Annotated in this window: 53 protein-coding genes (2 of these 53 cut by a window edge); 32 read left to right on the top strand and 21 right to left on the bottom strand. The window is 38.1% G+C overall.

Features of this window, described 5'->3' with window-relative positions:
- From HDE68_RS23085 to HDE68_RS23070, 4 genes are all read right to left on the bottom strand, one after another.
- Nucleotides 1–32 carry the 5' portion of a hypothetical protein gene (locus HDE68_RS23085; protein WP_183884597.1) on the bottom strand. It extends 844 nt beyond the left edge of the window, so only the first 32 of its 876 coding nucleotides appear in the window; the start codon lies at nt 30–32; the stop codon falls past the left edge of the window.
- Between the two features lie 22 nt (nt 33–54).
- Nucleotides 55–2,106 (bottom strand): heavy metal translocating P-type ATPase, encoded by a 2,052-nt coding sequence (locus HDE68_RS23080; protein ID WP_183884596.1) that lies wholly within the window; start codon nt 2,104–2,106, stop codon nt 55–57.
- Nucleotides 2,107–2,203: 97 nt separating this feature from the next.
- Entirely contained in the window at nt 2,204–2,617 is a 414-nt protein-coding gene (locus HDE68_RS23075) for a Fur family transcriptional regulator (RefSeq protein WP_183884595.1), read from the bottom strand.
- A gap of 105 nt (nt 2,618–2,722) precedes the next feature.
- On the bottom strand, nt 2,723–3,310 hold the full coding sequence (locus HDE68_RS23070; protein ID WP_183884594.1) for a hypothetical protein: 588 nt from the start codon (nt 3,308–3,310) through the stop codon (nt 2,723–2,725).
- A gap of 142 nt (nt 3,311–3,452) precedes the next feature.
- On the opposite strand from HDE68_RS23070, the gene gatB reads away from it, so the two are divergent.
- From gatB to HDE68_RS23015, 11 genes are all read left to right on the top strand, one after another.
- Nucleotides 3,453–4,916, top strand: a complete 1,464-nt coding sequence (gatB, locus tag HDE68_RS23065) for an Asp-tRNA(Asn)/Glu-tRNA(Gln) amidotransferase subunit GatB (RefSeq protein ID WP_183884593.1) — start codon at nt 3,453–3,455, stop codon at nt 4,914–4,916.
- A gap of 24 nt (nt 4,917–4,940) precedes the next feature.
- Nucleotides 4,941–6,047, top strand: a complete 1,107-nt coding sequence (locus HDE68_RS23060; protein ID WP_183884592.1) for a TlpA disulfide reductase family protein — start codon at nt 4,941–4,943, stop codon at nt 6,045–6,047.
- A 105-nt stretch (nt 6,048–6,152) separates the two neighbouring features.
- The gene (locus HDE68_RS23055) at nt 6,153–6,842 is read left to right on the top strand and encodes a response regulator transcription factor (RefSeq protein WP_183866448.1); all 690 of its coding nucleotides are present in this window, start codon (nt 6,153–6,155) and stop codon (nt 6,840–6,842) included.
- 71 nt (nt 6,843–6,913) lie between these two features.
- Complete coding sequence (locus tag HDE68_RS23050) at nt 6,914–7,636, top strand: RluA family pseudouridine synthase (RefSeq protein ID WP_183884591.1); 723 nt, start codon at nt 6,914–6,916, stop codon at nt 7,634–7,636.
- A gap of 11 nt (nt 7,637–7,647) precedes the next feature.
- On the top strand, nt 7,648–9,438 hold the full coding sequence (locus HDE68_RS23045) for a chloride channel protein (protein ID WP_183884590.1): 1,791 nt from the start codon (nt 7,648–7,650) through the stop codon (nt 9,436–9,438).
- Between the two features lie 237 nt (nt 9,439–9,675).
- On the top strand, nt 9,676–10,347 hold the full coding sequence (locus HDE68_RS23040) for a response regulator (protein WP_183884589.1): 672 nt from the start codon (nt 9,676–9,678) through the stop codon (nt 10,345–10,347).
- Between the two features lie 15 nt (nt 10,348–10,362).
- On the top strand, nt 10,363–11,718 hold the full coding sequence (locus HDE68_RS23035) for a sensor histidine kinase (RefSeq protein WP_183884588.1): 1,356 nt from the start codon (nt 10,363–10,365) through the stop codon (nt 11,716–11,718).
- A gap of 109 nt (nt 11,719–11,827) precedes the next feature.
- Nucleotides 11,828–13,135 carry a TolC family protein gene (locus tag HDE68_RS23030; RefSeq protein WP_183884587.1) on the top strand — a complete coding sequence of 436 codons (1,308 nt, stop codon included), beginning with the start codon at nt 11,828–11,830 and terminating at the stop codon, nt 13,133–13,135.
- A gap of 10 nt (nt 13,136–13,145) precedes the next feature.
- Nucleotides 13,146–14,240, top strand: a complete 1,095-nt coding sequence (locus HDE68_RS23025) for an efflux RND transporter periplasmic adaptor subunit (RefSeq protein ID WP_183884586.1) — start codon at nt 13,146–13,148, stop codon at nt 14,238–14,240.
- A 34-nt stretch (nt 14,241–14,274) separates the two neighbouring features.
- Nucleotides 14,275–17,415, top strand: a complete 3,141-nt coding sequence (locus HDE68_RS23020; protein WP_183884585.1) for an efflux RND transporter permease subunit — start codon at nt 14,275–14,277, stop codon at nt 17,413–17,415.
- Between the two features lie 184 nt (nt 17,416–17,599).
- Nucleotides 17,600–18,469 (top strand): EamA family transporter, encoded by an 870-nt coding sequence (locus HDE68_RS23015; RefSeq protein ID WP_183884584.1) that lies wholly within the window; start codon nt 17,600–17,602, stop codon nt 18,467–18,469.
- Between the two features lie 248 nt (nt 18,470–18,717).
- On the opposite strand, the gene HDE68_RS23010 is transcribed toward HDE68_RS23015, so the two are convergent.
- From HDE68_RS23010 to HDE68_RS23000, 3 genes are all read right to left on the bottom strand, one after another.
- Entirely contained in the window at nt 18,718–19,296 is a 579-nt protein-coding gene (locus tag HDE68_RS23010) for a hypothetical protein (protein WP_183884583.1), read from the bottom strand.
- A gap of 210 nt (nt 19,297–19,506) precedes the next feature.
- Complete coding sequence (locus HDE68_RS23005; RefSeq protein WP_183884582.1) at nt 19,507–20,358, bottom strand: hypothetical protein; 852 nt, start codon at nt 20,356–20,358, stop codon at nt 19,507–19,509.
- A 32-nt stretch (nt 20,359–20,390) separates the two neighbouring features.
- Nucleotides 20,391–21,056: a TetR/AcrR family transcriptional regulator gene (locus tag HDE68_RS23000; RefSeq protein ID WP_183884581.1), complete on the bottom strand. Its 666-nt coding sequence runs from the start codon at nt 21,054–21,056 to the stop codon at nt 20,391–20,393.
- A gap of 385 nt (nt 21,057–21,441) precedes the next feature.
- On the opposite strand from HDE68_RS23000, the gene bla reads away from it, so the two are divergent.
- The 5 genes from bla to HDE68_RS22980 all read left to right on the top strand — a co-directional run bounded on the left by bla (nt 21,442) and on the right by HDE68_RS22980 (nt 28,282).
- Nucleotides 21,442–22,326, top strand: a complete 885-nt coding sequence (gene bla, locus HDE68_RS22995; protein WP_411267962.1) for a class A beta-lactamase, subclass A2 — start codon at nt 21,442–21,444, stop codon at nt 22,324–22,326.
- A 171-nt stretch (nt 22,327–22,497) separates the two neighbouring features.
- On the top strand, nt 22,498–23,910 hold the full coding sequence (locus HDE68_RS22990) for an alpha-L-fucosidase (RefSeq protein WP_183884579.1): 1,413 nt from the start codon (nt 22,498–22,500) through the stop codon (nt 23,908–23,910).
- A gap of 87 nt (nt 23,911–23,997) precedes the next feature.
- Nucleotides 23,998–25,695: an AMP-binding protein gene (locus tag HDE68_RS22985; RefSeq protein WP_183884578.1), complete on the top strand. Its 1,698-nt coding sequence runs from the start codon at nt 23,998–24,000 to the stop codon at nt 25,693–25,695.
- A gap of 411 nt (nt 25,696–26,106) precedes the next feature.
- Nucleotides 26,107–26,631, top strand: coding sequence for a carboxypeptidase-like regulatory domain-containing protein (locus HDE68_RS26595; RefSeq protein ID WP_260171846.1), 525 nt, complete (start codon nt 26,107–26,109; stop codon nt 26,629–26,631).
- Nucleotides 26,546–28,282, top strand: coding sequence for a TonB-dependent receptor plug domain-containing protein (locus HDE68_RS22980; protein WP_260171845.1), 1,737 nt, complete (start codon nt 26,546–26,548; stop codon nt 28,280–28,282). The genes HDE68_RS26595 and HDE68_RS22980 overlap by 86 nt, the downstream gene beginning before the upstream one ends.
- Nucleotides 28,283–28,325: 43 nt before the next feature.
- Here HDE68_RS22980 and HDE68_RS22975 read toward each other — a convergent pair whose 3' ends face one another.
- From HDE68_RS22975 to HDE68_RS22960, 4 genes are all read right to left on the bottom strand, one after another.
- The gene (locus HDE68_RS22975) at nt 28,326–29,102 is read right to left on the bottom strand and encodes a LytR/AlgR family response regulator transcription factor (RefSeq protein ID WP_183884577.1); all 777 of its coding nucleotides are present in this window, start codon (nt 29,100–29,102) and stop codon (nt 28,326–28,328) included.
- The gene (locus HDE68_RS22970; protein ID WP_183884576.1) at nt 29,071–30,093 is read right to left on the bottom strand and encodes a sensor histidine kinase; all 1,023 of its coding nucleotides are present in this window, start codon (nt 30,091–30,093) and stop codon (nt 29,071–29,073) included. The genes HDE68_RS22975 and HDE68_RS22970 overlap by 32 nt, the downstream gene beginning before the upstream one ends.
- Nucleotide 30,094: 1 nt before the next feature.
- Nucleotides 30,095–30,763 carry a hypothetical protein gene (locus tag HDE68_RS22965; RefSeq protein WP_183884575.1) on the bottom strand — a complete coding sequence of 223 codons (669 nt, stop codon included), beginning with the start codon at nt 30,761–30,763 and terminating at the stop codon, nt 30,095–30,097.
- Between the two features lie 131 nt (nt 30,764–30,894).
- The gene (locus HDE68_RS22960; RefSeq protein ID WP_183884574.1) at nt 30,895–31,752 is read right to left on the bottom strand and encodes a LysR family transcriptional regulator; all 858 of its coding nucleotides are present in this window, start codon (nt 31,750–31,752) and stop codon (nt 30,895–30,897) included.
- Between the two features lie 142 nt (nt 31,753–31,894).
- Here HDE68_RS22960 and HDE68_RS22955 point away from each other — a divergent pair, with 142 nt between their 5' ends.
- Nucleotides 31,895–32,869, top strand: a complete 975-nt coding sequence (locus HDE68_RS22955; protein ID WP_183884573.1) for an alpha/beta fold hydrolase — start codon at nt 31,895–31,897, stop codon at nt 32,867–32,869.
- An 88-nt stretch (nt 32,870–32,957) separates the two neighbouring features.
- Here the strand turns inward: HDE68_RS22955 and HDE68_RS22950 are convergent, their stop codons facing one another.
- A complete protein-coding gene (locus HDE68_RS22950) occupies nt 32,958–33,509 on the bottom strand; it encodes a ferritin (RefSeq protein ID WP_183884572.1) in 552 nt (183 codons plus the stop codon).
- Between the two features lie 223 nt (nt 33,510–33,732).
- Here HDE68_RS22950 and HDE68_RS22945 point away from each other — a divergent pair, with 223 nt between their 5' ends.
- Nucleotides 33,733–34,806 (top strand): acyltransferase family protein, encoded by a 1,074-nt coding sequence (locus HDE68_RS22945; RefSeq protein ID WP_183884571.1) that lies wholly within the window; start codon nt 33,733–33,735, stop codon nt 34,804–34,806.
- Between the two features lie 55 nt (nt 34,807–34,861).
- Here the strand turns inward: HDE68_RS22945 and HDE68_RS22940 are convergent, their stop codons facing one another.
- Entirely contained in the window at nt 34,862–35,704 is an 843-nt protein-coding gene (locus tag HDE68_RS22940) for an SDR family NAD(P)-dependent oxidoreductase (RefSeq protein WP_183884570.1), read from the bottom strand.
- Nucleotides 35,705–35,836: 132 nt separating this feature from the next.
- On the opposite strand from HDE68_RS22940, the gene HDE68_RS22935 reads away from it, so the two are divergent.
- From HDE68_RS22935 to HDE68_RS22890, 10 genes are all read left to right on the top strand, one after another.
- The gene (locus tag HDE68_RS22935) at nt 35,837–36,388 is read left to right on the top strand and encodes an RNA polymerase sigma factor (protein WP_183884569.1); all 552 of its coding nucleotides are present in this window, start codon (nt 35,837–35,839) and stop codon (nt 36,386–36,388) included.
- Between the two features lie 74 nt (nt 36,389–36,462).
- Nucleotides 36,463–37,563 carry a FecR family protein gene (locus tag HDE68_RS22930; protein WP_183884568.1) on the top strand — a complete coding sequence of 367 codons (1,101 nt, stop codon included), beginning with the start codon at nt 36,463–36,465 and terminating at the stop codon, nt 37,561–37,563.
- A 47-nt stretch (nt 37,564–37,610) separates the two neighbouring features.
- Nucleotides 37,611–40,976: a SusC/RagA family TonB-linked outer membrane protein gene (locus HDE68_RS22925; protein WP_260171844.1), complete on the top strand. Its 3,366-nt coding sequence runs from the start codon at nt 37,611–37,613 to the stop codon at nt 40,974–40,976.
- Between the two features lie 10 nt (nt 40,977–40,986).
- Nucleotides 40,987–42,366 (top strand): RagB/SusD family nutrient uptake outer membrane protein, encoded by a 1,380-nt coding sequence (locus tag HDE68_RS22920; RefSeq protein ID WP_260171843.1) that lies wholly within the window; start codon nt 40,987–40,989, stop codon nt 42,364–42,366.
- Nucleotides 42,367–42,431: 65 nt separating this feature from the next.
- Complete coding sequence (locus tag HDE68_RS22915) at nt 42,432–43,460, top strand: isoaspartyl peptidase/L-asparaginase family protein (RefSeq protein ID WP_183884567.1); 1,029 nt, start codon at nt 42,432–42,434, stop codon at nt 43,458–43,460.
- Nucleotides 43,461–43,468: 8 nt separating this feature from the next.
- On the top strand, nt 43,469–44,341 hold the full coding sequence (locus HDE68_RS22910) for a cyanophycinase (RefSeq protein WP_260171842.1): 873 nt from the start codon (nt 43,469–43,471) through the stop codon (nt 44,339–44,341).
- A gap of 94 nt (nt 44,342–44,435) precedes the next feature.
- Complete coding sequence (locus tag HDE68_RS22905) at nt 44,436–44,978, top strand: GNAT family N-acetyltransferase (RefSeq protein ID WP_183884566.1); 543 nt, start codon at nt 44,436–44,438, stop codon at nt 44,976–44,978.
- Nucleotides 44,975–45,319, top strand: a complete 345-nt coding sequence (locus HDE68_RS22900) for a cupin domain-containing protein (protein WP_183884565.1) — start codon at nt 44,975–44,977, stop codon at nt 45,317–45,319. Before HDE68_RS22905 ends, HDE68_RS22900 begins: the two co-directional genes overlap by 4 nt.
- Before the next feature lie 30 nt (nt 45,320–45,349).
- Nucleotides 45,350–45,811, top strand: a complete 462-nt coding sequence (locus tag HDE68_RS22895; RefSeq protein ID WP_183884564.1) for a GyrI-like domain-containing protein — start codon at nt 45,350–45,352, stop codon at nt 45,809–45,811.
- Nucleotides 45,812–46,230: 419 nt separating this feature from the next.
- On the top strand, nt 46,231–48,792 hold the full coding sequence (locus HDE68_RS22890; RefSeq protein ID WP_183884563.1) for a DUF5686 family protein: 2,562 nt from the start codon (nt 46,231–46,233) through the stop codon (nt 48,790–48,792).
- Here HDE68_RS22890 and HDE68_RS22885 read toward each other — a convergent pair.
- On the bottom strand, nt 48,775–49,131 hold the full coding sequence (locus HDE68_RS22885; RefSeq protein ID WP_183884562.1) for a winged helix-turn-helix transcriptional regulator: 357 nt from the start codon (nt 49,129–49,131) through the stop codon (nt 48,775–48,777). The two genes, HDE68_RS22890 and HDE68_RS22885, sit on opposite strands and share 18 nt — an antisense overlap.
- A 91-nt stretch (nt 49,132–49,222) precedes the next feature.
- On the opposite strand from HDE68_RS22885, the gene HDE68_RS22880 reads away from it, so the two are divergent.
- On the top strand, nt 49,223–49,681 hold the full coding sequence (locus HDE68_RS22880) for a VOC family protein (RefSeq protein ID WP_221300904.1): 459 nt from the start codon (nt 49,223–49,225) through the stop codon (nt 49,679–49,681).
- Between the two features lie 58 nt (nt 49,682–49,739).
- Here the strand turns inward: HDE68_RS22880 and HDE68_RS22875 are convergent, their stop codons facing one another.
- Nucleotides 49,740–50,288: a peroxiredoxin gene (locus HDE68_RS22875; RefSeq protein WP_183884561.1), complete on the bottom strand. Its 549-nt coding sequence runs from the start codon at nt 50,286–50,288 to the stop codon at nt 49,740–49,742.
- Between the two features lie 5 nt (nt 50,289–50,293).
- Nucleotides 50,294–50,803, bottom strand: a complete 510-nt coding sequence (locus HDE68_RS22870; RefSeq protein WP_183884560.1) for a GNAT family N-acetyltransferase — start codon at nt 50,801–50,803, stop codon at nt 50,294–50,296.
- Nucleotides 50,804–50,972: 169 nt separating this feature from the next.
- Between HDE68_RS22870 and HDE68_RS22865 the strand changes: the two genes are divergently transcribed.
- A complete protein-coding gene (locus tag HDE68_RS22865; protein WP_183884559.1) occupies nt 50,973–52,406 on the top strand; it encodes a PLP-dependent aminotransferase family protein in 1,434 nt (477 codons plus the stop codon).
- A gap of 91 nt (nt 52,407–52,497) precedes the next feature.
- A complete protein-coding gene (locus HDE68_RS22860; protein ID WP_183884558.1) occupies nt 52,498–52,743 on the top strand; it encodes a hypothetical protein in 246 nt (81 codons plus the stop codon).
- Nucleotides 52,744–52,789: 46 nt separating this feature from the next.
- On the opposite strand, the gene wrbA is transcribed toward HDE68_RS22860, so the two are convergent.
- Nucleotides 52,790–53,938 carry an NAD(P)H:quinone oxidoreductase gene (gene wrbA / locus HDE68_RS22855; RefSeq protein WP_260171841.1) on the bottom strand — a complete coding sequence of 383 codons (1,149 nt, stop codon included), beginning with the start codon at nt 53,936–53,938 and terminating at the stop codon, nt 52,790–52,792.
- Between the two features lie 187 nt (nt 53,939–54,125).
- Here wrbA and HDE68_RS22850 point away from each other — a divergent pair, with 187 nt between their 5' ends.
- Complete coding sequence (locus HDE68_RS22850; protein ID WP_183884557.1) at nt 54,126–54,908, top strand: AraC family transcriptional regulator; 783 nt, start codon at nt 54,126–54,128, stop codon at nt 54,906–54,908.
- Here HDE68_RS22850 and HDE68_RS26735 read toward each other — a convergent pair.
- The 4 genes from HDE68_RS26735 to HDE68_RS22830 form a co-directional block, all read right to left on the bottom strand.
- Nucleotides 54,865–55,059: a DUF2809 domain-containing protein gene (locus tag HDE68_RS26735; protein WP_183884556.1), complete on the bottom strand. Its 195-nt coding sequence runs from the start codon at nt 55,057–55,059 to the stop codon at nt 54,865–54,867. The two genes, HDE68_RS22850 and HDE68_RS26735, sit on opposite strands and share 44 nt — an antisense overlap.
- Nucleotides 55,060–55,278: 219 nt before the next feature.
- Nucleotides 55,279–56,757: a cell envelope integrity protein CreD gene (creD, locus tag HDE68_RS22840; RefSeq protein ID WP_183884555.1), complete on the bottom strand. Its 1,479-nt coding sequence runs from the start codon at nt 56,755–56,757 to the stop codon at nt 55,279–55,281.
- Between the two features lie 52 nt (nt 56,758–56,809).
- The gene (locus HDE68_RS22835) at nt 56,810–57,112 is read right to left on the bottom strand and encodes a winged helix-turn-helix domain-containing protein (protein WP_183884554.1); all 303 of its coding nucleotides are present in this window, start codon (nt 57,110–57,112) and stop codon (nt 56,810–56,812) included.
- On the bottom strand, nt 57,109–57,671 hold the 3' portion of the coding sequence (locus HDE68_RS22830; RefSeq protein ID WP_183884553.1) for a hypothetical protein. It continues 58 nt past the right edge of the window; the window shows 563 of its 621 coding nt (coding positions 59–621); the start codon falls outside the window, past its right edge — the gene reads right to left on this strand; its stop codon occupies nt 57,109–57,111. The genes HDE68_RS22835 and HDE68_RS22830 overlap by 4 nt, the downstream gene beginning before the upstream one ends.

Here is a 57,671-nt window from a genome sequence, read left to right as displayed (position 1 = left end):
CAAGTGTTTTTTATTCCCTGTAATCTTCTCATTTCAGGGATGAAGATAATTAAATTAAAGCTTCATTTTCTGAATTCTGACTGCGTTTAAAATCGCGAGTAAAGCAACACCCACATCTGCGATTACAGCTTCCCATAAAGTTGCTACTCCACCTGCTCCCAGGATCAGCACAATTACTTTCACGCCCATGGCCAATGCGATATTCTGCCAAACAATGTTTTTAGTCAATCTTCCGATTTTAATTGCTGTAACTATTTTGGAAGGCATATCGTTTTGAATCACGATATCGGCTGTTTCAATAGTTGCATCGCTTCCCAATCCGCCCATAGCAATCCCCGCATCGGCCAACGCCACAACAGGTGCATCATTAATTCCATCTCCAACAAAAGCGATATGTTTGCCCTGCTGTTTCAGTTCTTCTACTTTTTCTACTTTGTTTTCTGGTAAGAGATCACCAAAAGCACGGTCTATTCCTAATAATCTGCCTATTTTGTTAACCACAGCCTGTTTGTCGCCACTCAGCATCACCGTCTGGATTTTCATTTCATGCATTTCCTTTACGGCCTGTATCGCATCTTCTTTCAATTCATCGGCAATCGTAATAAATCCTGCATAAACGCCGTCTATCGCAACAACAACGACAGTATCTTCCTCTTTAGCTACTTCCTCAGCATATGTAATGTTAAACTGATCCAGTAACCTTATATTTCCAGCCAATACCTGTTTGCCGTCAATCAGGCCTTTAAGACCTTTTCCCGGCACTTCTTCTACTTCACCAATCTTTGTGTTCTGCAAAACATCACCTGCATGTAAAGTCACAGCAGTAGCAATAGGGTGAGTAGACTTACTTTCAATAGCAGCAGTTAAACGCAATAATTCTTTTTCATCGCCATTTACAGTAACTACGCGCTGTACTTTGAAAACGCCTTTAGTTAATGTTCCGGTTTTATCCATCACTACGGTATTAATCGTAGTCATCACATCCAGGAAGTTTGAGCCTTTGAACAGAATCCCGTTTTTAGAAGCCAGGCCTATCCCGCCAAAATACCCTAATGGAATGGAAACAACTAAAGCACAAGGGCAGCTAATCACTAAGAAAACAAGTCCGCGGTATAACCACTCTGCGAAAACATAGTTCGTTACAAAAAGATAGGGCAGGGCTACAACCAGTACCGCTAAAGCGAATACAATAGGAGTGTAGACTTTTGCAAATCTGGAAATGAACAACTGGGTTTTAGACTTTCTTGCTGTTGCATCCTGCACCATTTCAAGAATCCTGTTTAGCTTACTATCTTTAAATAGCGAAACTACTTTAACCTCAATTACCGTGTTCAGGTTAATCATGCCGGCCAATACACGATCACCTTTTGCTTTGGAATCTGGTTTACTTTCTCCAGTCATCGCAGAGGTGTTGAAGGTCCCTTTGTCAGAAACCAGTTCACCATCCAGTGCTACTTTTTCTCCGGCTTTAACCTGAATAAGTTCACCAATTTCAACATCTGCAGGTTTAACAGTAGTGATTTTTCCATCCCTGATTACATCTACTGTATCCGGACGGATATCTAATAATGCTTTAATACTACGTTTTGCGTTAGAAACAGCTACATCCTGGAACCATTCTCCGATAGAATAAAATACCATGACTGCTACCCCTTCACTATAGGAACCAATCGAGAATGCGCCAATTGTTGCCACACTCATCAGGAAAAATTCATTAAAGAAATCAAGACGCATTGCTTTTCTGAAAGCTAGTTTTAATACATTATAACCAGCTAATAAGTAGGCTGCACCAAAAATCAGCAGAGAGATCAGGTTAGCTGGTACAATTTTGAAACCATACTCCAGTGTTAACATGACTGCTAATATGACTAAAGAAGCCAGCAGAGGAATCTGGCCTCTCCAGCCAGAATTTTCCCCGTCACCATGGTCATGGTCATGGTCGTGGTCGTGGTCATGGTCCCCATGATTATGGCCTTTTGTCTCATGACTATGACCTTCATGACTATGTGTATGTGGTTTTGAATTATTCTCTTTTTGCGCTGCGGCAGGTTTTCTGTCTGCAATTGTAGTTGTATCGCAGCAGGTATCTATATTTTTTGAGGCCATAATGATAGTATCTTATTCAAAAGAGAGGTATTAAGCTAAGCTTTTTCTCTTTAAGAACAAAGGTACTTTAAACAACAGCGCAATAGCATTGCAAAAATCAGATGCACTTATTGCATATACCTTTTACAATGAGATTTACCTCTTCAGTTTTAAAACCATCTGGTAAAGAAATCTGTGGAATATGGTGTTTAGGCAGGCAGGAGGTCTCCCGGCAGGTGTTACAGAAAAAATGAACGTGCAGATCGTGATGATGTCCGGCTTCGCAATCATTTTCGCAAAGCGCGTATTTAGTTGCACCAGAGCCATCATCAATGCTGTGAACCAGTCCTTTTTCTTCAAATTTCTTTAAAGCACGGTATAAAGTAATCCGGTCCGAAGGGTCTAATCCTTTTTCTAAATCCGTCAGACTGATAGCAGAAGACTGCTTTAACAGAAAATCCAGTACCAATAAGCGCATGGCTGTAGGATTAATATTTTTCTGCGTCAGGATTACTTCTATGTTCTCAGTCATGGTCAAAAGAATTATTGCATTGCTTTAAATAGCGTATAAAAAAAGTATCACAACCCAAAGGTCGTGATACTTTAAAAAAAATAGGTAATTTATTAGTAATATCTGTTAATTGCGGCCTCCGCGACCTCTTCCGTGATCGCCGCCTCTGTCACCGCCGTGGTTTCTGTCTCCATGGTCACCTCTGCCGCCTCTGTCATTTCCTCTTCCCCGGTTGTTTCCATTATTTCCGTTTCCCCAATGGTTACCATTATTTCCATGGCCCCAGCCATTGCCTCTTCCTCTGTCATAATTGCGCTCGGAACGGTAATTATTTCTAACCACTACTCTTGATGGCCTGCTGTAATAATTATTACTTACATATTGTGTTCTGTAATAATTGTGTCTTGTCCATGGATTAGCATAGTTATTGATCACTACTTTTCTGCCTCCATATAAATCATAACCCCGGTATCTCGAAGGTAGAGATCTGGCATGAATCCACCTGTTTCCACTCAGATAAACAAATTGTCTGGTCGGTACATAGTAATAACTATCTACATCGGGCAGGTAATAGTAATCTACATGATTGTAACCTCTGGGCCCCCATTGAGGTTGTGAGCCGATATTAATACTTAAACTCACCTGGGCTTTCGCCACTGGAGCCACCGCCAGGGATGCAATCCCGATAGCAGCAATTAAAAGTAATTTTTTCATAACGTTTCAATTTTGTGTGTGTATGTAAATTGTCAAAGTTTGTGCCATGATTATAATTGCGTCCTAAACCCATGGTCATAAACTTATTTGGTTATATTTGTGAGACAGTAATTCACGATGTTTTTTAATTTATTGCCCTTAAATGAGTACGAAAACTGCTATTTCTCCCACAGCATTTGAATTGGTATCAGGCTTAGAGATTCACGTTCAGTTAAATACAAAATCGAAAATATTTTCTTCAGATAGCGCAGCATTTGGTGCAAAGCCTAATGCACATATCTCTCCTGTTTCATTGGCTTTGCCTGGTGCATTACCGAAAATGAATAAAGAAGTAGTAGGAAAAGCTATCAGAATGGGCCTGGCCTTAAACTGTACGATTAATCAGCATAACTACTTTGACAGGAAAAACTATTTCTATGCCGATCTTCCTAAAGGTTATCAGATCACTCAGGACAACAAGCCGGTTTGCCAGAACGGATATATCGACCTGGTCTTAAGTGACGGTACTGAAAAGAGGATAGGGATCAACAGGATCCATATGGAAGAAGATGCAGGTAAAAGTTTGCATGATCAGGATGATCACTTTTCTTTTGTAGATCTGAACAGGGCAGGAGTGCCTCTGATTGAAATTGTAACAGAACCTGATATCCGCTCTGCAGAAGAGGCTTCAGTATTGCTTACCGAATTAAGAAAGCTGGTGAGGCACCTGGATGTGGGTGATGGGAATATGGAAGAAGGTAGTTTCCGTTGCGATGCTAATATTTCTATCCGTGAAAACGGGACTACAGAATTTGGTACGCGCTGTGAAGTGAAAAATCTGAATTCCATCCGTAACGTCCGCAGGGCAATGGAATTTGAATTTAACCGTCAGATCGGAGTGATCACTAACGGTGGGACAATCGTTCAGAGCACTTTAACTTTTGATGCAGATCATGGAACAACAGCCCCTATGCGGACTAAAGAAATGGCTAACGATTACCGTTATTTCCCGGATCCGGATTTACCGCCTTTATATATCTCTGATGAATGGCTGGCTGCATTAAAAGCAGCAATGCCGGCATTGCCCCGTGAAATCACTGCAAAACTGATGGCAGACTTTGGTCTGAATAACTCGGAAGCTTTGATTTTTACAGAGGATAAAGAGCTGCTGGACTATTTGAATGCAGCTTTAGCTTTAGTAAAAAGCCCTAAAAATCTGATTAACTGGTTAACCGGTCCAATCAGGGCATTATTGAATGAACAGAATTTAACAATTACTACCTTTAAGGTTAGCCCTGCACAACTTGCTGCGGTTGTCAATCTGGTAGAAGAAAAGAAAATCACCCAGCAAATTGCTTTGCAACAGTTGTTACCGGCTATTCAATCCAGCCCTGAAGCTGATGCTGCGGCGCTTGCCGGGGCAATGAATCTGCTGATTGTGGAGAATGCTGATGAGCTGTCGGGTTTTGTTGATCAGGTCATGGAAAAATTCAAACCACAGGTTGCAGCCTATAAAACCGGGAAAAAAGGAGTTTTAGGTTTATTTGTTGGCGAAGTGATGAAGCTGGCAAAAGGGAAAGCAGATCCCGCAAAAATTAATGAACTGTTATTGGAAAAATTAAAATAAGGAATAATCTATATATTATATCATATGAACAAACTAGCCACCCTTTTAATCGTATGTGTTGCATTTGTCGCTTGTAATGACAAAAGTAAATTTGAGATCAGCGGGAAATTTGAACATGCTAAACCACAGTCAAAGGTTTATTTATACGGAATTAACAAAGCAAGTGAGACGCCCCTGGATTCGACGGTATTATCAGACAAAGGAGAATTTAAGTTTAGCAGAAGTACACCTGAAGTGGATTTTTTCAGAATAAAGATCGATAACAGTGAATACATGCTGATTGCTAAAAATGGCGATGTCATTAAATTAGATGCAGACCTTGCAGATAAAGGACTTGCTTATAAAATATCAGGAGCAGCAGAGGCCGACAAACTGGAAGAGCTGAACAAAAATAAAAATGAGTATGTAGCGAAAATTGCAGCTCTACAGGCACAGTTTGAACAAAATGTAGCCAACCAGCCAAATAACAGAGATGCTATAGCCAACCAGATGAGACCGGCATTGATCAAAGAAAATGAATCACTGGTTAATTATATCCTGAAATTTGCAATGGATAATACAAATTCTCTTGCCGGATTCTACGCTATAAATTCTCTGAACCCAAGTGATTACGAGAAAGAAATGATTGCTTACTCAGAAAAAATCAAAAGTAATTTCAATAAAAACGAAGCAGTGACTGACTTCCTGGTTAGAATGGCTAAACTGAGATCTGTTCAGATTGGTCAGATTGCACCAGATTTTACAATGAATACCATTGATGGAAAAACTGTTAAATTATCAGACTTAAGAGGTAAATATGTTTTGCTTGATTTCTGGGCTTCATGGTGTCAGCCCTGCAGACAGGAAAACCCAAACGTAGTGAAGGTTTTTAATAAGTATAAAGATAGAAAATTCACCATCTTAGGTGTATCGCTGGATAAAGATCCTGTAGCATGGAAGCAAGCAGTAATTGCCGACGGATTAACCTGGACACATGCCAGTGAACTAAAAGATTTTGAAAGCCCTACCGTAAGAATGTACCAGGTAGAAGCTATTCCAAGCTCATTTATATTAGACCCGGCAGGTAAAATCATTGCTAAAAACCTTAGAGCAGAAGAACTTGACGCTTTTTTAGGTAAGACTTTACGTTAACCCTAATTCAATGTTAAACTAAGGGGTGTCATTAACAATTTGTTAACTTACCTTTAACCTAGTTATACAAATGATTACTTAATTTCGTAACAAATATTTAAAGACATGAGCGCCGTAAAACAAAAGATACTGATAGTTGATGATGAACCTGATATCTTAGAGTTAGTTGAATATAACCTTAAAAAAGAGGGTTATCAGGTTTACCTGGCAAGCAACGGGCAGGATGGTATAGCAGTTGCAAAAAAAGTGCATCCTGATCTGATCATCCTGGATATCATGATGCCTAAGATGGATGGAATTGAAGCCTGCCGTCTGATGCGTGCTATTCCTGAGTTTAAAAATACATTCATGGTATTTCTAACTGCAAGAAGTGAAGAGTATTCTGAAATTGCTGGTTTTAATGTAGGTGCAGATGATTATATCGCTAAACCAATTAAGCCACGTGCCCTGGTTAGCCGTATCAATGCAATTCTGAGAAGAAACGTAAGTAATGATGAGATTTCTGAAAACAAAGTTGAAATTGGCGATTTAGTAATCGACAGAGAAGCTTACCTTGTTTATCAGAGCGGACAGAAAGTAGTGCTGGCAAAGAAAGAATTTGAATTGCTTTATCTGCTTGCTTCTAAACCTGGAAAAGTATATACCAGAGAGTCTATTCTTAAAAATATCTGGGAAGATTCTGTAGTGGTAACTAACCGGACTATAGATGTGCATATCCGTAAATTGAGAGAGAAACTGGGAGAAACTTATGTGGCAACTGTAAAAGGAGTAGGCTATAAATTCGAACTTTCTTAATCATTTACATTCTTATTTCAAATGGTAAGAGATGAAATTGTACTTTTGTACTGTTTTATAAATCCATACCATTGAAATATCCTTCATTTAAAGACCTCATTCTATTCGAAGACGATAACCATATCGTTGTAAATAAGCCGCCATTTGTTGCCTCATTAGACGAACGTGGCGGCTCCGGCGAAGTCAATATACTTCGCCTTGCAAAACAGTATTCAGCTGATGCTCAGGTTTGTCACCGTTTGGACAAAGAGACTTCAGGTGCAATCATCATTGCTAAAAATCCAGAAGCCTACCGCTCAGTTTCTATGCAGTTTGAAAAACGTAAAGTTAAAAAAACGTATCATGCTGTTGTAGACGGACTGTTTACATTCAATGAGCTTTTTATTGACCTGCCTATCTTAAACGATGGAAACAGAAGTGTAACCATCGACCGTAAGGAAGGAAAACGTGCAGAAACGATTTTTAATTCTATTAAATTTTACAGACACTATACTTTAGTAGAATGTAAACCGATTACAGGACGTATGCACCAGATCAGGATTCACCTGGCTACCCAGCGTGCTGCAATTTGTGGTGATACCCTTTATAAAGGTAAACCTGTATTTCTTTCCAGTATCAAAAAAGGATACAGAATTGCGAAAGATGATGAAGAGCTGCCTATTATGAAGCGTTTTGCCCTTCATGCCAAACATGTTATCTTTAAAGGACTGGATGGTGAAGATATCGAAATTGATGCGCCATATCCTAAGGACTTTGCAACACTGATTAAATTGTTAGATAAATTCGATTGCTAAAATTATAAGAAATGTATGTAAGACTGGTCAACTATCTTGACGCTGTAAATCAATACCGCAGGACAAAAATCTCCAACAGAAATTTCCTCGTTATAGCGGCCATGATAGTTGGCGTTTTAGCCGGACTCGCTGCGGCGCTCCTGAAAACGATTACCCATCATATTGAAGACTTTCTGCAGGATGGTTTTCACTGGCAGTACAAGTATTATTTGTTCCTTGTATTTCCTTTTATTGGTATCCTGCTTTCTGTGATGTATGTCAGGCGTTTTATCCGGAAAGGAAAATTTGAAACCGGATTAACCCCTTTGCTATATACAATCTCCAGGAAATCAAGCAGGGTAGAACCGCATAATATCTATTCACAGATTATCACTGCTGCATTAACTGTAGGCTTTGGAGGTTCAACCGGGCTGGAAGCACCAATTGTTACCAGTGGTGGAGGAATAGGTTCTGTTGTGGGGCGCTTTTTAGGCCTGTCTTACCGCGAAACGACTATGCTGCTGGCATGTGGTGCAGCTGCAGGTATTGCAGGTGCATTCAACAGCCCTATTGCGGGAATAGTTTTCGCTATTGAAATTCTTTTACCTGAGTTTACCATTCCTGCATTTATACCCTTATTGCTTTCTTCGGCTACAGCTGCAGTAGTAGCCAGGTTCTTTTACAATGAGCAATTGTTCTTTCTGGTTACTGAAGGCTGGAAATTCAATTCGCTGATCTGGTATGTTGTACTGGCTTTTCTGATTGGTTTATTCTCGATGTACTTTACCAAAGCCAATTACTTTATTAAAGGCATGTTCTATAAAATCAAACACCCTTATAAAAAAGTAGTGGTTGGTGGTATAGTGCTGGGGGCAATGGTTTTTCTTTTCCCTACGCTGTATGGAGAGGGCTATGTGACTATCAAAAATCTTTTAGGCGGAAACTATACTGCGGTAATTACAAACAGTATCTTTTCATCCTATAGTAATATACCTACTGTTGTTATTTTATTCACTGCAATTACTGTATTTGCAAAATCGGCAGCCACACTGGTTACCCTTGGGGCAGGTGGTAACGGAGGGATTTTCGCACCCAGTTTAATCATGGGCGGGCTGATTGGTTTCCTTCTTGCTTTCACCATTAATACTTTAGGGATTGCCCATGTGAATGTTTCTAATTTTATTGTTGCAGGAATGGCAGCTTCATTAAGTGCCATCATGCATGCACCGCTGACCGGGATATTCCTGATTGCTGAAATTACCGGAGGATACGTACTGATGGTACCTTTAATGATTACATCGGCTATTTCTTACCTGATCAACAGAAGCACAAATAAATATTCGATCTACACTAAACCTCTTGCTGAAAGCGGTGAATTGATGTCTCATGAGGACAAAGACACGACGGTATTGCATATGATGAAGCTGAAATACCTGGTAGAGAAAGATTATCTTACCTTGAATGAAGAAGAAACCATTGCAGAAAAATTATCGGAGATCCTGCAGTCTAAAAGGAACATATTCCCTGTAATTGCAGAGGACAATACTTTTAAAGGGCTTATTTATGTGGAGGATGTATTGAAAAAAGCTATCAATAACCCTGCTAATCCTGATCTCACTGTACACGATCTGATGCAGACAGCACCATCTATCGTATATATTAACGACTCGCTTAAAATAGTGCTGAAAAAAATGGAAAAAGAAAATGCCTGGTTATTACCTGTTCTGAATGAGCAGGAAGAATATATCGGCTTTGTTTCTAAAACAGCAGTATTCAATAAATATCGTGCTTTACTTAGCCGTCAGGCTGATTATATGGAATAAATTCTATGCAGCTCCTGTCTTTTCGGGAGCTGCCTTACCTTTTGTTCTGCTTGCTGTACTCATTTTAATGTTGTTTTAATTTATAGCAGCTTCATTCTCAGAACGATTCAATTTTCAATAATATTATTGCTAATAATTTGATAATCAACATTAAAATTCTTTAATGTGGGTTAAAATTACCTTTGTTCAGGTTATCTTTGAGCACGCGCAATAGGCGCTGATCAAAATACAAAGAAGATGAACATTTTAATGATTGAAGACGAACCAAAGGTTGCTGCTTTTATTAAAAAAGGGCTGGAAGAGCAGTTGAATACGGTGACTGTTGCTTATGATGGAAATATGGGCTGTAAAATGGCTCTTGAAAACGATTATGAGCTGATTATCCTGGATGTGATACTTCCATATATCAACGGAATGGAAGTTTGTAAACAAATCAGGCAGTTAAAAAAAGAAGTTCCTATTTTAATGCTTTCTGCATTGAATACGGTAAGTGATAAAGTACAGGGATTAGAAAATGGGGCAGATGATTATCTGACCAAGCCTTTTCATTTTGCAGAATTGCTGGCCCGCATCAAAGCTTTAGGCAGACGCCGTGACCAGGTGCTTCCGGGAACTGTTTTCAGGATTCATGACCTGGAAATGGATTGTTATAAAAAGACAGTAACCCGTGGTGGGAAAAATATCATTCTGTCAGCTAAGGAATTCACGCTGCTTGAAGTCCTGATGGCAAATAAAGAACGGGTACTTTCAAGAGTATATATTGCTGAGGCAGTGTGGGGCATATCTTTCAACAGAGGTACCAACCTGATTGATGTTTATATTAACTATTTGCGTACTAAGATTGATAAAGGTTTTGATATGCCATTGATACATACTGTGATTGGAATGGGGTATGTAATAAAAGGATAATTTGGGTAGATTTCTATGAAGGTTAAAAACAGATTGTCGCTGCAGTTTACTTTTATGTTCGCCATTTTACTCTTGGTGGTTTTAACAGGTATTTATTTGTTTGTAGAGCATAACCGTTTAAAGTCTTTTCTGAATAAGCTCGATGAAAGGGCTGTCATTGTGGCCCAGTTCTATCTTGCAGAGGATAACCTTTCTAAAGATATATTCAAACAGGTAGCCAAGAAGTTTCCCCAGTCGCTTACGCACGAATCAATCAGGATTTATGATGATCACTTCAATTCCAAATTCACAAGAGATGATTCTGTTGGCTGGAAGCATGATTTTTTAGCACAGATCGTTAAAAAGAAATCTATTCATGCCCGTCAGGGAGAAACCCAGATTACAGGAATATATTATCCGGACAATTCTGGTAATTTTATCGTAGTCGTTTCTGCAATTGATGAGCGTGGATTACATGATATGGAACAGCTGAGACTGATTATGTCCATGTTTTTCATCAGTTCACTTTTTATTACCTTTTTTATAGGGCGTATTTTTGCCAGTATTTCTATACAGCCAATCGTTTCTATCACAGGAAACCTTAAAAGAATAAGGGCTTCCAGTTTACATCACAGGCTACCTGTGAATACGGTTAAAACCGATGAGACAGATAAACTTTCATCCACTATTAATCAATTATTAGAACATCTCGAACAATCGTTTGAAAGCCAGAAGTCTTTTGTTGCCAATGCTTCGCATGAGTTAAGGACTCCCATAACCTCCATTTTGGGCGAAGCCGAAATTACATTAATGAAAGACCGGAGCCCTGAAGAGTATAAACATGCCCTTGAAGAAATTGTAGGTAGTGTAGAAAGATTAAATTACATTATTAACAGCTTGATGGAGCTGATGCAGACCAATTTAGATAATAAGGATTTTCAAAGCATCAGAATCGATGAACTGATTTGGGAAATAGCTGATGAACTGGCATTTAAAACAAATACTGATAATATTAAAATCAGTTATGATTTACCAGCAGATCTGTCAAAGAGTACTTTGCAGGGCAACAGACAGTTATTGTTTATTGCGATTAGTAATATTCTGAAAAATGCGATAAAATTCTCAGAAGGACAGGAGGTTTTATGTAAAGTAAGTTATCATAACCGCCATATGGTGATTACCATACGTGATCGCGGTATAGGTATTGATGAGAACGATCTTAAAAAGATATTTCAACCTTTTTACCGCTCTGCCAATGCATTGAATTTTTCGGGATATGGCATAGGCCTTTCTTTAACGAATAATATTATTCGGCAGCATAATGGTACGATCGAGGTAAAGTCCGTGCTGGGACAGGGCACTGTTTTCTCTCTTTCTTTCCCTTTAGGATAGTAAAATATACACATTAAAGATTTCTAATGTCTTTCTAATGGCCGTGTAACCTCATATTAAGTACTCCCTAATACCTGTAATATAGCTTTGTTGTTAAAATAATAAAGCTATGCAATCTAAATTTTTGCTACCCGCATTTCTAGTGTCTCTATGTTTATTTGCAAATATAGATTCCTCTTATGGAAGGGATGATGGACATGACATTCCGCGTGATACTTTAAGTATAACGATAAAACAGGCTGAAGATCTTTTTATCAAAAACAACCTGAGCCTTATTGCCAGTAAATATAATATTGATAATGCGAAAGCACAGGTCATTACGGCCCGGTTATTTGATAACCCGCAAATTGGATTTGAAAATGGATTATATAATCCTGATTCTAAAAAGTTTCTGGACATCAGTAAAGACGGTGGTCAGCAATCTGCTAACATATCCCAGCTTTTCCAGACAGCAGGGAAGCGGAATAAAAATATACAATTAGCTAAACTAGGTGTTCAGCAGGCAGAATATCAGTTCTTCGATTTACTGCGTACACTGAAATATACCTTAAGAACAGATTTTTATAAGATCTATTTTCAGGAACAGTCAGCTAAAGTATATGCTAAGGAGATTAATTCCCTGTCTAAAACATTAATCGGTTTCCAGCAGCAATACGCTAAAGAGAATATCGCATTAAAGGAAGTACTTCGTATCCAGTCTCAGTTATATACGCTGCAATCAGAATTAAATGATTTGAAAGACGGAATTGACGATGTGCAAAGTGAATTTAAGTTATTGATCCGTACCGACGCTAAAAAATATATTGTGCCCCAGTTAGAATTTAACCTGGATGGTAAAGATGCATTGCAGCAGGTAACTTACAAAAACCTTCTTGATTCGGCCTATAATAATCGTTACGACTTAAAGGTAGCACATTCAGCAATTGAATATAGTAATGTGAATTTAAGATTGCAGAAAGCAATGGTGGTGCCGGATATCACCATGTCTGTTACTTATGATAAACAGGGTAGTTATATTAAACATTATACCGGATTAGGAATTAGTATTCCTTTGCCGCTGTTTAACCGTAACCAGGGAAATATCAGACAGGCAAAAATTGCTATAGATGAAAATAAGCTGGCCCTGACACAACAGGAAGAACAGATACAGAGTGATCTTGACAATAGTTATCAAAGTGCAGACAGGCTGGAAAAATTGTACAATAGTTTTGATCCTAAGTTTAAGACAGATTTTAATCATTTAATTGAAGAAGTCTTCAGGAACTATCAAAAGCACAATATCAGTTTGCTTGAATTCCTGGATTTTTATGACTCCTATAAAACCAATACGATCCAGCTCAATAATCTTCAGCTAAACAGGATCAGTTCACTGGAACAATTAAACTATATCACTGGTACTCAATTTTTCAATCAATAATAATATTCCTATGTACAAATATAAATTATTAACTATTGCAGCTGCTTTGGGTACTTCTGCATTACTATTTCCAGGCTGCACACGTCAGGCTGATGAAAAACCGCTGGATACTAAATTCAAAGTGACAGATACGCTGTTAAACAGTCTGTTGATAGACACGGTGAAAGAGGCCGGCTCCCTATCAGAAATTACTTTAACAGGTTCTATTGCACCTGATGAAAATAAAATGGCTAAGATTTATCCGATGGTAAGCGGCGTCACTGAAGATGTCCATATTTTACTGGGCGATATTGTTTCTAAAGGTCAGACACTGGCTACGATGAGAAGTATGGAAGTTGCCGGTTTCTCGAAAGATATGATCAGTTCGGATGCCGATTTGCGCAACACTAAAAGAATACTGCAATCCACTCAGGATATGTATAAAAGCGGACTGGCTTCAGGTAAAGATCTGGAACAGGCAAAGTCAGATTATGAAAAAGCACTGGCAGAGCATAACAGGGCAAGTTCGGTGATGTCTATTAACCATAGCACTAACCGTGGTTATGTCATTAAAGCGCCAATCAGCGGGTATATTGTAGAAAAGAACATTACAAACAATATGCAGATACGTGCTGACAATAGTCAGAGTCTGTTTACCATTGCAGATTTATCCTCGGTCTATATATTGGTTAATATTTATGAGTCTGACATTACGAGCGTGAAAACAGGTTATCCGGTTAAAATTACCACACTGGCTTATCCGGGCAAAGTTTTTACAGGTCATATAGATAAGGTTTACAATATGATTGATCCGGATATGAAAGTGATGCGGGCCAGGGTTAAAATCGAAAACCCTGGTAATTTATTAAAACCACAGATGTTTGCCAATGTCGTTGTGAGTGCAAAATCTGATCAGGATCTACCAGTTATCAATACACGCGCTATTGTTTTGGATAATGACCGCAATTATGTAATTGTCAGAGATGGAAAAGCGAAAGTACATATACAGCCGATTACCATCAGCAAACGTTTCGAGGACCGTGCTTATATCAGTGCAGGCTTAAAACCAGGTGATCAGATTATCGCGTCCAGACAATTGTTTCTGTACGAATCTCTGAAAAAATAATTGACCTTTTATCCCTTCGTATAAATTCAACGCAATGAATAAAGTAATTAAAACAGTACTTGCATTTGCTCTAAAGAATAAGTTCTTCATTTTCTTTATGACATTTTTACTGCTGATTGGTGGGTATTTCAGCTTTAAAAGCATCGCTATAGATGCATTTCCGGATGTAACCAATACATCTGTTACCATTATTACCCAATGGCCCGGCAGAAGTGCAGAAGAGGTCGAGAAATTTGTTACCCGGCCACTGGAGATTGCTATGAACCCAACCGAGAAAAAAACGACCATACGTTCTTCTTCTCTTTTTGGTCTTTCGGTTGTTAAAGTAACTTTCGAAGATGATGTGGATTATTCTTTTGCACGTTTGCAGATCAATAACCATATTGGTGATGCCGATTTACCTGATGGTGCCAAACCTGATGTTTCACCGCCTTACGGACCTACAGGTGAGATTTTCAGGTATACGTTAAGCAGCAATAAAAAATCGGTACGTGAACTTAAAACCTTAGAAGAATGGGTAGTTGAACGTGAAATACGTTCTGTACCCGGAGTAGCTGATGTCAACAGCTTTGGTGGGGCTACTAAAGCTTACCAGATTACTATTGATCCTGAAAAGGCTGTACAATATGGTGTATCGGCCCTGCAGGTTTATGATGCGGTATCTAAAAGTAATATTAACGTAGGGGGTGATGTCATCGAGCAAAGCGGACAGGCCTATGTAGTACGTGGTATTGGTTTGCTTAACAATATCAGTGAGATCAAAAACATTATCGTTGATAATGTCAAGGGAACTCCGATCTATGTGAAAAACATTGCGGAAGTTACAGAATCAAGACTTCCGGCTTTAGGACAGGTTGGCCGTGACGGAGACCCGGATGTGGTCGAAGGAATTGTAGTGATGCGTAAAGGGGAAAATACAAGTGACGTTATTAAAAACCTGAAGGTTAAAATCAATGAATTAAATAGTACTATTTTACCGGATGGGGTGAAAATAGATACCTTTTATGACCGTGAAGACCTGGTAGATTTTGCTACGCATACCGTGCTGCACAATATGGCAGAAGGAATTGTATTTGTAACTGTTATTGTCTTCTTATTTATGGCAGACTGGCGAACTACAATCATTGTGGCTGTAGTGATCCCATTAGCCCTGCTCTTTGCTTTTATCTGTTTGAAGTTAAAAGGAATGTCAGCGAATTTACTCTCGATGGGGGCGATTGACTTTGGTATTATCATAGATGGGGCGGTCGTGATGATGGAAGGGATTTTTGTCGTCCTTGACCATCGGGCTAAAAAAGAGGGCATGGAGAAATTCAATAAGCTGAGTAAGCTTGGAATGATCAAAGAAGCTTGTCTGATTAATGGTAAAGGGATATTTTTTGCCAAACTGATTATTATTGTTGGTTTGTTACCGATTTTCAGTTTTGAAAAAGTAGAAGGGAAAATGTTTTCTCCGCTGGCATGGACACTGGGTTTTGCTTTATTAGGCGCTTTGATTTTAACCTTTACACTGGTTCCGGTAATGGCGAGTGTATTGTTAAGAAAGAATGTACGTGAAAAACACAACTTTTTCGTAGAGTGGATTACCCGCAATTCTATGAAGCTTTTCAACTTTTGTTTTAAAGGGCGTAAAATAGCTTTCCCAATTGCTATCATTATATTGGCCATCAGCTTTTTCTGTTTTAGATTTTTAGGAACAGAATTTTTACCACAACTTAACGAAGGGTCTATTTATGTACGTGCAACCGGCCCTTTAAGTACTTCGCTGGGTGAATCTGTGAAACTGGCTAATGATATGCGTAAAACCTTCAGAAGTTTTCCTGAGGTTAAACAGGTGATTTCTCAGACAGGCCGCCCGGATGATGGAACGGATGCAACAGGTTTTTATAATATAGAATTCCATGTGGACCTGTATCCGCAGGACCAGTGGAAGAAGAAAGAAAGTAAAGCGCATTTAATTGAACGGATGCAGCAAAAACTAGCTTTCTATCCGGGTATTGACCTTAACTTTTCTCAGCCTATATCTGATAATGTGGAAGAAGCCGTGTCAGGGGTTAAAGGATCTATTGTTATCAAGCTATTTGGTGACGACTTTAAATTTATAGAAGGCAAAGAAGAAAAGATCTTCCAGATTATGAAAGGCGTAAAAGGGGTAGAAGATCTTGGTATTATGCGTAATCTGGGACAGCCAGAATTACAGATTAATCTGAACCAGGAGAAAATGGCACTTTACGGAGTAACTACTGCAGATGCGAATGCGGTAATTGAAACTGCTATTGGTGGAAAGGCTGCTACTCAAATTTATGAGGGCGAGCGTAAGTTTGACCTTAGAATCAGATATCCTGAGAGTTTCAGAAATAATGCAGTAGCCATAGGCGATTTGCGTGTACCAACTATATCAGGTAACAAAGTTCCGCTTCGTGAAATTGCAGAAATCAAAAAACTGGTTGGACCAAGTATGATTTACCGCGATAAACATAAAAGATATGGCGCAATTAAGTTCTCTGTGCGTGGTCGTGATATGGGTAGTACAATCAAAGAGGCGCAAGACAAAGTGAATGCGCAGGTTAAACTTCCTAAAGGCTATACAATGGAATGGGCCGGGGATTTTGAGAATCAGCAGCGTGCCACTACGCGTTTAACTCAGGTTGTACCTATCAGTATCCTGCTTATTTTCTTCATCCTGTTTATCTTGTTCGGTACGATCAAAGATTCATTGCTTGTTTTAAATAACGTACCATTTGCTATCGTGGGTGGGATATTTGCCTTATTGCTAACGGGTATTAACTTTAGTATTTCTTCTGGAATCGGATTTATAGCTTTATTTGGTATCTGTGTGCAGAATGGAGTAATCCTGATTACCAAGTTCAAATCAAATATCAAAGAAATGCGTCATAATCATCCTGAATGGACATTTATTGATGCCTTGAGGATCGGTGTAGAATCTCGTATCCGTCCTGTAGTGATGACGGCTATGATGGCGGCCATTGGATTATTGCCAGCGGCAATGTCAACTGGTATTGGTTCAGAAACCTCTAAACCACTGGCTACAGTAGTGATCGGGGGATTAATCTCTGATACCATATTTAACCTGTTTATATTCCCGATTGTATTTTATTGGGCTTACCGTAAAAAGGTAGAAAAACAAGACAGACCTTATGTAATTGCTGAATAGTTAATTACAGGATACGTCCTTTCATAGGACGTGTTACAAGCGTATTGTGCTTTATGTTGAAAGGGTGTTGGAAGGGTAAGGTACCCTTCCAACACCCTTTCAACATAAAGCACTTATAGATCCCGGATAGTTCTTGTCTATCTGTTGCCGGATAAATATTTTAATCGCTAGCTTTGCGGTGAAAATGAATAACAATAAGTCTTTTAATATACCACCAATACCCGCCGTTCTTTTATCTATTGTCAGTGTGCAGTGCGGAGCTGCAATTGCAAAAGGTTTGTTTCCTGTTTTAGGTGCGCAAAGCACAGCTTTAATCCGGATAGGATTGTCGGCAATAATTCTGATGGCTGTTAACCGGACAAATTTAAAAAAGCTAACTCCTGCACAATGGAAGGCTGTTATTCCTTATGGAGTAAGCCTGGGGCTGATGAACCTGATTTTTTATATGGCCATTGAAAGGATACCTCTGGGTTTAGGGGTTACACTTGAATTTGTAGGGCCTCTAATCGTTGCCATATTTGGATCTAAGCGTATCACAGATTATTTATGGATTTTGCTGGCGGGGATAGGAATTGCATTGATTGCGCCCTGGACTGATAAAGGGATTGATTTAGTCGGTGTTTTACTGGCCTTGACTGCAGGAGGGTTCTGGGCAGGTTATATTGTGATGGGTGGAAAAATCTCTAAGATTATGAATGGGGGTGATGCTGTTACCGTAGGGATGCTGTTTGCTGCATTGGTGGTTGCACCATTTGGGATCAGTAGTGGAGGATTAACCCATTTAACACCTATGATGCTTCTGTTCGGGCTGGCACTGGCACTTTTATCCAGCGCTATTCCTTTTACACTTGAGATAAATGCATTAAGGCAAATGCCTGCACGTACCTTTAGTATCTTAATGAGTCTGGAACCTGCTATTGCAGCTTTAAATGGCCTGGTACTTTTACATGAAGTACTCACTTTTTCTCAGTGGCTGGCAGTTGGCTGTGTAATTATTGCCAGTGCGGGGGCTACCTTAACCACTAAAAAAGCTGTTGTACAAGAAAATGTATAAAACAAAACAGTCGGATCCGGTGAATATTTTTTATAAGTTAATTATTATTCATTTTTTCTGCTGATCTATCCGGGTTTTAGTGATGGCTGATAGCTTTCCGGGCCTGGATTTCTATGTTTTTTAATTATATAAAGGCTGATGACGAATTATCTTAATAAATTGTTTCTTTAAGGAAAACAAAATATTCTATTAAGGTAAGATGATGTTTGTGAATGAATTGAAGGCCGATTTGTAAGAAATAAATATGGCTAATGTTTTTTCTGGAGAAACAGTTCCTGTTTCTTTTTTAACTCGGTGTTATAGGCCTTATTTACATATTCATCGTTGATATGTCTGTTTGCCTTATAATAATGTTTGAGGATTTTATCTCTGCTTAACAGGGAAAGGTTTGCCATAGAAATAGGTTTATACTGATCATTGTCAGCTTTCTCCCTGTGAAAGACCATTGTGGGTAAACCTGTAAAGTAAATTACCCACTGATCATGTTCCAATGCGCCATACATTAAATAAGCATAATCCAGTTCTGCTTTTTTATTCTTATCCTGAATCAGGAGCAGCAGATAACATCTGTCCTTTTTACTATTAAAAAAGACAGCATCATCTAATTTCCAATTGCACTTTTTAAGGATATGCACACCCTCAAGATCTTCATTAATCCATTTTTTAAGCGCTTTATGCGTATCGGATTGTACTACATTATAAGTCTCATTTTTCTTAAAAACATCCAATTGTGCATTAAATAGTGCTCTTATGCGGTCTGCATTTATGCAAGCTGCAAACCCTGTAATTGAAATAAATATGAGCGTATACTTTATATATTTATTCATCGTCGGTTTTCTTAATCAAATACCTTTTAATACTTTATCAAGATACTGATTTTGAAGACCTGTTTAAAATTTTTTTAAGCTAACGGATATAACAGCAGAAGACATACCAGTGGGTATTGAAGCTCTAATTCATGTGGTGGTTAAGAAAGTATTCCGGACTTCTTTCTGATGGGGAGCGGCGGCTGGCTCATGGAGGGATTTAAAAGGTTTTTAGTTCTCTAAAGGGTACAATTCTTTGGCAATTAATTTCAAAGCATGTAAAGAATTGATCTCAGTGATGATGAATAGCAGTAATGACATTTTAATGGGATCTGTTGGTTTCTGAAAACCAGGAATTTTAAAATGAGGTAACTGACTATCATTGATTACGCCATGATAATGCTCGTAAATTCCAATACTATTCAGATTTAAAGTAGTTAGTAATTTAAGAATTCTATAGTTATTGGTCTCATCATCCCGTCCCTGGAGATATACCAGTAATTCTTTTTGAACCCTATGGACATAAGTATATATAGCAAAAGATATCTCCTCATTTGGCTGTTGATCTTCAAATCTCAAAACAGTAATCAGGTGAGTAACAATGGTAGAGTTTATACCTCTCTCTAACAATACTTTTTCTATAAAAATATGATTTTGATCTTCTTGATACTGATGCTGCTCAATAAAACTGCGTGGAACTTTTCCGTCTGTCTTAAAAAAAATCTTTAGCTGTGTCTGCATAAATTGAAGTATGCTGACTAAGGCGTTATAAAGTCGTTGTACAGATAATTCCCCTTCATCATCAACATCTTCCTGTTCATGATCATCATTGCCGTATTTCTTTAAGAAGGCATAGACCTGATCTGCCATATCCACAAGCGCATGCTGATGCTGATGAAAGTATTTGGTGAACAATACAGCATCTTTCTGCAAACTGACGTCTTTAAATTTCTGACAGATACGTCCTGCTTCGATAGCCATATTTTCAATAGGGTAACGCTGCTCAATCATCCAGGTTTCAAATCCATCACTTTCATGTAAGGCATCAACCATCGACTTGAATTCCTGCAGTTCATATTTCATTGTATTTCCAGCATTTATTAAAAAAAATGTTTTTAGTTTCCTTTAGTGTTCTTTTTGTTTTTACTTACGGGATTTTCATAAGCCCATTCAATAATATGACGAATAGTTTTCGTAATTTCCTGCCTTCCTGAAGGGTCATTAATGTCTATCCCGCAAATGGTACCGCCATTAAGTTTAGCTTGTAATACCAGGTAGTAAATGCCGGATACGAGTAAAGCACTTACTGCTCTGAAGTTCACCTCAGAGTCTTTGAAATGAGGATCAGTGTGCTTGAGTAAACTTGCACCTATATTTCCCCTGATATTGCAAATACTGGCCATCATGGAGCTTTTAGAAGTCAATTCTTCTAAAATCAATTTTTGCATAGCCTCCTCATCGTAGAAAAAAGTAAACTGGCGTTCTAATATGGCCGATATGATTTCTTTAGCTTTATCCGGGGTTTCAATATTGTTGAATTCCTGTAGTTTATCAGCCAGACCAAGCCAGTAATCTTTTTCCAGGATATAGGTTTCTATCAGAATATTTCCATCTCCAAAATAGCGGTAAATAAGTTTTTTATCCACGCCTGCTTTATTTGCGATTTTGTTAACTCCTAATCCTGAATAGCCTTTTTCAATAATAATTTCGCCCACGGCCTGAAGAAGTTTTCTTTTGGTCTGTTCCTTATTTCTGTGTTTAACATTGTCTTTACTTTCCATAGCCCGGTAGATGTATAATCCAGTCTTAATTTTTGATAAACTTCAGCGTGGAGCTAAGGTGTATCAAGACAAGAATTGCCCGTTGTAAATTAGCTATAGGTAGAATAATTTTCATAGGAAGGGGTTAATGATGTTTCCTAAAAGGCAATATAAGAGATATTTTATTTAAAAGTGGTGACTTAGCTTTTTTTTTAATTTTCGTACATTTTATTTGCTCATTTAATGCTGCAGGAAATTTATTCTTGCCTGGGGTCTAAAAATCAGTGATGAATAAAAAGAAGATTAATGGTCAGGTTTATCGGATAAAATTATTGAGAAAATTGTACACTAAATGCTAATTATTCGTTATCATAATCTTATGAAAGGATTTTTTACAATAAAAAAGATGATTTGCGGTGTTTTTTTACTGACTTTTTCAGTGAATGGCTTTGCACAAAAAAATGATTTGAGGAAAAGGCTTCAGACCATTGTAAGTGCACATGCTGCAACAATAGGGTTTTCATTAATAGATTTGCAAACCGGAGATACACTGACTGTAAATGGTAATAAACATTTGCCCATGCAAAGTGTGTATAAATTCCACCTTGCTCTGGCAATTTTAAACCAGGTTGATAAAGGTAAGTTTCAGTTAGATCAAAAGATCCTGGTTAAAAAGAGTGATCTGTTACCTAATACCTGGAGTCCTTTAAGAGATAAGTATCCAGAGGGGCAGGTTGAAATTCCTTTGGCTGAAATTCTAAGCTATACAGTTTCCCAGAGTGATAACAATGGATGCGATATCCTGTTCAGACTGATGGGCGGGCCGGCAAAGGTTAACCAGTATATTCATAGTCTGGGTATAAAACAGGTGGCTATTACTGCTACAGAAGATCAGATGCATCAGAATGAACAGGTGCAATTTACAAACTGGACTACAGCAGAAGCCGCTACGCAATTATTGAAATTGTTCTACAGTAAAAAGATACTTTCTGAAACATCACACCAGTTTCTATGGAAAGTGATGACCGAAACATCTACAGGCACAGGTAAAATTAAGGGCCTGTTACCTGCTGGTACGATAGCAGCGCATAAAACAGGGAATTCTGGGATGAATAAATCAGGTTTAACAGCTGCTACAAATGATATAGGTATTGTGACATTGCCAGATGGGAAACATTTTGCAGTTAGTGTATTTGTTTCGATGACTAAAGAAGATGAAAAGACAACCGATGCAATTATTGCAGAGTTGACTAAGGCAAGCTGGGATTACCTGGTTGCAGAAAAACAGTAAAAATTTGGTATAGCTGCTGTTAAAAAAATACGGCAGGTTGTATACAAGGATTGTGGCACGTAATAATCCCGTGATCAATTTGACAGGTTGGGTAAAATAATTAGCTTTAATGATTTAGCTACCCAATCTGTTTAATTCAAACAGGTGACCTTAACCACAACCAAATAAACTATGAAAAAACCTAACCAGTTTTTAACCGCTGTTCTCCTGTTCATTTTTATCCCCGTATTTTCGTGGGGACAAAGTAAATCCCCGCAAAATGGAAAAGACCTGGCCAGGTTACAACAAGATTTTGTTGACCTGCGTTTTGGTATGTTTATCCATTATAATATTCCAACTTATACAGATGAGGACTGGCCTGATCCTGATGCTTCACCAGCGATCTTTAATCCTAAGAAACTGGATTGTGAGCAATGGGCAAAGGCGGCAAAATCTGCAAATATGACTTATGGTTGTTTAACCACTAAACATCATAGTGGCTTTGCAATCTGGGATACCAAAACTACAGACTATAACGTCATGAATAGTCCGCTGAAAAGAGATGTAGTTAAAGAATATGTCAATGCTTTCAGAAAAAACGGACTAAAAGTGATGTTGTATTATTCTATTCTGGATACGCATCATAAATTAAGACCAAACCTGATTACGCCCGGACATATAAAAATGATCAAGGCACAACTGACCGAATTATTAACTAATTACGGAGAAATAAATGCCTTGATTATTGACGGATGGGATGCCCCCTGGTCAAGAATATCTTATGATGATGTTCCATTTGAAGAAATTTATACTTTGATAAAATCCATTCAGCCAAATTGTTTGGTCATGGATTTGAATGCAGCTAAATATCCTGCAGAAGCACTTTATTATACGGATATCAAATCATATGAACAAGGTGCAGGTCAGCATATTTCAAAAGAAACTAATCAATTGCCAGCTCTTTCTTGCCTTCCACTACAGAAAAACTGGTTCTGGAAGACCTCTTTTCCAACTACAGCGGTAAAAGATCCGCTTAAAATGGTAAACGAGAACATCATTCCATTCAATAGTGCTTATTGCAATTTTATTCTGAATGTTGCCCCTAACCGTGATGGGTTAATTGATGATAATGCATTGGCCGCATTAAAGGAAATAGGAAAGGCATGGAAAAATGAAGGTGCTACTCAGAAATTGCCACCGGCAGATGCACCCATAATTTCTCCTAATCTGGCTAAGAACCAACCTTCGGATGGCAGTTGGAGCGATGATATGAATATTATGGATTTTGCAAATGATGATAACTTTGCCACTACCTGGAGAGTTAATCCAAGAGTTGAAAAACCCTGGTATGAAATTGAATTCAGAAGAGAGAAAGCTTTTAATACGATTGTAATTGCCGATAAATCTCCGGTAACCATCAAAAAATATAAACTGGAGTATCGATTGGATGGTGTATGGAAGACAATTTTCTCTGGAGAAAATGAGCATAAAATTAAAATTCACCGTTTTGATACTGTCTATGGTGATAAAGTAAGAATTCAGATAGAGAATACGGGTTCAACTGTTGAAATCGCCGAATTAGGTGTGTTTAATGAGAGAAGATGAGCCTCTGGGCAATAGCAGACAATGTTGCCTCAAATGAAAAAGATCATGCCGTTTTAAGCTTTGTTAATGCTAAATTAGTTTCTGTATATGGAAAGGACATTCAGAGCAATACGCGAATTGATAGCAGAACAGAAATTTGAAGAACTAAGAAATCTTCAAATCATAAAGCCGGAGTTTTTCAATTGGGCAACCGATATTTTTGAGGGGATTCATGTGAAAGAAACACCTGATGCAAATGCATTATTATGGACGGACGGAAATACCGTTCATAATTTTACGTTTCTTCAAATCAGCAGGCAAACAAATCAGCTGCTGAATTTTCTCAGAAATAAAGGGGTTCAGCAAAATAGTGTGATCCTGACGCAAATGTCTTTGCAGCCATTAAACTGGTTTAGTTTACTGGCTACAATTAAAGGAGGCTTCAGAATGATACCTGCGGCCAATATTCTGGGTGTTCCGGATATGGTCTACCGGTTTAAAAAACTAATGCCGGAAGTAGTTATTGCCGATGCAGATAATGCTTTTAAGATCGAAGAAGCAGAGCGCCTTTGCGGGAAAAATATTGCAGTTAAAATCATTGCTGAAGGAAAAAGAGAAGGCTGGTATACACCTGAAGATATTAAAAAGGAAGATGACAGGGCGGCTGGTGCAGTTACAAGGGCAGATGATTCCCTGTTTCTGTTTTTTACTTCCGGAACTACTGGTCTGCCTAAAATAGCGGTACATACGCATTTGAGTTACCCTTTTGGTCATCTGACCACAAGTTCATGGATAGGATTAAGACAAGAAGATATTCATTATAACATCTCACAGCCGGGCTGGGCAAAATTTGCATGGAGCAGTTTTTTTGCTCCATGGAATGTCGGCGCTTCAATCTTTGCATTTCATCAAACAGGACGCTTTAATGCTAAAGAAACACTGATACTGATAGAAAAGCATAAAATCAGTACTTTTTGTGCCCCGCCTACTGTTTTGCGTATGCTGATTCAGGAAGATCTGAAATCTTATCAATTTAATTTAAGGGAATGTGTTGCAGCCGGAGAACCTTTAAACCCTGAGGTGATTGAAACCTGGAAAAAGGGTACCGGTATATTGATACGTGATGGTTTTGGACAGACAGAAAGCACTTGTCTGGTAGCGAACCTGGCCGGTGATGAGGTTAAACTTGGCTCCATGGGTAAACCGACTTTTCTGTATGATGTGATTATTGCTGATCAGAATGGGATAGAGCAGCCCATAGCAGAAGAAGGTAATATCTGTGTCAGAATGGATACGGGTAAACCTAATGGTATTTTCCGGGATTATTTTGAAGATCCTGAAAAGAAGAAAGAGGTCTTTAAGCATGGATTGTATTATACAGGCGATAAAGCTTATCAGGATGAAGATGGATATATCTGGTTTGTAGGACGCGATGATGATGTCATCAAATCTTCTGATTATCGTATTGGCCCTTTTGAAGTAGAAAGTGTCTTGCTGGAGCATGGGGCAGTACTGGAATCTGCCGTAATCGGTAGTCCTCATCTGCTCAAAGGTTTAGAAGTCAAAGCATTTGTAGTCTTGAATGTGGCTTATCATCCAGATGAAGTTCTGGCTGATCAACTGTTTTGCTATTGCCGGGATAAGCTTTCTCCTTATAAAATGCCGCGCATTATTGAATTTGTGACTGAGTTGCCGAAAACTATCAGTGGAAAGATCAGAAGAGTAGAATTAAGAGGACTGGAGGCTGACCGTAAAGCAAAAGGGATGCTCATGGAGCATGAACATTTTTATAGCAGGAAATTCTGATCAAAAGAACAAAATCGATACTTTTACACCGTGAAATTCTTTGTGCTTCTTTTGACTGTCATTGTCCTGACACTTACTGTAATGCCATGCTGCGTGGTAGAGGCAAGAGATACATATACGCATAAAGCACAGAAGGATAATCACCAATGTCCCGAAAAAGACAATGATTGTTGTAAAGATTGTTCGCCATTCTATGTTTGCGGACGGTGTACCGGGTTTACTGTCACAAAATTCAAATTATTTATAAGTGCGGCAGTCACCATCAGACCTATTGTGCAAAATGGAATTTATCTATCTGCCGAATTGCCGCAGATACTCATTCCTATCTGGCAGCCACCTCAATTAAGTTAATCCTATTTTTTCAACCTCAACAGGTTGGTATTTATTGTGATAACTTAATTCCATTACGTCATGAAGAAAATTTCTGTGGTTTTGGCTATGCTGTTTTTTACAGTTGCTGCTTATGCCCAAAATAGTTATAAGGCGATCATTAAAGACGCAAAAACAAATCAGGTCCTTGCAGGTGCAACTTTGAAAATTCTGGGTACTGATAAGATTTCAGTATCAGATAGCACCGGGCTTTTTACATTAAAAAATATATCTGCCGGTAAACAGCTTTTACAATTCAGTTATGCTGGTTTTGAGCACAGAACTGATACTGTAAATTTTCCTTTGATTCAAACCACTCCAGCAGTGATCCTGCTGGAAACGGCAAAGAAAGAACTTGAAGAAGTCTTTATCTCAGCTACCAGGGGTACAAGGACAATTTCCAATATTCCTACACGCGTAGAAGTCATTACAGGAGAAGAGCTGGATGAAAAGGGAAATATGAAACCTTGGAGATATTCGTATGATGCTTGCAGAAAGTACAGGGATACAAACTCAGCAAACATCTGCCATCAGTGGAAACTCCAGTATCCGGATACAGGGGCTTGACGGGAAATATACACAAGTAATCCGTGATGGATTTCCTTTGTATTCTGGCTTTTCGGGAGGATTGGGTTTACTTCAGATTGCCCCTCTGGATCTTCAGCAGGTAGAAGTGATTAAGGGGTCTTCGTCTACTTTATATGGAGGGGGTGCCATCGCAGGACTTGTAAACCTGGTTTCTAAAAAGCCAGCGGCAGAGCGTCAGCTTAATTTTCTGGTCAACGGAACTTCGGCTCTTGGGCTTGATCTCAGTAGTTTTTATGCAGAGAAGTTTAAGAAAATAGGGACTACTATTTATGCTGCCTACAATAAAGGAACGGCATATGATCCTGCTGGTACAGGGTTGACAGCGATCCCAAAGTTTAACCGTTTTACCCTGAATCCTAAAATATTTATTTATTTCAGTGACGCGACAACGCTTTCGGCCGGATTAAATTTAACCATTGAAAAACGGATCGGGGGAGATCTGGAATATATTAAAGGAAATGGCGATGCCTCACATTCTTATTTCGAAGAAAATAAGACAGGCAGGTACAGTACTCAGGTAGAGCTTGATCATCAATTCAATGCTAAAGAAAAAATCATATTCCGCAATTCAATAAGCTATTATAACCGGAGTATCAGGTTACCGGATTATTTGTTTTCCGGAGCTCAGTTATCTACTTATAGTGAAGTAAATTACACCTATAAGGGAGATAAAGGAGAGTTAGTGAGTGGCATCAATGTGTTGACTGACTCTTTTAATGAAAATAGAAATAGTAATTTCCCACTAAGAAGTTACGACTATACAACTATTGGCGCTTTTGTTCAGCATACCTGGAATACCTCGGATAAAATTAAAATTGAATCAGGACTTCGCGGTGATTATCAGAATGATTATGGCTTTTTCTTCTTGCCTAAGATTTCTGCACTCTTGAAAATTAATGATCATTTTTCAACCCGTTTAGGGGGAGGGCTTGGTTATAAGGCTCCTGGTATCTTTACTGAAGATGCAGAACGTATCCAATTCCGTAATGTGCTTCCTATAGATGTGAAAAATACCACAGCAGAACGTTCTTATGGAGTTAATTATGATATTAATTATCATACCACATTATTTGATGATAAGCTGGGTTTCAGTATCAATCAAATGTTCTTTTATACCCGTATCAATAATCCTATCCTGCTTACTCCTTTAGCCAATGGGGATCTTGCTTATGTACAACCGAAAGGGAATCTGGATACCAGGGGAATAGAAACTAATTTGAAATTGACTTATGAGGACTTCAAATTATTTATTGGTTATACACTCGCAGATGTTAATCAGCATATGGGGGCGGGCAGTCTGAGTTATCCGCTGGTTTCAAAACATCGTCTTAATAATGTTCTGATGTATGAAATCGAAGACCAATGGAAAATCGGTGCGGAAGCTTATTACTACAGTAAGCAAAGATTAAATGACGGGACAACAGGGAGGAGCTATTGGACAGCTGGCCTGATGGCAGAAAAATTATGGAAACGTTTTTCAGTATTTGTCAATTTTGAAAACCTGACTGATGTCAGGCAAACCAGGTTTGGCCCTATTTATTCAGGTAGCATCACTAATCCTGTTTTTAAAGATATATATGCACCTATTGATGGTTTTGTTGTAAATGGAGGGTTTAAAGTAAAGTTCTAACTAAAATATGCTGGCTAAATTATAAAAAAAGCGCAATTTTAAATCAATCAGGGATCAGTAATTTATCCCTGATTGATTCATAATAAGAATAGGCACTTTTTATCTTTGAATTTTTTGAATCATTCATGGTCAGTACATAAGTCCCTTTAAAATATTTATGAATCTCCTGAATCTTTAATTTGTTGATAATAAATCCCCTGTGGATACGAACAAATTGAGCAGGAAGGCGATCCTGAAGATAGGTAAGTGAATATTCAATCAGTTTTTCATCATCTCTGGTATGTATATAAACATACTTATCTTTTGCTTCCAGAAAACAGATGTCGGCAACCTGAACCAGGCTGATCTTATTCCCGGACTTTACGGGAATAGTACTGATTGCATTTTCCGGCTGATTGTCCTTGACTAAACTTTTGATCTTCAGCAGCAGATCACTATCATCTTTTTTATAGTCAATTACTCTTTTTATAGTTAAAGCCAGGCGCTCATTTTCTATGGGTTTGAGCAGGTAATCCAGTGAGTTCTTTTCAAAAGCCCTGATCGCATATTCTTCATAAGCAGTCACAAAAACAACTAATGGTATATATGTTAGGTGACTGAGTACTTCAAAGCCATTGAATTCCGGCATTTGAATGTCTAAAAAGACAAGGTCGGGTTTTTGAGTATTAATCAACTCAACGGCTGTTTTTCCATCTTTAGCTTCGCCAATAATTTTTATACACTGATGGGCCGATAACGCTGCTTTTAAACGGTGTATTGCTACGTCTTCATCATCAACCAGCAGGGTTTTAATTTCTTTTTGGTATAGTAAGGCGGACATATTTTTCGGGGGTATTATTAAACTCTAATTCAAAATCTGTTGAATAAAGTAACTGTAATTTGTTCATCACCATTTGCAAGCCCATTCCTGTACCTGGTTTATCTGAAAAATCCGAACCTGAATCGGCAATCTTTATGGATATGTTTTTATCATTTAAGGTGATCTTTATAGCAATAAAGCCATTTGCTGCACTGGTTTCTATACCATGTTTTACTGCATTTTCGACAAGAGGCTGCAAAACAAATGATGCGATCTGTAAATTTAAAGTTCCCGGATCTGCTTGTATAGTATAGGTCATTCGTTGATCATAACGTATATGCTGCATGTGGAGATAAGTTGTAATGATTTCAATTTCATCGGCTACCCTATGGAAATCTGCACTATTTTTATTTAAGGTGAACCTGAAGAATTTTGATAAAAGAATAATCATTTCTTCAGCTTTATGCGGATCTTTTGAGATCAGGCCAGCAATGGTATTATGTACATTGTACAAAAAATGCGGGTTTATTTTTGCTCTTAAAAGCTCTAACTGGAAAAGGGTTTGCTGCTGCTCTAATTGTAAAAGGCGGTATTGCTGACTTGATATTCTGGATTGAAGCATGTTTTTCCATTCTTCGCTAACATAAATGGGAATACCTGTGATCAGTACAATCAAACCATTTAGCATATAAATACTGCCTCCATTGAACCATTTATATTTTTGGTCAGACTGCAAAACTGAGCTGATCAAAAGAGTAAATTCAGAACCTGCTAAAGCTGCTATAATCAGAAAACCAATGATGATAACTACTTTCAAACCAGGTAATGCAGTGATATTTGTGAAATAATGTCTGTAATTTATAGCCAGCATCATTAATGAGCCAATACTTACACAGGAAAGCACAGAAATAAGTATTCGTACTGGTCTGTGATCATAGTAAAAATACAGATAGCTGCCAAAAGCTAATCCAATAAGAAAACTGATCAGTAAGGTTTTTATAATTTGGTGCATGTTAATCTACCTGGCGTAATATAGCAGTTCTTTTTGAAGCGTGCTGTTTAATTGTCATTCTCATGAAGATAGTGAAGATCAGCGTTATACCAATTACAGAGGGAAGGAATTGACTGTAAGGTTTATACTGAGGAAGAACTGTTCCGCTAAAAGCTGATGATATGGCTGCTAAAGCACTGATCATTTTATAAGTATGCTCATACGTTACAGCTTTTTTAAGCAGGCTGACAGGTAGAAATGCTCTGGAAAGATCATATATAGTGATCAGTAATAATGCCCCTATAGTGGAATAAATAATAACAGCAGGCCAGTATAATCCTAAAGTAATGATGAAATACAGATAATATAAAGCTGATAAAATCACTATGATTGGGATTACATAGTCAATGAGACGAGGTTTTTTACCTGCTAATCTGATGGTACGGATGCCGCTAAAACAATTATAGCCGCTAAGTAAAGTAATCACCAGCAAAAAGTTATTGCGCTTAAAAACGAATACACCTATTAAGCCAGTCAGGATAACCAGGACAATCATCCACATAAAATACTTGCCAAACCGGATATGCTTTTGACTTCCTTTATAAAATAGTGCAGCAGCTATACCGGCTATTAATGCTAGTGTCCCTGCAATTACATGGATAGTGATATTGATATGATGAATGATTTCCATAGTCAGATTTTGATTATATAATGATCAAATGAACGGACATCATGATAAATTAAAAATGGAAATCTGATGAATGCAGATATTTTCGGCTGAAATGGATTTTATGCTGCCCAGATCTAAAAAGATAGTTTAATTCAGGAATAAATTTCTGTAAATGCTTTGAGTAATTTGTCTTGCGTACGGTTTTTTCTGTAAATAAGAACGGTAGTAGAAGTTCCCAGCTCTTTACCTATAGCAAATGTTTTTAATTTTCTATTTTGATAATACTGTGCTATTAAGTCGGCAGGTAAGATCGTTATAGCCAGATCGGCCTCTACAAAATTGATTATTCCTTCCAGAGAATTGACTACAATATTTTTATAATTAACGATGCCTTTAAAACTAAGCCATGATTCTAATCTTGCCCGGTAATTACAACCCTGGTCAAATACAACAATTTTCACATTTTTATCATGTACTGCATCATTGATCTTAGCGTATTTGTTGGAGGTCACTATAACCAGCTGCTCTTCTTTGATCGTTTGCTGTGCTAGATCGGGTATAAAAACAGGAGCCATTACAAAAGCCGCATCCAGCTTATAATTAATTACATCATGGATTAAATTTGCAGACATATCTGCCCTGAATTCCAGTTCAATTTCCGGATAGGTTTCATTAAACTGATTAATCATATCAGGAGCTTTCAAGGCCAGTGTAGTCTCAATACAGCCAATCTTAAGATGACCAATGAGTTGTTTGCTTTGAGATAATTCCCGTTTTGCTTCCTCTATCAGATGCCCTACCTGCTTAAAATAATGCATTAATGTCTCTCCTGCAGCAGTCAGTTCAACTTTCCTTGACGTTCTGGTAAAAAGTGATACGGCAAATTCATCTTCCAGGCTTTTGATTCTGGCAGTTACATTAGACTGAACTGTAAACATAGCCCCGGCCGCTTTAGTGAAACTGCCATGTGCTGCTACAGCTTCGAATATTTTAAAGTCATTGGTGTTCATAAAATCATTTATTATGATTAATGATATCTCTATTAATCGTTATTAAAGATTAAATGTATGCATTACTTTTGATTTATTATTCAAATAGCTGTGAATCTGTAAGAGCTCGTGCAGATTTGTAACTAAATAAAATAAATGATCAATGAAAAGAAGCTATTTACACCTGATACTGACAGCATTGATTTTTTTGTCCGTCAGTCAGCTTTCAGGTCAGTCATTCAACCGGATTAATTCAACAAAAACAATTATGGAAACTAAAGATGTTCACTATCGTTATATTAAAGCAAATGGATTAAACATATTTTACCGGGAGGCCGGACCAAAAGATGCTCCGGTAGTTTTGCTGCTGCATGGTTATCCCACATCATCTTTTATGTTTAGGAATCTTATTCCCGTTTTAAGTGAGAAATATCATGTCATCGCACCAGATCTGCCAGGTTTTGGATATTCGGATGCGCCACCTCAGGATCAGTTTGAGTATACTTTTGATAACCTGACCAAAACCATGCAGTCTTTTATTGATGAGCTGGCTTTAAAACGTTTTGCAGTTTATGTTTTTGACTATGGCGCACCTGTTGGATTCAGATTAATGCTGGCTAATCCCGAAAAAATAACGGGCATCATTTCTCAAAATGGTAATGCTTATGAGCAGGGACTAAGTACCGGTTGGAATCCTATTCAAAAATACTGGCAGGATCCATCTGCTGAAAACCGCGATGCGCTGAAAGATTTTGTAGCTTTGAAGACTACTCAGTTCCAGTACTTTGAAGGTGTGAGTGATCCATCTTTAATCGCTCCTGAAACTTATACGCTGGACCAGCATTTTCTTGATCGTCCCGGAAATGTGGACATACAACTGGATTTATTAAAAGATTACAGGACAAACGTTGCACTTTATCCCGGTTTTCAGTCATATTTCAGGAAATACAAACCTCAGTTACTAGCCGTATGGGGTAGTGAAGACCCTTATTTTCTACCTGCAGGTGCAGAAGGTTATAAAAAAGATAACCCAAATGCAAAAGTGAAGTTTTATAAAACAGGGCATTTCGCATTGGAAACTCATGTGAAAGAAATCGGTACTGATATATTGGCTTTTTTAGCAAAGTTGCCTGAATAAGTCAGTTTTCATACTTTGTGAAATTTTCATGCTTTATAAAAAAACAAGGTGTACTGGTTTTAAGCATCAGGACACCTTGTTTATAATATTAAGGGTTCTCAGCAGTTTTTGTCTCTGCCAGTGAAGCCTCGTCCGGTGCTTTTTCTAAATCTCTGTCCAGTTCATACAACACATCGCCACTTGCATTTTTTCCACCGGCTATTTTAATTTTATCTAATAAGTTCATTGCTAATGTTTCTTCCTCAGTTTGTTCTTTGACAAACCATTGCAGGAAATGCCAGGTCGCCCAGTCGCCTTCGTCAAAACTTATTTTTACCAGTTTATAGATGGCATTTGTATTATCAATTTCTGATTGAAATACTTTTTCAAAACAATCCTGTATATCAGTTGGGTCCTGGGGTGGGGCAGGAATTGCCTCAACTTTTACTTTTGCGCCGCGTTTTAAAATATATTCCAGAAACTTCATCATGTGATTGCGTTCTTCACTGGCATGCCTGAAAAGGAAATTTGCAATTCCACCATAGCCCTCACTATCGGCCCATGCGCCGTAAGAAAGATATATCTGTGCTGCTGCGGCTTCTTTTGTCATTTGTGAGTTTAATCCATCACTCATTGTTTTTGAAAGGCGATTCGTATTCATAATTGTATTTTTACATTAATTATAAAATCTGTTATTAAATAGCAGGTGAGAACTGATCATGCTTAAAAAGAGTTTTTTCCAGTTTATGTTTCAACAACATAATTTGCTGTTAATGGTTTGATCTGTTTTTTAATCAGATTTAGATCAGTTCTTTAAGATTGATACGATTAGGTATTAAAAATAATACCTTTGAGTCCGCTCTAAAATAGTGGTCCGGCTAAAAATGAATACTAAGGTTAAACAACCCAGAGAACTTAATATTGAATTGTTGAGAATAGTCTTAATGGTTATGATTGTTTGCCATCACTTTTTAATGCGCGGCAGAGGGCTTCATTTATTGTATACCTCAGAAAGTACACATATCAATAATGATGCATTGCAAGGTCTTTTTATTGATAGTTTTCTGATCATGACAGTGAACTGCTTTATATTCATCTCAGGCTATTATGGGATAAAATTCAGGATAAAAACGATACTCAGCCTGTTAATACAGGCGATTACCTACAGTATCGGAATTGATATCATCTTTAATTTCTTTACGGGTGATACCTTATCTTTTGATTCAATCCTGAATGGGTTGCTGTCAGTTCCCAATGGACAATGGTGGTTTATTACTGCTTATTTCTTTCTATATCTGCTCAGTCCTTTTTTAAATCTGGCTAAGAAATATTTATCAAAATTCCAGTTTTTATACATTTTAGGTGTATTCACAATGATCAATTTTATCATTGGTTTTACCTTAGATCCTACACCTCTGGGGGTGCTGAATGGATATTCATTATTCAGCTTTATTTGTATTTATTTTTATGGACAGGCATTTAGTACCTACCTGAATTTTGAGAAAGGAAAGTTATTCTATTTGGGTCTGTATGTGATTTGCTCACTTTTGATCTTTGGAATGTTTTTTATGGGTTTGAAATATATAGGAGTTGGGATAGCATGGAGAGCATTTTCCTATAATAACCCTGTTGTTTTGATTTCGGCTGTTTCTTTCTTCTTTTTCTTTAAGAACCTTAAAATAAATTACAAAGTAATCTCCTTTTTCTCCTCTTCCGTATTAGCGATCTATCTAATACATGAGCATCCAAGATCTGCCGATTTTTTGACGGATAATTTAAATGCGGCTGCGGTTAATTATAAAATAGGCAGTGTATATATTACTTTATTTTTAATTGCTGTGTTATTGTTCTTAGGTGGTACACTGATAGAAAAAGTAAGGACAGCGGTTACTGAACCATTTTTGAACTATCTGATCAGGAAATCTGGCTGGGACAGGCTGGATGAAAAGATTATCTGATACTCCCGCCAAACAGGAAGATTTGACGGGAGGGCCAGACTGATCAGGCAAACCATCAGAAACCAGTCGAAGTGATCATTTCCTTAAGATTTTCAAGATCCCCTTTTACGGCATCCATTTTTGCATAAGCCAGATCATAAGCATCCTGACCTAAAAATAAATGTAAGGGTGGATTTTCTTCTGTTGCAACTTTAATAATTGCAGCCGCTGCTTTTTCAGGGTCACCTGCCTGGTTACCATCAATAAGATTCTGATGCTGATTTTGTACTTCACGAACTTCCTGGTACGCTTCAATCTGATTTTTAGGGACATTTAAAGAACCCGTAGAAAGAAAATTAGTACGGAAATATCCTGGTGAAACAATCGTAGCGTGGATACCAAAAGGTTTAGCTTCTGCTGCCAATGCTTCTGTAAAACCCTGTACTGCAAATTTTGTAGCGCAGTAAATTCCAAATCCAGGAAAATAGCCTGTAAAACCGCCGATAGAAGAGATATTGAATACGTGTCCGGACTGCTGTGCACGTAAATGTGGCATTACCTTACGGATTACATTTAAAGAGCCAAATACATTGATGTCAAAATTTCCTCTTGCTTCTTCATCGCTGAGTTCTTCCAGGCTGCCTGCAAGACCGTAACCTGCATTGTTAACCACAATATCAATACGGCCAAACTGACTGATTGCAGCTGTTACAGCCTGTCCAACGCTTTCTTCAGAACGAAGGTCAACGCTAAGTGGTAAGTAATTTTCAGATGGTTTTGCACCTGCGCCTTCGTTTAGTTCTTCTATGCTTCTGGAGGTAGCGGCCACCTGATGTCCCTGGTCCAGTAATTGTTTAATTAAGGTAAGTCCTAAACCTTTGGAGGCCCCGGTTACGAACCATACTTTCTGATTTTCCATAATATGTTTTTTTTGTACCACAAATGTATCCCGGATAGCAGGGCAGGTGTTTGCATAATTCAACCCATTAATTGCGAAATTCAAACCACTGAGATTTTATGTTACCATAAATGCCTATATTCAATTCGATTTATGCTACCCACAGAACAGGATAAGAAATATTGGGAACAGATGCGGCTTGGAGATAAGGACGCATTATTTGGGCTGTATAATAATCTGTATTTCCATCTGATCCGCTTTGGATTGAAGATTAACCCTGATGATGAGCTGGTCAAAGATTGCGTTAATCAGGTATTTTTGAACCTATGGGATAAAAGAGCAAGACTTAATCCGGTCGAAAATGTAAAGTCTTATCTGATGACTTCTTTAAGAAGGTGTATGCTGGACCAACTTGCTTATATTGACCGTACCAATGTTGCGGTAAATAAAATGGGTAATGGCGAGGTAATGAATGAGCTTTCTTACGAAGAGATCATGATTGGCTTACAGCAGGATGAAGAAATAAAGAATAAATTGCGGGTTGCAATCGCCCAGCTTACCCCAAGACAGTTTGAATTGATTCAGCTCAAATTCTTTGAGGGATTAAGTTATGAGCAGATTGCAGAACGAACCTCCCAAACCGTAAAAACTGCCTATAATACGGTTTATGATGCCATAAAAATGCTCCGGAAAATCCTTAAATAACCTCTCCGATAAAAAAAATCAGATTCTCTTAGGAAAAGTAAGAGATTTCTCTGTCTATAAGGTAAAAGAAGGATATGCAATTGCCGGAGAACGATTTTTTGATTGAAGAACTGATTTGTAATGACTCTTTTCAGCAGTATTGTCTTGGAACAAGTCTGGAAAATCATGTTTTTTGGGAAAATTGGATAAATAATTTGCCCGAAAGGGCTGTTGATATAGAAAATGCTAAAAAAATAGTCAATATCCTGACTGTTAAACAAGGCAGTAGGCTGCAGCAGGTCAAAGACCTGAAAAATGCATTTAAACAGAAAGAGGTTTTAAATCTTTTATTGAGTTCAGGTAACCACGAAAAAACTTTATATCAAAAAAGTAACAATTTTTATAAATATATGAGTCTTACAGCGGCTGCTGTTATTATTCTGGTATCTCTTTACTTTATTCAGCAGGCTTATTTACCTTCAAAAGATAACCTGTCTGTAAATACTTTAGCTGAAACACTTTTTTCTTCTGGTTCTGCCAGCAGAAAAACTGTAGTATTAACAGATGGTACTGTAATTACTTTAAATAAAAACAGCGAAATCAGGCTGTCCAGAAATTTTACTCCTGTTCAAAGAGAGATCTGGCTTAAAGGAGAAGCATTTTTTGAAGTCAAACATGATGCTGCACATCCTTTCACGGTACATACTTCGATGAATGATATTAAAGTATTGGGAACAAGCTTTAATGTAAAAGCTTATCCTCAATCAGCTATTATAGAAACTTCTTTAATTCGTGGCCGTGTACAGGTAGCCTCAAAAAAATACCCTGGATATACCGTTATACTGAAACCTGATCAGAAACTTTCCTATCGTAATATCCCTGCGGATAAAAATACAGCGCTTGAAAAGATATTCCTGGTCTCCTCAATGGATCATCAGCAAGAAAACCATCCATATGAAGAAATACAATGGGTGCGCAACCGGATGGTAATAGACAATGAACCCCTGGCTGAAATTGCCGGAAAGCTACAAAACTGGTATGGTATTGAAGTTTATATTGCCGATCAGGAAGTCAAAGATTATCGCTATTCCGGAACCTTTGAAAACGAGAGTATTGTTAAAATGCTCGAAGCATTACAAATCGCCTATCCATTTAAATTTAAAGCCGCACAAAACAGGATTACTATCAGTAAATAAAATCCAAACCACCAATAAATTTTTCTCCAAACCTTAAACTAACCAATATGATGAAAATTTTACTATTAGAGAAATCTGGTAAGTATTTGATTAGTAGCAGAATGCTGCTGCTGACAAAACTCACTGGCTTAATTTTACTGATCATGTGTATGCAGGTTTCTGCTTCTGGTTTTGCACAGCAGAAAATCAGCATTAGTGCAGACCATATGAGCATCAGAAGCTTGCTTAAAACTATTGAAAAGCAGACCGACTACCGTTTTGTTTATAGTGATCAGACTTTATCGAAAGATGAAAAAACTTCATTAAACCTGCATGAAGTTTCACTGGACGAAGCGATGAAGTCTATTTTAAAGGAAACCAGGCTCACCTACATACTCAAAGAGAGTAATCTTGTGGTTATTTATCCGGGCACAAAAGTGCAGAATGACGTGGTTATTTCAGGTCGTGTGACCGATGAAGCGGGGTTACCGTTGCCGGGTGTATCTGTTAAATTAAGCGGAACATCAATAGCTACGACTACAGATGGACAAGGCAGTTATGCGATCCGTGTACCTGATGCGGCTTCTGTACTTGAATTTTCTTATGTAGGCTTCATTAAACAAGCTATTCAGGCCAGTGGGAATACGATCAATGTGGTCTTGAAAAGTGATAATAGGAATTTGCAGGAGCTGGTAGTAACTGGCTATACAAATTATAAACGTACACAATCAGCAAGTGCTGCAACTTTAGTTACAGCAGATAAAATCAATGATGTTGCAGGTTTAACCTTTGATCAGATTTTACAGGGCCGGGTTGCAGGGATGAGTGTGATTTCAAGTTCTGGTCAGCCGGGACAAAGTGCTGCGGTTGTTATTCGTGGGGTTGGGAGTGTAAATGGCTCTTCTGCACCTCTGTACATTATGGATGGAACGCCGATTGAGGCTAGTTTTTTTCAAACGATCAATTCGGCAGATATTGAAAATGTAACCGTACTAAAAGATGCTTCTGCAAAAGCACTTTATGGATCAAGAGGTTCGAACGGGGTAATTGTCATTACCACTAAAAAGGGAAAAGTGGGTAAAATACAGGTGCAATACACTTCTCAATATGGTTTTTCAAAACTGACAGACCCTAAATTTACGATGATGAATACCGCGCAGCGTTTGTCGTTTGAAGAAGGTGTTGGATTGGATTTTGGAAGGGATCTTGGACCAGGATGGGCCTATTCACCAAAAAATCCGGATTATATTTCCGGCACAGCAAGTTTCAGACAAAGAGCAGATCATATTTTAGATAGTATCAGAAATATCAATATTGACTGGAGAAAAGAGTTTTATCAGCAAAGTAAATTCCAGGAACAACAGGTGAGCTTGAGCGGTGGAAATGAGAATGTGCGTTTCTATAACTCCCTGAACTATTATAAACAGGATGGGATTGCTAAACGTACTGGCTTAGAAAGATATGCTTTGAAAAGTAATCTTGATTTTAAAGCTGATAAATTCTCCGGAAACGTAAACCTGAATATTGGTTATTCTAACCAGAGCTTCACCGAAGGGGAAGGAAGCAGCAGGGGAGGAACTGCGATGTCGGCAGTTTACTACGCGCTTCCTTATGAAAATCCTTATGCTCCTGATGGTACTTTAATTCATCCGGGCAACCAGGACCAGTATTTTATAGCAGATCAGCGGGAAGGAAGTCAGGCACTGGAGCGTTTATTAAACTCATCAAGTAAAACGGATCAGCTGAAATCTATCATCGGCATTGCTTTGGCTTATCAAATTATACCTGAACTGAAAATTACAACCAGAGCTGGTATAGATTACAGGAACTCTACAGATCAGGCCTATATCAATCCTGACTCTTATTACGGATCTATCAGTAACTCGAATACTTTGGGTGGAAAAGGAAGATTTGATGAAGGCACACGTAGAAATTTTAATATCATTTCTACTTCCGGGTTGACTTATGCTAAAACATTTAATCAGAAACATGATTTTGAGGCTTCTGCTTTTTATGAATATGTCTATAATAATTACAATGCTTTTGGTTTTACTGGATTTGGTTTGGATGGTCGTTTGCCGGAAACCCCTGCGGGAATTACAAATAGTATCGATTATCTGCCTAATGTAGGTGGTTCAAAAACCAGCAGTGCACTGGCTTCGCTGATGAGTGTGGCCAGATATACTTATGATAGTAAATATACGTTAACCGGAAGTTACCGCTATGATGGCTCTACAAAGGTAGCCCCGCAAAATAAATGGCATGGCTTTTACTCTGTAGGGGCGAACTGGAATGCTAAAAATGAAGACTTTTTGAAAAGCAGTACGCTGATTTCAGATCTGAGTTTCAGAGTAAGTTACGGTACCTCTGCCAGTCCTTTTGGCTCGGGAGACTTCTTGTATCTGCCAACTTATGGTGCAAATGCAAGTTATGGAGGTAAACCTGGAATTATTCCGCTTTCGGCCGGTAATCCAAATTTTGACTGGGAATATGTCAATGAATTCAATACAGGTTTTGAGCTGACGTTATTTCAAAGCCGCAGATTACGTCTGTCTGCTGATTATTATTATAAGGTAACTAATAACATGTTCATTGATCAGCCGCCCTCTGCTACAGCTGGTTTTCCTTTACTGAGTTTAAGTACCGGAAAAATGAGAAACAGAGGGGTAGAATTTGATCTGAGCGGAGATATTTTAAAAACCAGGGATTTTACCTGGACTGTTGGTGTGAATGCAGGTTACAATAAAAATGTAGTACTCCATGTAACTGATGTGGCTGATTCTTATCCTGATGGCGATACACGGATCTTAAAAGTCGGCTTGCCTTATGGATCTTACTATGCGCCGCAATGGGCAGGTGTAAATCCGCAGACTGGTGAAGCACAATATTATAATCCTGATGGGAGTATTACCACAACTTATAATTCAAATACACAGAGCGTAGCTAAATCAGGAAGTTTGTACCCTTCATTTACAGGTGGTTTTAATACCAGTTTAAGCTGGAAAGGGATTACTGCCAGTGCTTTGTTTTCTTTTGTATCGGGTGTTTCCCGTTGGAATAATGAAGATTTTTATAATGAAAATCAGCGTTATGCAACCAGTAATCAATCGATCAGAATGTTAGATGACCGCTGGATGAAACCTGGTGATGTGAAAACGTTACAACGGTTTGATATCCCAAGAAATTTTACTTCTAAAGATATCCAGGACGCTTCGTTCCTGAGATTAAGAAATGTAAATATCAGTTATACCTTACCTAAAGCCCTGATTGAAAAAATAAAAGTGGTCAGCAACTTAAAGATTTTTGTACAGGGTCAGAATCTGGTGACCTGGACAAAATGGCGTGGACTGGATCCTGAAAATAATGGTGTTTCAGGTCTTTTCCAATACCCCAATGCAAGAACCTATACCGCTGGAATTAGTATTAACTTCTAAACTTAAGACGATGACTAAGAATATAAAATATACGTGGATACTTTCGCTGCTAATTCTCTTTTCTTCCTGTAGCAAGCTGGATTTAAAGCCTACTGATACCATAGATGCGGAGAAAGCCTACCGGAATATGAATGATATTAATTTAGGGTTGACCGGGGTGTATGCCCAACTGGATTATGCACTTGTAGGCATAAATGCGATCATATCTGATGAAGTTATGCTGCCTGCAGAAAATACAGTGAGTAATACAGATGCGCACAGGTGGCTTTATACAGCTGATAACGGATCTGTTACGGCTCCTTATTATTCGTATTATGTAGCCATTGACAGGACAAACAGGGTTTTGGCAGGATTGGATAAGATTACTGTAGCGGCAGCTGATGTAGCGACCAGGGATCGTTACCGTGGTGAACTTCTGGCTTTAAGAGCATTTTGTCATTTCGAATTGCTGAGGATGTATGGTTCAGCTTATCAGAGTGGTGCTTTAGGGGTCCCTTATATGAAAGCTTCTGTGATTAGTTATCCTGCAAGAGACCGTTTTGAAGTTGTGGCGGCTGATGCTAAGGCAGATCTTTTAGCTGCTAAAGCATTGATCCCTTCATCTTTTGATGATAAAACCAGGGTGACAAAAATTGCTGTATCGGCCATGCAGGCAAGATTGGCATTATATGAGAAAAACTGGACAGAAGCAATCACTTATGCTTCGGAAGTGATCAGTTCAATGCCATTGGCAACTGCTGATCAATTTCCTGATATCTGGACGGATGCTAATGATCAGGAGGTAATCTGGAAACTGAAAAGAGTAGGGGATGATGAAAAGATTGGTGATCTGTTTTACCGTCAGGCTTCAAAAATAGTTTTATATGCACCTTCTTTCAAATTGATTAATTCCTTTGATCAGGTGAATGATATACGTTATAAAGCTTACATTAAATTTGATAATACAAGAGGAGAAAAAAAATCGGCTTATCTGGTTAATAAATATCCGGGCACGGCATTAGCTCCCGGGCTGGCTGATATTAAAATGTTCCGGACAGGTGAAATGTATCTGATCAAAGCGGAAGCCGAAGCTGAAAGCACAGGTGATGCTGCGGGAGATTTAAATGCTTTACGTGCGGCCAGGATTAAGGATTATGTTCCGGTAGTTTTTGCAGGTAAGGATGATTTAATTAATGCTGTTTATACAGAACGCTTTAAGGAATTAGCTTTTGAAGGTCATCGTTTCTTTGATTTGAAACGTAGAAATCTGCCTGTACAAAGATTACCTGAAGATGCGATAAATACCTCTGGTGCAATCAGGTTATTACCAACCCAGGCTCAATATTCGCTTCCTATACCGGCACTGGAGATCTCTGTAAACAAAAACACGGTTCAAAATCCTAATTATTAATATTGTCGTTATCTTTCTTAAAGATAATTTAAAACCAAATTTCAACTCAAATAAAACGAACCAAAATGATGAATAAGAACCTAAAAACAATAGCCGTATTTCTTTTATGTTTTGCAGCGAATATAACTTATGGACAACAAAAATATGTAATGGTAATTCATGGAGGGGCAGGAACGATTACCAGGAAAAATATGAGCGCTGAAAAAGAAGCTGCTTATGTTGCTGCACTAACCAAAGCGTTACAAACCGGATATGACGTTTTGAAAGCAGGAAAGACAAGTTTAGATGCTGTTGAGGCTACTATACATGTGATGGAAGATTCTCCATTATTTAATGCAGGCAAGGGGGCAGTGTTTACTCATGCTGGAAAAAATGAAATGGACGCTGCTATTATGGATGGTAAAACACTGATGGCTGGTGCTGTTGCAGGCGTAACTACGATTAAAAACCCTATTTCTGCTGCAAGAGCAGTAATGGAAAAATCTGAACATGTAATGATGGTAGGCCCGGGAGCAGAGTTATTTGCTAAACAGGCTGGTGTTGAGATTGTCAATCCTAAATATTTCTATACTAAAGAACGCTGGGATGGCTTACAGCAGGCTATTAAAGAGGATTCAACAAAAGCTGTTCTGGATCACGGAAATAAAAAATCAATGAAACTGGGTACTATAAATCATGATTATAAATTCGGTACTGTCGGTGCTGTCGCTTTGGATAAATCAGGGAATCTTGCTGCTGGTACTTCTACTGGCGGAATGACGAATAAGAAATATGGCCGTGTTGGTGATTCACCAATTATTGGAGCGGGTACTTATGCAAATAATCTGACCGCTGGTATTTCTTGTACCGGCTGGGGCGAGTTTTATATCCGTAATGTAGTGGCCCATGACATTTCGGCTATGATGGAATATAAAAATTTGTCAGTTACCGACGCAGCTCAGGCGGTACTGGATAAAGTCGGAAAAATGGGTGGTGACGGTGGTCTGATTGCTATGGATGCAAAAGGTAATGTAACCATGCCATTTAATACTGAAGGAATGTACAGAGGAACGGTTACAGCAGATGGTAAAATTGAAGTGTTAATCTATAAATAGCAGGCTTTATGTTTAATAGAATTTGTTTGCGCATGCAATGCATGTTGCTTTTTGTTGTATTATTTACGATTAATCAGGGTTTTTGTCAAAATAAGGCTAAGCCTGCTTTAGCTAAAGGCAGTCTGTTCATTATTGGTGGTGGTGATCGCTCTCCTGAATTAATCAGTGCACTGATAAAAACGGCTAAGCTGAGTAAGAACGATTACATTATCGTATTGCCAATGGCGACTGCTGAGCCTGAAGCTTCTTTTGAGGCTATTAAAACTCAGTTATCGGCCGCGGCCAAAAATAATATTTACAACTTTAATTTTGTAGGAGAGCAGGTACATCATCAGCCATGGCTGGATTCTCTGGCAGGTGCCAGACTTGTTTTTATTACCGGCGGTGATCAAACCCGTTTTATGAAAGCGGTATTGAATACGCCTGTTTATGATGCGATACATAAGGCTTATAATAATGGGGCAACTATTGCCGGTACAAGTGCCGGAGCTGCTGTAATGAGCAAACATATGATTACCGGAAATCAATTACTGGATACGAATTATAGAGAGACTTTCAACAAATTAAGAGCTGAGAACATTGAATTTGAAAGCGGGATGGGTTTACTGGATTCTGTGATTATTGATCAGCATTTTATCAAACGCAGCCGTTATAACAGGCTTCTTTCTGCACTTACAGCTTATCCTAAATTCGATTGTATCGGTATCGATGAAGGAACAGCTATCATTGTGCAGGATAAAAATATTACTGTTGTTGGAGTGAGCCAGGTGCTTAGGGTTGCAGACCCTGAAAACGTACGCCTGCGGGAAAATCATTTGATTACTTTTGATAATTTGAGGTTCAGCTTATATGCAGCGGGTGATAAATTCAGTTTGAAATAGGATGTTTTTAGAAGCTGTAATGTTTTAACATTTTGATAATATTCAAATAATAACTATAATGGGGATATTGGCAATTGGTTAAAGAAATTATAAAATGAAAGTTTTTGCTGAAACAGACAGGCTGATTTTAAGAGAGATCCTATTGTCAGATAAAGATGGGATGTATGAGCTGGATAATGATCCTTTAGTACATAAATATTTAGGAAATCAGCCTGTCAGCAGTATAACGCAGACTGAAGAAGCTATCGCTTTTATCAGAAAACAATATATTGATAATGGTACAGGCAGGCTTGCAGTAATTAAAAAAGATACAGCTGAGTTTATTGGCTGGGCTGGCTTAAAGTTAGTCAGGGGCTCTTATAATAACCATACCAATTACTATGAAGTTGGTTATCGGTTTATACAGCGATTTTGGGGAAAAGGATATGCTACTGAAGCTGCACAGGCTTCACTGGATTATGGTTTTGATGGACTTAAGCTCCATGAAATTTATGCAATGGCAGATACCGGAAATACAGCTTCGAAAATTGTCCTGGAGAAAATAGGATTACGTTATATAGAGAAATTTGACCTGGATGGCGATGAACATGACTGGTTCAAAATTACCAGAGAAGAATGGGAGAATAGAAAATTATGATCACATCAATAGCTACAGCAGCACATTATAAATGGGGAGCTGATTGTGATGGCTGGCATTTACTCCAATCGGATCAGTTAAGTGTAATTCAGGAATTGATGCCCGGGGGTACGGATGAGGCATTACATTATCATTCAAAGGCGCAACAGGTATTTTATATTTTAGAAGGTATAGCGACATTTAAACTTCAGAATGATACTTATACTTTGATAAAAGGTGAGAGTATTACTGTAGCACCAGGCGCAATACATCAGTTATTGAATTTGAGTGATAGTCCACTTAGTTTCCTGGTCATATCAGCTCCAAAAGCACATGGAGACAGGATAAATATAGAAGAGTAATAATTTAAGAATTAATTTTTTTGTAATACAATGAATCAGACTGAATTTCAGGAAGTACAGTTAATCGGTTTATCTCTGAAGGAGAAAACAACAAATGAAAATAATCAGGCCATTACAGATTGTGGTAATTTGTGGCAGGAGTTTATGAAAGAGGGGGTCGCTGCCAGAATACCTGGTAAATTAAATGAGGAGTTACTGGCTGCTTATCATGACTATGACGATGATTATACACAACCTTATGCATTTTTTATTGGTTGTAAAGTAAGTCCGGGGACTGTAGTTCCCGAAGGATTGAACAGTTTAGTCATTCCGGCCGGAAAATATCAAAAAATAACAGCTAAAGGTAAATTCCCGGATTGTGTGGCTAATGCATGGAGAGAGATCTGGAAAACAGATCTTCCAAGGGCATATACGGTAGACTTTGAAGTTTATGATGAACGGTCAGCAGACTGGAATAACAGTGAAGTTGACATATTTCTTTCTGTAAAATAGCGTGGATTAAGTTAAATTTTGTTAAATATGTATTAACAAATGGCTTTTTAGCATAAATCGGTATAGCAAACATTATATTTGTAACAGATTTGTTTCGGAACATGATTTTTTGTTTTGAAATCTAAAAGGTTTTTTTTGAAATGTATAACCATTTGACGCTCATCATAATAAATTATTCATGCACCTGTAAATCATAATTATCTTTTCACAGACATTTTATTGCAGCCCAGAGATTCTTATAAATCCTTTTTTTTAATGTATTGACATGATGTAAATAGTTTTTACATTGTGTTTTATCTATAGGAATTGGAATAAATGGAGACCGGAATAGGGGGATTGATAGATATAAACGTCTATTGATAAATATTCAGAATAAGTGTAACATCATAATATCCCGGTTTTAAAATTTTTATCACGCTATGCAGGTTAAAGAATTCATTTTCTTTTTATTTCAATCTTCTGCCAAAAGGCGTAATCTGCGTAATGCATTTCTTGTCCTGACTCTGAATGTTTTATGTTTTAGTGTGGTGAATGCACAGCAGTCAGTTGTCGTAACTGGTAAGATCACCGATGCGCAAACAGGTGAGGCTATTCCCTATGCCACTATTTTTGTGAAACTAAAAAATGGTACTGTAAGAGGTACGGCTTCAGATTTTGATGGATTGTATCATTTAGCTATTCCCCATGATATTGCTAATGACTCGATATATACGGCTTATGTCAGTTACTTACCTGGTAGAAAATTACTGCCTAAAGCACCTAAGACCATAGTTGATTTTCAGCTGGCGGTAAACGGACGTATCTTAAACGGGGTTACAATTACCCCTAAAACCTATGTGAACCCGGCCTGGGAGATCATGGAAAAGCTGGTTAAAAATAAACCTTTAAATGATCAGAAGTATCTGAAAAGTTATCAATATCAAAGCTATAACCGTATAGAGATATCTGTAACCAATATCAGTGAAAAGATGAAAAAGAATAAGGTAATCAAGCAGGTTTTACCTTTAATGGAAAATCTGCAAAAGATTGCTGGTGAGGAAGGGACTCCGATTTTGCCCATATTTATGTCTGAGACCGTTTCTGATTATAAGTATATGACCAGCCCTGAGCGGAAAACTGAGCATGTACTCCGCACTAAAGTCAGCGGGGTAGGAATAGAGGATGAAACTTTGATTTCTCAATTGGTTGGTTCTACATTTTTACAATATAATTTCTATAATAACTTCCTGAAACTTGCAAATAAGGATTTTATATCGCCAACCAGCGATAACTGGAAGACACATTATAATTATGAACTGGTTGACTCTTATGATAAAATAAATGGCAGAGAGTGCTATAAAATTGAGTTTAAACCTAAAAGATCTCATGACCTGGCTTTTAATGGGGTGATGTGGATTACACGTGACAGCTATGCTTTATATCAGATAGACTGTAAGGTCTCACAGGATGCAAACCTGAATTTTTTAAATAAAATAAGGATCCAGCAGGCTATGGTTCAGGCACCTGGTACTACAGCCTGGTTACCGGCACAAACGCGTATTGTAGTTAATGTCGGCACTACCCAGAAAAAGCTATCAGGTTTTATCGCTAAGTTCTATCTGTCTAATAAGAACCTGGAAGTCAATAAAGATTATCCTGCCAATGACTTTAAAGAAAGTCTGGTAATGAGCAGTGATGTCAATAAGAAAGACGATCAGTATTGGATGAAAAACCGGGGGGACTCACTGACTGCTGCGGATAAGGCAGTTTATAAAATGATAGACACGGTTAAAAACCTGCCTTTGGTTAAAACTTATGCTGATATAGCAGGAATGCTGATTAATGGGTATTACAAGGTTGGAAAGATAAGTTTAGGGCCATATCCCTATACTTATAGTTATAATGATCTGGAAGGAAATGTACTCAGGATCGGAGCGACTACAAATCCGGCTTTTAGTGATAAACTGATCCTTAGCGGCTTTTTGAGTTATGGTTTCCGGGATGAAAGGTTTAAGTACAATGCTGCTGTCGATTATATCTTTTCACGTAAACCATGGGTACAGGCCGGTGTTTCTTATCAGCACGATATCGGGCAGACAGGTTATCAGTTCGAAAATTTCATCAATAGAGCTAATAATGTATTTTTCGCCGCGATCAGGAACGGCAAGGTAATCAGAAGAGGCCCTTTTACCCAAAATATATCTCAGGCCTATATTCAGACTGATATTACACCTACTATAAGGGGCAAGCTGACTTTATCGCATCGTACTTTTGATCCTTTATTTAATTTCCACTACCATGATCAGGCAGATCAGCGGACTTATAACCGTTATGAAGTTTCTGAAATAGGAACGGAGCTGCAATGGACGCCAGGCCGGCGTCTGCTTGAATCATCTAAAATCAATAAAAGATTAATTATTGGTAACGGGAATAGTAACCCTATCCTGACTTTTAGATATTATAGAGGGGTTAAGGCTGTTTATGGTGATTTCAATTATAATAAATTCTACTTTAACATTAGCCAGCGGCCACGTATGGGGATTTTTGGTATAGGTGATTATTCGCTTACTGCCGGATATATTCCAAGTGCATTACCTTACCCGCTTTTAGAAAATCACAGGTACAGTTTCAATACCATGCGTTTTATGGAATTTACGAGTGACAGATTTGTTTCACTAAACTATACGCAGCATATGGAAGGTTTGATTACAAATAGCATTCCACTCTTAAAAGCCTTAAACGTACGTACGGTAGCTGTTTTAAATGTATTGCAAGGTAGTCTTTCGGATAAAAACAATGAGGCTTTTGTAAGAGGAAGATCACCTCTGAACCGGAGTTTAAACAATGTTCCTTACGTAGAGGTTGGTTATGGGGTGGAGAATATCTTTAAAATTATACGTATTGATTTTCTGCATCGTTTAACACAAAGAGAGCATTTAAATGAACCTGGGGCCGAACCGTCAAATTTTGCAATCAGAACAACTTTACAGTTCAGATTGTAAATTATTGATTTTACCCCAATCTGAAAGAGATTGGATCACCTGATCAAGCGATTTGCCCAATGGCGATAATTCATAATGATATAACTTGCTTTTTAGTGCAGATGCTTTTTTGATAATAAGCCCGCTTTTTTCCAGTTCTTTCAGTTGCAGGGCTAATACACGTTCGGTGATAGCCGGAAGCTGCGTTTTTAATTCTGAAAACCTTTGATTGCCTTCGCGTAATTTGACTAATAAAGTAAGTTTCCAGCGGCCGCTGATCATTGCTAATGTATAAGCCGCATCACATAAACCGTGTAATGTTTGTGCGTTGATATAATTAGTTGAAGTGGTTTTTATCATTTGATTATGGAGCTTGTGTTTAGCTTACAATTTTGTAAGTTCAGTGTTTTGCAGGCCTCCAGCTGTAAATTTGCCAATAAATTTTTAAATTATGGTAACAGCTAAAAACGATATCGGGATCTCCGGTTTACATCATATTGCAATCAGAGCGGAAAATTTTGATCAGACTGTGGGGTTTTACACCCAGGTACTTGGATATACAATTGGCCATACCTGGTCATTACCTGAATTCAATCTTAAACAGGCAGCTATGTTAAAATCTCCGGATGGCTTGAGCTATATTGAAATATATGATCGTGAAGCTGATATTCCGGCACAGGGAAGGAAAAAACTGGTGCAGGAAGAGTTTGTTCAAACCGCCTTACTACATATTTGTCTGACTGTAAAAGATTCAAAAATAGCTTATGAAATGGCCATTGCAAATGGGGCAATACCCTGTCACGAGCCTATGATACTTCATCTGGGGAATCCAGCAATTATAGTTCGTAACTCGTTAGTTTATAGTCCTAATGGAGAAGTGATAGAGTTTTTGGAACAGGCAGATTTCTAATAACTATAGAAGAATTTGTAAAATTGACGGGAGTAAATTTTATTCACTCCCGCTAATTTTAGCTTAAGTATTGCAATACCTCATCAATGTTCTTATCTGGTGGGAAAACCGGGTAAAAATGCTTAACGACTATACCGTTGTCAAAGATTAAGGTAATGCGTTTCAAAAAATTAAGCTTACCTAAAATATGAAGAGGTAGATTCAACGCTTTTGTAAAATCCAGATTTTCATCACTTAGCAATTCAAAAGGCAGATGTAAACGTTCTTTTGATTCTAACTGATCTGCTGTTGACTGTGTGCTTATTCCATAAACCTGAGTATTTAATTGTTTAAGCTCCTGATAATGATCACGGAAAGAACAGGCCTGTGGTGTACAACCCCTGGCTCCCGGAATAGCATCCCAGCCTTCTGGAAGCGGAACATGTTCTGGTCCTGTCATCGGATAACAATAAAGCACCAGGCGGCCTTTTATAGCAGAAAGTGATACCCATTCTCCATGGGTACCTTTCAGGCAAATATCAGGAATAGCTAATCCCGGTAAATGATCACAAGCCCCATCATCGGCAGGGACAGGCAAACCTGCGGGTAAAATTTCTAAATTATCCATCAGAACTAATTAACCGGGATTTCAAATAAGCTGAAAGAGCCATGTTTGTAATGTGCAGGTAAGCTGCTCACATCATCCAGATGTGTAACACCCAGGTAGTTAAAGCCACAGCTGATATAGTAATTGTTTAATTTATCATTACCGCTTCCGGTATCTATTCTGATAAAAGAACGTTGATTGTCTTTTGCAAACTGTGTAGCCCAGGCAACGATATGTTTGACATAAGAATTTCCTCTTAAATCTGGGTTAGTTGCTATTCTGTGGATATAAATTGCAGGGTCCTGATCTTTTTCTTTCCATATTGCAGGATCGTTATGTGCAATACAAAAAGTACAGGCTAATTCTCCGTTTACAGTTATTTTATAATGTCTGTCTTCCTGAATTTCTTTTTCAATAAGAGATCTTTCAAATCCCTGCCAAAACAACTTGCCTACCTTTTTCATATGTGTAGTTGCCTGGTCATAAAGATTGAAGATTGCGTCGATGTCTTTTGGAGTGCTATTTGTAATTTCCATGCGTAAATTTTTTATTGGGATATAATTGTTTTTTTTTTCGTGGTGTTTAAGTTTTCAACTGTTCTCAAGAGCACTGCGTAGTTTAATGGTGATGAAGGCAAAGTTAAGCTAAATACAATTGCAAAAGCAGATGCAGTTTTGATATATTTGACCATAGCAGTTGTATCTTATGGAAAATAAACCGACACAGAATTATCATTTGTATCAAAAGATAGCAAAGGGGCTGGAACAACAGATTAAAAATAATGTTCTGGCGATAGGGGATAAATTGCCTTCTCTGCGGGAGTTTTGTAAGATTTATGGAACAAGCCAAACTACAGCGATCAAGGTATATTATGAACTGGAAAGTAAGGGCCTTATTGAAACAAGGCCGAAGTCAGGATACTTTATCAGCGGTTCATTGAAAAGAATTCCGGCTTTGCCAAAAACAAGTCAGCCCGATCCGGAAAGTGGAAATATAATTATCGAAGAGTTACTGGAGAAAATCTATCATAATCCTGCTCCGGTTAATATCACGTTGGCGCACGCAGTTGTAGCTGATGAATTACTGCCAATTGCTAAGTTGAATAAGGGACTCATCCTGGCGATGCGGGAATTGAAAGGGAGTGGTACGACCTATGGAGAAATCCAGGGAAATGAGAAATTAAGAAAGCAGGTGGCAAGGCACGCATTGAATATGCCTGATTTAAGCCATGAGGATATTATAACGACAGCAGGTTGTATTAATGCAATTGCTTATGCCATGATGGCCCTTGGGAAACCTGGAGACACTATTGCGGTAGAAAGCCCGGTGTACTTTGGTGTTTTGCAATTAGCCAGAAGTTTAGGTCTGAGAGTCCTGGAATTACCTACACATCCACAAACAGGAATAGAAATAGACGCTTTAAAAAAAGCACTGGAGGCTAACAAAATTAATTTATGTCTGCTGGTCAGTAACTTTAGTAATCCTTTAGGTAGTCTGATGCCTGATGAACATAAAAAAGAGGTAGTCAGATTGATTCAAAAACACAATATACCTTTAATTGAAGATGATATCTATGGAGATATTTATTTCGGTGCTAACCGGCCAGGTACCTGTAAGGGCTTTGATGAGAGTGGATTAGTGCTCTGGTGCAGCTCTATTTCTAAGACGCTGGCGCCTGGTTATCGTGTAGGCTGGTTAGCGCCTGGAAAGTTTAAATCGGAGATTTTGAGACTGAAACTCTTTCATTCTATAGCTTCAACCAGTATTACTCAGGAAGTTATTGCTAATTTTTTGGAAACTGGTCGTTATGAACATCACCTAAGGAAACTCAGGAATACGCTGCATACGAACAGTTTGCAATATATCCGGGCTATTCATGACTATTTTCCGGAAGGGACAAAAGTGAGCCGGCCACAGGGGGGGATGGTTTTATGGGTCGAATTTGATAAAAAGATTGATACAGTTAAATTATATGAGCTTGCTATTAAAAAGGGGGTGAGTATAGCACCAGGGAGGCTTTTTACGCTGCAGGATCAGTTTTCTAATTGTATGCGTTTAAATTATGGGACTCCGTGGAATGATAAATTAGAGAAAGGATTAAAAAATCTTGCGGATATAGCGATTCAGCTTCACATTTAAGTATATTGCAAATGACATTTTTATGACATCTAAAACATTTTAGTTTACGTTTATATATTGCTTATATAAACCAGACCTGAGCTATAACCTGATGAAATTTTTTAAAGTTTATTTTCTATTGGGCAAAGCCCATTCGCCTGAACACATACATCTCAGTAATTTCAACGTAGAACGCAATTGCACAGCTATGGGAGAACTCAAATGGTTAATCGTATTTGCTGAAAACGAGAATATGGCTATTGAATTAGCCGTAAAGGGTTATGAAACTGCAGGGATATCCAGATTTAAGTTTTCACAGGATTTCCTGAGAACTTATCTCAGAGATTTTGTAGCCTGAAAAAATAGGGTCCAGCCTTATAAAGATTGAACCATATTTTATTTTCTTATTCCAGTTCAAAAATAGCTTGAATTTCTACAGATGAATTCATAGGTAAGGAAGAAGCACCTACTGTAGCCCTGGTGTGCATTCCTTTTTCGCCAAATAATTCCACTAAAAGATTAGAAGCTTCATTCATTAAAATAGCATGTTTAGTATAACCTGCTGCGGTATAAAAATAACCAGTTAACTGTACTGCTTGTTTTACATGATCTAAATCTCCTCCTGCTGCTTCTTTTAAAACCGCAAGAACATTTAATAAAGTTTGACGGGTTGCCAGTTTAGCCTCTTCTTCTTTAACTTCTTTTCCGATCATACCCGGATGATCTACTTTACCATTGTTTAATGCAATCTGATTGATAAAAACCTGTTTACCGGAAATGCGGTAAGGTTTGTAATTGCCTACCGGAGCTGGTGCCTGGGGTAAAATGAGGTTCATTTCTTTTAATTTATGGGCTATCATACCCGGTTTTTGTTCTTCTTTAGCCGTTAAGGTTGTCTGTTCAATAGAAGAACCGGCAATCTTTTGATGAGTCAGGCCTGTTGTTGTCAGCTGATAACCTTTAGCAGCCCTGGCTAAAGCATAACCTTGCAGTCTGGCTATATGTAATTCCCCTTTGGAAGGTCTTTCGCTATGCGGGATACCAGCCAGAGAAGAAGCTCCAAATGCAGTATTTCCCTGAGGGATAGTTTTATCTATTTCATTGGTACCCATAATTCCTGTGGGCACGATCATCATTCCATGGATAGCTAATGTATTCCAGAATGATAATATCGCAGCTTCTCTGCCAGCGCCGCTGCCTGCAGACATAAACACGGTAGCAGGTTTTCCTTCCAGCTTACGGGATATCCATATACCCACTGACTGATCCAGAAAGTAACGCATATCGGCGCTCATATTACCAAAATGAACAGCAGATCCAAAAGCTATAGCATCATAATCAGGTAATTCATTCATATTTGCATAAGGTATGGAGGCGAAAGCCTGTTGAGCCTCATTTTCCAGCGGTTTAATTCTTGGTACTTGTTTTAAGATGGCTCTGGCTCCAGGAAATTCTTCAATTCCGGCTGCCATTTCTTTAGCCATTTTATAGGTCCCACCATTTACTGTATTAAATAGTACCAGTACTTTTACGGTTGAATGTTGATCTCCCATCTTGTTTTGTGCTTTTAAAAATGAAGCGCTAAACAAACATAACAGAATAAGAAAGCTTGTTTTTATACGCATTAAACTGATTGAATTCATTGTTGTATTTATTTTGTGAATTGTTGATTACAAAGGTATTCAAAGCCTGATGTCTTTAAATGTCTATATTTGCCAATAGCATGTTATAATACGACAAATGGAGAGATCAAGGTTCTGCCACTTAACGGTTGACAGTGTACAAAAAGAGGCCTATGTATGGCACGAAGCTGACTGGAAGTTTTCTGATGAATGGCACTCTCATCATATGGGACAATTGATTTTTGTAGAAAAGGGAGTGCAGTATTTGCATACTCCGGACAGAACCTATTTATTACCTACCCATCATTGCGCATGGATACCACCGGGGCTTTTACATAAAACCTCTGCACCGGTAAGCCCGGTATATTTGCGTTGCATCTTTTTAAGTAAAACAGCGGATAGCCAGTTTTTCAAAGAACTGAATATCTTTCATACCCCGATGGTTTTAAGAGAAATGATACTGTTTACGGAGCAGTGGTCAAGACTGGAAGAGGAAGATGCACTCGAATTTGATTTTCTGAAAGCATTAATTGGTATACTTCCTTTAACATTTGATACTTCTTTACCACTGGTGCTGCCTGTTCCTCAGAATCCAAGAATTGCACGTATGATTGATTATTTGACAGAAAATGTAGCTAATGATATTAAAATACCCGATGTTGCCGCTAATTTTAATCTTTCTGCCCGTACAATGGAAAGATTATTTAAACAGGATATAGGAATAACTGTTGCTGGTTACATCAAATTATATAAAATCATTAAAGCTGTTGAATTACTTTCTATTTCTGGTGAAAATGTTAAAAGCGTAGCTATAAAGGTAGGATATGATAGTGTCTCCACTTTTAGCAATACGTTTTTCAATGTATTGGGGGTGAGACCACAGGAGATGATTGTAGCATAAAAATAACGCCGGTTCCCAAAGTGTAGGCAAGCATAGCTATCCAGCTAAAGCTATTCCCTAAAATCAGCGGGGCTATTTTTGAATTATCCATTCTTAAATGATGGATAAGATTGAAATATTGAGAAGCCTCGATAAGATAAGAAAATAACATTAAAGAAGCTCATGACCAGACAGTAGAGAAAGATGACGATCAGAAAGTCACCTGCATAGGGACGAATAATCTGATCATGTGCATATCGTGCTATCAGGATTTCAATGCTCAATAATAAGAGCGTAAACCCGAAATAGTATTTGTTAAAACGAAACATATTAAAAAGATTGAAGTTAAAGGAGACCTGTAAAACAGGCCTCCTTATTTTGAAAATTAGCTTTATTGGTTATCAGGTTCTGAATTTATTTCTGCCGGTGCTGATACGGATGAATCTTCTGGTTCTGCCAAAGGATTTCTATTCCAGTCTATTTTTGCAGATAGGAACATCAGGGCAGCTACTATAATAAATAGGCCAACGCTTCCGAATAATAAAGCCAGATCTTGTAATTGAATGATCACGAAGATAAATCCATAGAAAACAGTCAGGATACCTACAAATATCATCGCTGGTTTTTTGTTCTTCAATAAGGCTGCTATGAATGAACCAATCAGGGTTACTGTAGCGATGGAGGCAATCAGATAAGCAATATTAAAACCAACACGCTCACTAAATGAAAGTAATAGGGTATAGTAAATTATCATTGCTGCACCTATTAATACATATTGTAAAAGATGTACTTTTCTTTTGTTCAGTAATTCTGTAAAAAACAGAGAAATAAAAGTCAGCATGATAATCAGAATGGAATATTTGCCTGAACGCATAGTTTTTTGATACTGGTCTACAGGGAGTATAAACTGAACTCCAAAAGAGCCGTCTTTCGGAGCAGGTACAATAGACGTATCTATATCCGTTTGCCGGGATTCCTTTTTCTCATTTGAAGGACCAAATGTCAGTATTGCATTTTCTTCCATCCACTGCTGAGAAAAAGGTCTGTTGAAATACGGCATTTTCCAGGTTGCACTAAACGCTTTATCTGCTATACTGCGCTGTTCAGGAAGATAACGTCCGGTAAATTTCGGATTACCCCAGCTTCCTTCAATTTTTACCGTGGTGCTTTTTCCGATATGCAGGAAATTAAGCTCATTGCTGCCTCTTAAATCAAGATCAAAACTGAAATCTAATGCGGTATTTTTATTTATGCTCAGGTCAGGCTGGATAATCAGGTTATTGGTGAATAAGGAAAGCGTAGTGAAATCAGGTTCGACTGCATAATCTTTATTTGCCAGTTTGATGACCGGGTTGTTTTTCAGTCCTTTTAAGTCACTTAATCCGATATCAACTTTAGCTTTGTCCCATTGTACCATATCAGGATTAATACCTGACTTTTTTAATTCAAGGGGACTGAATCTACCATTAACTTTAATTTTGGAATTATAAACAACGGCATCAAATATCCCGCGGTGAAGTAATTGCGGTTCCACTTTACCGGCTATGTTTAAAGTTTCAGGCATAATATAAATATTAGTCAAAACTTCCTTTGTCGTTACTTTTCCTGCGCTGTCTTTATGGTTAACTGTAGTTTTATAGGGAATCACTAAAATCGGGCCTTCCACTAATTGACTGCCGGACCATTTATCGGATATTTCATTGTTAACTTCCTGCTGTCTTTCCTGGCGCTCCACGATCAGATTCTGGATCAGGCCCGAAGGGATGAGCAGGAGCAGGGTTAAGATACCTATCAGACATAATTTGACTATGACCGATTCCGAGAACCAGGTTCTGAATCCATTTTGCTGTGTTTTTTGCTGATTGTTCATAATGGTTGATTGAAAGTACTTTGAAATTCAAAGTATGGGTATAAAAAAAATATTATCTCTTTTGTTGTTTAATTAAATTTTCAAGTGCCTCAAGGTGCTTTTTAAACGCAAGAATTCCTTTTGCTGAAGCTGCATACTGGGTATTAGGTTTACGGCCAATAAAGCTTTTATTGACGGTAATATATTCCTCTTTTTCCAATGCTTTTAAGTGGGAGGCAAGATTCCCGTCTGTTGCATTCAGCAACTCTTTTAAAGCATTAAAATCATAATAATCATTGGCCGCCAGTACGCTCATGATTTGCAGGCGCAACCGGTTTTCAAAGGCTTTATCAAAAGATTCTAAAGAGATTTTCACTGATTATATTTAAAATGCATGATTGAACCATAAAGGATGTGCAGGATGCTGAAGCCTATTGTCCAGAAAACAATTCCATATCCTGGAAATAGTGCAGCCATTAATCCCAAAGCAATTTCACAGAAGCCAAGCCATTTTACATCCGACAGCGTATAATGACTTGCCGCTATCAGCGCAAGACCATAGAAAATCAAACAGGCAGAAGCTATAATTCCATAATCACCGCGTATCAGAAGGATTAAGATGAATAGCCCTCCAGTGGTTAATGGAATAGTCATATTAACTAAAAGACGCCTGCTTACAGGGTTCCAGAATTTCTCTCCTTTTTTACGGGCCTGGCGGATGGTTAACCAGATACCAGTAACTAAAGAAAAAACCAGAACAAGTGCAGCGATGAAAGCTAACTGCCACAAAACCTCTGGCTGACTGATATAACTACTTCTGTATTGCAGGCCACCGTGTTGATTGTAAACTATTTTATAACCAGCAATGGCGCCAATAAGTGCATATATTCCAGCCATGATTCCTGATAAACCACTGAGTGAAATAAACTTGCTGG

Origin of the sequence: Pedobacter cryoconitis (assembly GCF_014200605.1) — a bacterium.
GTDB classification, from domain to species: Bacteria; Bacteroidota; Bacteroidia; order Sphingobacteriales; family Sphingobacteriaceae; genus Pedobacter; species Pedobacter cryoconitis_B.
Note: the sequence above shows the minus strand (reverse complement) of the source record. Positions and strands in the feature narration are given on the sequence as shown.

What these genes read in the sequence shown, in the direction of transcription:
- HDE68_RS22980 (WP_260171845.1), top strand. Translation starts at nt 26,546, where the DNA reads ATGATGCTTGCAGAAAGTACAGGGATACAAACTCAGCAAACATCTGCC.
- bla (WP_411267962.1), top strand. Translation starts at nt 21,442, where the DNA reads ATGATTTGCGGTGTTTTTTTACTGACTTTTTCAGTGAATGGCTTTGCA.
- HDE68_RS22950 (WP_183884572.1), bottom strand. Translation starts at nt 33,509, where the DNA reads ATGAATACGAATCGCCTTTCAAAAACAATGAGTGATGGATTAAACTCA.
- HDE68_RS22985 (WP_183884578.1), top strand. Translation starts at nt 23,998, where the DNA reads ATGGAAAGGACATTCAGAGCAATACGCGAATTGATAGCAGAACAGAAA.
- gatB (WP_183884593.1), top strand. Translation starts at nt 3,453, where the DNA reads ATGAGTACGAAAACTGCTATTTCTCCCACAGCATTTGAATTGGTATCA.
- HDE68_RS22890 (WP_183884563.1), top strand. Translation starts at nt 46,231, where the DNA reads ATGCAGGTTAAAGAATTCATTTTCTTTTTATTTCAATCTTCTGCCAAA.
- HDE68_RS22885 (WP_183884562.1), bottom strand. Translation starts at nt 49,131, where the DNA reads ATGATAAAAACCACTTCAACTAATTATATCAACGCACAAACATTACAC.
- HDE68_RS22935 (WP_183884569.1), top strand. Translation starts at nt 35,837, where the DNA reads ATGCTACCCACAGAACAGGATAAGAAATATTGGGAACAGATGCGGCTT.
- HDE68_RS23055 (WP_183866448.1), top strand. Translation starts at nt 6,153, where the DNA reads ATGAGCGCCGTAAAACAAAAGATACTGATAGTTGATGATGAACCTGAT.
- HDE68_RS22920 (WP_260171843.1), top strand. Translation starts at nt 40,987, where the DNA reads ATGACTAAGAATATAAAATATACGTGGATACTTTCGCTGCTAATTCTC.
- HDE68_RS22860 (WP_183884558.1), top strand. Translation starts at nt 52,498, where the DNA reads ATGAAATTTTTTAAAGTTTATTTTCTATTGGGCAAAGCCCATTCGCCT.
- HDE68_RS23000 (WP_183884581.1), bottom strand. Translation starts at nt 21,056, where the DNA reads ATGGAAAGTAAAGACAATGTTAAACACAGAAATAAGGAACAGACCAAA.
- HDE68_RS23005 (WP_183884582.1), bottom strand. Translation starts at nt 20,358, where the DNA reads ATGAAATATGAACTGCAGGAATTCAAGTCGATGGTTGATGCCTTACAT.
- HDE68_RS22865 (WP_183884559.1), top strand. Translation starts at nt 50,973, where the DNA reads ATGGAAAATAAACCGACACAGAATTATCATTTGTATCAAAAGATAGCA.
- HDE68_RS23030 (WP_183884587.1), top strand. Translation starts at nt 11,828, where the DNA reads ATGCAATCTAAATTTTTGCTACCCGCATTTCTAGTGTCTCTATGTTTA.
- HDE68_RS22870 (WP_183884560.1), bottom strand. Translation starts at nt 50,803, where the DNA reads ATGGAAATTACAAATAGCACTCCAAAAGACATCGACGCAATCTTCAAT.
- HDE68_RS22960 (WP_183884574.1), bottom strand. Translation starts at nt 31,752, where the DNA reads ATGAACACCAATGACTTTAAAATATTCGAAGCTGTAGCAGCACATGGC.
- HDE68_RS23070 (WP_183884594.1), bottom strand. Translation starts at nt 3,310, where the DNA reads ATGAAAAAATTACTTTTAATTGCTGCTATCGGGATTGCATCCCTGGCG.
- HDE68_RS23075 (WP_183884595.1), bottom strand. Translation starts at nt 2,617, where the DNA reads ATGACTGAGAACATAGAAGTAATCCTGACGCAGAAAAATATTAATCCT.
- HDE68_RS23060 (WP_183884592.1), top strand. Translation starts at nt 4,941, where the DNA reads ATGAACAAACTAGCCACCCTTTTAATCGTATGTGTTGCATTTGTCGCT.
- HDE68_RS22975 (WP_183884577.1), bottom strand. Translation starts at nt 29,102, where the DNA reads ATGTCCGCCTTACTATACCAAAAAGAAATTAAAACCCTGCTGGTTGAT.
- HDE68_RS23020 (WP_183884585.1), top strand. Translation starts at nt 14,275, where the DNA reads ATGAATAAAGTAATTAAAACAGTACTTGCATTTGCTCTAAAGAATAAG.
- HDE68_RS22875 (WP_183884561.1), bottom strand. Translation starts at nt 50,288, where the DNA reads ATGGATAATTTAGAAATTTTACCCGCAGGTTTGCCTGTCCCTGCCGAT.
- HDE68_RS22900 (WP_183884565.1), top strand. Translation starts at nt 44,975, where the DNA reads ATGATCACATCAATAGCTACAGCAGCACATTATAAATGGGGAGCTGAT.
- HDE68_RS22970 (WP_183884576.1), bottom strand. Translation starts at nt 30,093, where the DNA reads ATGCACCAAATTATAAAAACCTTACTGATCAGTTTTCTTATTGGATTA.
- wrbA (WP_260171841.1), bottom strand. Translation starts at nt 53,938, where the DNA reads ATGGGAGATCAACATTCAACCGTAAAAGTACTGGTACTATTTAATACA.
- HDE68_RS22895 (WP_183884564.1), top strand. Translation starts at nt 45,350, where the DNA reads ATGAATCAGACTGAATTTCAGGAAGTACAGTTAATCGGTTTATCTCTG.
- HDE68_RS22945 (WP_183884571.1), top strand. Translation starts at nt 33,733, where the DNA reads ATGAATACTAAGGTTAAACAACCCAGAGAACTTAATATTGAATTGTTG.
- HDE68_RS22965 (WP_183884575.1), bottom strand. Translation starts at nt 30,763, where the DNA reads ATGGAAATCATTCATCATATCAATATCACTATCCATGTAATTGCAGGG.
- HDE68_RS23015 (WP_183884584.1), top strand. Translation starts at nt 17,600, where the DNA reads ATGAATAACAATAAGTCTTTTAATATACCACCAATACCCGCCGTTCTT.
- HDE68_RS23010 (WP_183884583.1), bottom strand. Translation starts at nt 19,296, where the DNA reads ATGAATAAATATATAAAGTATACGCTCATATTTATTTCAATTACAGGG.
- HDE68_RS22925 (WP_260171844.1), top strand. Translation starts at nt 37,611, where the DNA reads ATGATGAAAATTTTACTATTAGAGAAATCTGGTAAGTATTTGATTAGT.
- HDE68_RS26595 (WP_260171846.1), top strand. Translation starts at nt 26,107, where the DNA reads ATGAAGAAAATTTCTGTGGTTTTGGCTATGCTGTTTTTTACAGTTGCT.
- HDE68_RS22905 (WP_183884566.1), top strand. Translation starts at nt 44,436, where the DNA reads ATGAAAGTTTTTGCTGAAACAGACAGGCTGATTTTAAGAGAGATCCTA.
- creD (WP_183884555.1), bottom strand. Translation starts at nt 56,757, where the DNA reads ATGAACAATCAGCAAAAAACACAGCAAAATGGATTCAGAACCTGGTTC.
- HDE68_RS22955 (WP_183884573.1), top strand. Translation starts at nt 31,895, where the DNA reads ATGAAAAGAAGCTATTTACACCTGATACTGACAGCATTGATTTTTTTG.
- HDE68_RS22930 (WP_183884568.1), top strand. Translation starts at nt 36,463, where the DNA reads ATGCAATTGCCGGAGAACGATTTTTTGATTGAAGAACTGATTTGTAAT.
- HDE68_RS23080 (WP_183884596.1), bottom strand. Translation starts at nt 2,106, where the DNA reads ATGGCCTCAAAAAATATAGATACCTGCTGCGATACAACTACAATTGCA.
- HDE68_RS22990 (WP_183884579.1), top strand. Translation starts at nt 22,498, where the DNA reads ATGAAAAAACCTAACCAGTTTTTAACCGCTGTTCTCCTGTTCATTTTT.
- HDE68_RS22880 (WP_221300904.1), top strand. Translation starts at nt 49,223, where the DNA reads ATGGTAACAGCTAAAAACGATATCGGGATCTCCGGTTTACATCATATT.
- HDE68_RS22850 (WP_183884557.1), top strand. Translation starts at nt 54,126, where the DNA reads ATGGAGAGATCAAGGTTCTGCCACTTAACGGTTGACAGTGTACAAAAA.
- HDE68_RS23040 (WP_183884589.1), top strand. Translation starts at nt 9,676, where the DNA reads ATGAACATTTTAATGATTGAAGACGAACCAAAGGTTGCTGCTTTTATT.
- HDE68_RS23045 (WP_183884590.1), top strand. Translation starts at nt 7,648, where the DNA reads ATGTATGTAAGACTGGTCAACTATCTTGACGCTGTAAATCAATACCGC.
- HDE68_RS26735 (WP_183884556.1), bottom strand. Translation starts at nt 55,059, where the DNA reads ATGTTATTTTCTTATCTTATCGAGGCTTCTCAATATTTCAATCTTATC.
- HDE68_RS22915 (WP_183884567.1), top strand. Translation starts at nt 42,432, where the DNA reads ATGATGAATAAGAACCTAAAAACAATAGCCGTATTTCTTTTATGTTTT.
- HDE68_RS22940 (WP_183884570.1), bottom strand. Translation starts at nt 35,704, where the DNA reads ATGGAAAATCAGAAAGTATGGTTCGTAACCGGGGCCTCCAAAGGTTTA.
- HDE68_RS23025 (WP_183884586.1), top strand. Translation starts at nt 13,146, where the DNA reads ATGTACAAATATAAATTATTAACTATTGCAGCTGCTTTGGGTACTTCT.
- HDE68_RS22910 (WP_260171842.1), top strand. Translation starts at nt 43,469, where the DNA reads ATGTTTAATAGAATTTGTTTGCGCATGCAATGCATGTTGCTTTTTGTT.
- HDE68_RS23035 (WP_183884588.1), top strand. Translation starts at nt 10,363, where the DNA reads ATGAAGGTTAAAAACAGATTGTCGCTGCAGTTTACTTTTATGTTCGCC.